The sequence below is a fragment of the Bordetella genomosp. 12 genome, from assembly GCF_002261355.1.
Taxonomy (GTDB): domain Bacteria; phylum Pseudomonadota; class Gammaproteobacteria; order Burkholderiales; family Burkholderiaceae_B; genus Bordetella.
In genome coordinates, this window is the sequence record NZ_NEVU01000002.1 from 1 (window position 1) to 57671 (window position 57671).

The following is a 57671-nucleotide window of genomic DNA, read 5'->3' on the forward strand; positions in this document are numbered from 1 at the left end:
GCTGGCTCCCTTGTGTGAGGCTGATACCTGGCGGCAGCACTGCCCGCTGTAGGCGCGTTGCGTTGTGCGGCGCAGAGGGTGTGGGCGTAGGCCGCGCGAGCTGCGTTGTGTGAACGTGATCTTTGGCTCTAGCGCTGACCCGCTGCGGGGCCGTGTGGTAGTGCGGCGCAGCAGGCCCGCCGGCTTTCTGGCGTCAGCGGATCGAGGCCTGCCGACCGGCGCGACTTCAGGCTGCCCGGATTTGTGTGCGCGGGCGCGGCTGCACTGTGCTTGGTTTGAAATCGTGTCGGGGTACGGTATCTGCAGCCGGCGGATTTCGCGGCGGACATGCCGTTAAAAAAGAGGCGTTTTCCGGCGGATGCCGCCAGGCTGCGCCGGGGAAGGGCGCTGGTCAGTGTATATGCGCCAGCGATCCAGATTGGCGCAGGCCGGCGAGACGCCCTGTCGCGCAATCCCGACATCAGCGAAGCTACCAATATCGACCATCTATGGGTTCTGCTTATAGTCCGGACCTTGATATTCCCTCACTTAATATGAACATGGGCTCCGAGATCGAAGAGTTAGCGCGTTTCAGCAGCCTGGTTGAGTTGATTTACGAGGGGGCCACGGCGCCAGAACGTTGGACCAAAGATATATTGCCGTCGGTCGCTGATTATCTGGGCTCGCCCAGCTGCATCATGTACTCATGGCTGCACACGCCCCAGGATGGCGGCTTTTTCTTTTTGCACGGCATAGACCAGGAACAGGTCGACCTGTATGTGCAGAAGTATTACCACGCGGATTTATGGAAGCTGGCGCTCGACTCCAGGAATCTCTACGCCACCGGCAGCGTGCTGATCGGCGACGACCTGGTGCCCCGGCGGACGCTGTTGGCCTCTTCTTTTTATAAGGAGTGTTTGTCGCGCAACGAGAACATGGTCCAGCTCTTGTCCGGTATTGTTTTTGGAAGTGAGTCGACGACGTCACTGCCGACCACATGTTCGTTCTTCCGAGGCAATCATCAGGCGGATTTTGGCGCCATCGAGCGGGCGCGTCTGAAGCTGCTGCTGCCGCATCTTTCTCGGTCGCTGGGGGTCATGCAACGGCTGCGTTCCAGCGAATTGACGCTGGCGACGAGCCGGGCGGCCCTGGACCGAGTGCCATCGGCTGTGCTGCTGCTGGATCGCAATGGCTACGTGACGTTTAGCAATGTGGCCGCCACCCGCATGCTGGCAGCCGAGGACGGCTTATATCTGCGCCGGCGATTGATCAATCAGAAGCAGGCCGAGTTGGTGGGTGCGACCAGCACCACGAGCAAGGCAATCAAGGCGGCTATCCAGGCGACCCTGAGTGTCGATCCTTATGCCGTCCAGCATTTCTCCAAATCAGTGACCGTGCAGCACCTGTCGTCGCGTGACAATTACGTGCTGCAGTTTTCCGCGCTGGGTTCGCATAATGAATTCGGTGCTGACAGCGATGTTTTCGCGGCCATTATTTTTATTTCCGATAGCGCGGAGATGGTGAATATCGACCTCACCGCATTGCAGGAAAGCTATGGCCTGACGACGATGGAGGCGCGGGTGGCGGTCACGCTGGTCGAGCGCGCCTCGACCAAGGATGCGGCCGATGCGCTCGGTGTAAGCCCGCACACGGTGCGCACCCACCTCAAGAGCATTTACGGCAAGCTGGGTGTGGATACGCGCACACGCTTTGTGAAGCTGATGCTCGGCCTGGCCAAGCAGTAGGGCTATCCCCGGTGTCGGCCTGATCGAAGGCGCTCGATGCAATGGGATGGGCCTGCAGGCCAGGCAAGCGCCAAGCCGGCGCCCATGCCCGGTGGCCGCCGTAGCGGTGAGGGTTGGCCAACCCTCGGTATGGGCGTGCTTTGCCCGGCCCGGCGCCAACCCGGACTGCGTCGTTGCGCCAGCCTCAGGTCGTGGCTGCCTCGGGAAAATCGCCGTCCAGGTAGTACCAGCGGCCATCGATACGCTCGAAACGGCTGACCTCGTGCAGGCGTGTCGCCCGGCCAGCCTGGCGATAGCGGGCGACGAATTCAACCACGGCGTGATCTTCGTCCTGCTGGGCGTGCCGGCGGACCTGCAGGCCCAGCCATTTCAGGTCGGGCGGGTTGGGTGCGAGGCTTGGCGGCCGGGTCGACGGGTGCCAGGTTGCCAGGAGATAGCCGAGTTCATCGCGCACGAATGCACTGTAGCGTGAACGCATGAGGGTGGCCGCGTCGGGCGCGGGTGTGCTGCCCTGATCCCAGCGGCCGCAGCAGCCGGGGTAATCGGTGCCGCTGCCGCAAGGGCAGCTCAAAGAGGCCTTTTTCATGCGAGCAGGTCGTTGTACTCGGGGTGGCGCTTGAAGTAAGCCGCGGCATACGAGCAGCGGGGACGCACTTTCCAGCCGCGTTCGCGGGCCGTGTGCAGGGCGGCTTCGGTGAGTTGGGCGGCGATGCCGCGCCCGCCCACGGCTTCGGGCACGCCGGTGTGCAGGATCGCCATGACGCCGTCGTGCAACTGGTATTCCAGCTCGCTGACGTGACCATCGACGATGAGTTCGAAACGGCCTTGATCGGCCAGATGCGTGACTTCAGGTGTTGCTTGGCTCATGCGATTCTCCTTGGAGGGGGATGGCGCCGCCGAGGCCGCGCCAGGCTGTCATTGTGGCATGCCTGCCCAAACCAGGCGGCGCGCCACCTTGCCGCCAGCCGTCGCGAGCGCTAAGGTGAACGCGTCGGCGTCGCCATCTCTTTGGATGGGCCGGCGACTCCATTCATTAAGGAGATTGGCCGTGGCAGAGATCTGGCAGTTGTCGGCAAGCGAAGTCGCCGATGGCATCCGACGCAAAGCGTTTTCCGCCCTCGAGGCAGCGCAGGCGGCACTGGCGCGCCTGGAGTCGGTCAACCCCGTGCTCAATGCGGTGGTGGACTGCCGCCCGGAGGCGGTGTTGGCGCAGGCGCGCGAGTGCGACGCCCGGCTGGCACGCGGCGAAGCGCTGGGTGTGCTCGGCGGCGTGCCGGTTACGGTCAAGGTCAATGTCGATCAGGCGGGCTTTGCCACCACGAACGGCGTGCGCTTGCAAAAGGATCTCATCGCGCAATGCAACAACCCCGTGGTCGACAATCTGCAACGGGCCGGGGCGGTGATTCTGGGCCGGACCAACACGCCGGCCTTTTCGCTGAGGTGGTTTACCGACAACCAGCTGCATGGCGCGACGCGCAATCCGCGTGATCCGGCCCTGACGCCGGGCGGATCTTCCGGCGGCGCGGCCAGCGCGGTCGCCGCTGGCATCGGGCATCTTGCGCATGGGACGGATATCGCGGGATCCATCCGCTATCCCGCCTATGCTTGCGGCGTCCACGGTTTGCGCCCTTCGCTGGGCCGGGTCGCGGCCTTCAATGCTGCCTTGCCCGAGCGGGGGTTGGGCGGCCAGATCACGGCGGTGTCGGGGCCGCTGGCACGGCGCATCGCCGATGTGCGCCTGGGGCTGGAGGCCTTGGCCGCGCCGGACCCGCGCGACCCTTGGTATGCGCCGGTTCCCTTGCTTGGCGCGCCCTGGGCCAGACGTGCTGCGCTATGGCTGCGCCCCGATGGCCTGGAGACGGTACCGCAGGTGCAGGCTGCCTTGCTCGATGCCGCCGCGCGGCTGCGGGACGCCGGCTGGCAGGTCGACGAGATCGATGCGGGGCCACCCCTGCGCGAGGCGGCCGGGCTGCAGTTGCGCATGTGGATGGCCGATGGCTACGACGCCATGCTGGCGGCCGCCGAGCGTGAGGGCGATGCAGGCGCCCTGACGGCGCTCAGAGGACAGGCCGAGGCTTTTCGCGGCATGGACCTGGCTTCCTACCAGAGCACGCTGACGCGCCGCGCCACGCTGGTGCGCGAATGGCATGTGTTTCTCGAACGCTATCCCCTGATGCTCACGCCGGTATCGGCCGAATTGCCTTTTCCTGACGGGCTGGACATGCAGGGCGAGGCGGCGTATCGCCGGGTATGGGAGGCGCAGTTGACACAGGTTGGGTTGCCGTTCATGGGCCTGCCGGGGCTGGCGGTGGCCATGGGCGAAGCGGAGGGTGCGCCGGTAGGCGTGCAATTGATCGCGGCGCGCTATCGGGAGGACATCCTGCTCGATGCCGGGCAGGTCATCGAGGCGGCGGGCAGCCCGGTCAGCGTGGCGCAGCCTCGGGCGTAATCCGCGCCGAGGTCCGGGAGCTGTGGGGGCCGGGGCGGCCGAGCCCCCCGCAGCCCGCCCCGGTTTGGGATCGCGGGCCGGCCTAGCGCCCGATCATCAGCATGATCCACAAGGAGATCATTGCGATCAGGCCGATCCAGCACGAACCCCAGAAGCCGATGATGGGCCATTTCACGTCGAGCGGCACTTGCTTCGGATCCACGTGCTTGAGCTGATAGTTGGCATAGCCGGCGACCCAGCGCTTGGCACGCGGAAAGGTCAGGCGCAGGAAGTAATCCAGAAAAATCGCCGCCTGGATGGAAAATGAATACTGGCGGAAGGGGCGATGCTCGAGCAGGGGATGCTTGAGCACGTGATTGACGCGCTGGCTTTTCCAGAAGAACAGCACCAGCCCGCAGATCGTGCAGGTGATGAAGCACAGGGCGAACAGGCTGAAGACGAAAACGAAGGTCTGAGAGTAAATGGCCGTCATGGTGGACTATCCGCGGGTCTGGCCTTCGCCAGTAAGCACCCATTTGTAAGTGGTCAGGCCTTCGAGGCCCACGGGGCCGCGGGCATGCAGCCGGTTGGTGGAGATGCCGATCTCCGCGCCCAGACCGTACTCGAAGCCATCGGCAAAGCAGGTCGGCAGGTTGATGTAGACCGAGCTGGAGTCGACTTCGCGCTGGAAGCGCTGCGCCGCCGCCAGGTCTTCGGTCACGATGGCATCGGTGTGTCCGGAACCCCAGCGGGCAATATGTTCGATGGCCTGGTTCAGGTCATCGACCACGCGGATGGCCAGAATGGGAGCCAGATATTCGGTTCCCCAGTCTTGCTCGTCGGCGGCCTTGATGGCGGGCAGAATGGCGCGGCTGCGCTCACAGCCGCGCAGCTCGACGCCATGCTGCTGCAGGGCCTGGCCGATGCGCGGCAGCAGGGTGGGAGCGACCGCCTGGTGCACCAGCAGCGTCTCCATGGCGCCGCAAATACCGTAGCGGTAGGTCTTGGCGTTGAAGGCGATCTCCAGCGCGCGGTCGGGGTCGGCGGCGGCATCCAGATAAACGTGGCAATTGCCGTCCAGGTGCTTGATCAGCGGCACCCTGGCTTCCTGAGCCAGGCGGGCGATCAGGTTTTTTCCGCCCCGCGGCACGATGACGTCCACATGCTCGGTCATGGTGATGAGCTTGCCCACGGCGGCGCGGTCGGTGGTGTCGACCACCTGCACGGCGGCCGGCGGCAGTTCGGCGGCTGCCAGACCGGCCTGCACAATCGCGCCCAGGGCCAGATTGGAGTGCAAAGCCTCGCTGCCGCCGCGCAGAATCGTGGCATTGCCGGACTTCAGGCAAAGCGCGGCCGCATCGATGGTTACGTTGGGACGGGATTCATAAATGATGCCGATGACCCCCAGCGGGACCCGCATCTGCGCGACGCGCATGCCGTTGGGGCGCACCGTGGTGGGCCCCAGGCTGCCGACGGGGTCGGGCAGCGCTGCGATCTGGCGCAGGCCTTCCGCCATCAAGTGCACGCTGCGATCCGATAGCGTCAGACGATCCAGCAGCGCGGGTTCCAGGCCGCCGGCGCGCGCGGCGTCGACGTCTTTTGCGTTGGCGGCCTGCAAGGCCTGTTTGCCGTCGACCAGCAACTCGGCCATCGCGAGCAGGGCGCGATTCTTGGCCGAGCCGCTGGCGCGCATCATGGCGCGCGCGGCCTGCCGGGCATTGTCGCCCAGCGTCAGCATGGTTTGTTCGATTGAGGACATGATGAGTTCTTCCAGAATGGGAGCGTTCAGCCGCGTGCGCCGGCGGCAGCCACGCGCAGGGCCAGACGCGTCATTTCTTCCCAGGGATCGGTCAGGCGCCCGGCGACACTCAGCCCTTTGATCAGGCGATCGACCTCGTGGGCGTGCTGCACGGCAGCCGGCCAGGCCTGGGGCGGTACGCGCCCCAGCGCTTGCAGCGCCAGCCGTTCGTGGGCGCCGAACACGCGCAGATGGCGCATGAGCGCGCCCACATCCTGCCGGTGTTGGCGGGCTTCGGCGATACGCGCCAGCAGGCGGATCTCTTCGCCCACGGCCCAGAGCACCAAGGGCAGCGCCTCGCCTTCGGCGCGCAGGCCGTCGAGCATGCGCACCGTACGGGCGATGTCGCCGGCCAGCATGGCGTCGCGCAGCCCAAAGACATCATAACGGGCGACATTGAGCACCGCGCGTTCGACATCCTCGGCGGCGATCTCGCCCTCCGGATACAGCAGCCCCAGCTTGAGAATCTCCTGGTGCGCGGCCAGCAGATTGCCTTCGACCTTGTCGGCTATCCACTGAAGGGTGGCGCCATCGACACGTTGATTCTGACGAGCCAGCCGCGCGCCGACCCAGGCGGGCAGGCGCGCGCGCTCTATGGTGGGAATGTCGGCGCTTACGCCACTGCGGGCCAGCGCCTGGGCCCATTTGGCATCGCGCGTGGCCCGGTCCAGGCGGGGCAGAGAGACGACGATTAGGGTGTCGGCGTCGGGTTGGCGGGTGGCCTGCTCGGCCAGACGCGTGAGCGTGTCGGCCCCGGTCTTGCCCGGCTTGCCCGTGGGGATCTTGATCTCCAGCAGGCGGCGGTCGCCAAACAGAGACACGCTTTGCGTGGCGGCCAGCACGGCGCTCCAGTCGCCGCGCGCATCCATGACCAGCGAGCTGCGGTCGGTGAAGCCGGCCTGGCGGGCGGCCGCGCGCAAGGCGTCGCCAGCCTCGGTGACCAGCAGCGGTTCGTCGCCCGAAAGGGTGTAGAGCGCGGCCAGCGGGCCGCGCTTCAGGTGCTCAAGCAGCCCGTCGGCATCGAGATGCTGCGCCATTATTCGGGCTGTGCGCCACGGCCCGGGGTGATGTTGGGCGTGTTCCAGAGCGCCGGACCCTGGCGTTGGTCCGTGCGTTCATTGGGGTCGAACAGCGGCGTTTCTTCGCTGATGTCATCCTTGGTCTGCTCGAGCTTGTGCATGGCTTCGGCCACGTCCGGCGCGGTCAGGCGGCGCAGCAGGCGGCTGACCAAGGTCTGCTGCATGGATTCGTACAGCGCCTCCATTTGTGACTGCTTGGCCTGCACGACGCCGTCATCGTAGGGCAGGTCGCGATAGACGGTGAACGTGGTGTCGGGAATGATGGCCCGGCCGGTGGAGTCAACCAGCCGGAACGTGAACACCAGGCCCAATTCGTACTCTTCGACCCGGCCTTGCGCATTGAGCGCCACATCGCGCAAGCTGCGCGTGTTGCGGACCTGCTGCAGATTGGCCGAGGCGGCCTTGGGGTCGGACACGATGCGGGTGCCCGGCGAGACGGCGCGGATCGACCGGCGCACGTCCGCGCCGAAGCGCGTGTTGTCGGGGATGCCGACATACAGCGTCTTGAAGGGCAGGGGCGTCTCGCCCCGCATCTGGAAGCCGCAGGCAGTCAGGAGCAAGACCACGGCCAGGCCTGCGGCCTTCAGAGCACGAGACTTTGTGAAAAACGGCAGGAAATTCCCGGCGAGGTTCATGCGTATCCTTGTCAGCCCACAACGTTGACCAATTTGCCCGGGACCACGATCACGCGTTTGGGCGGGCGGCCCTCCAGGAAACGGGCAACCTCTTCCTGCGACAGCGCGATCTGTTCGATGTCTTCCTTGGCGGCCTTGGCGGCCACGCGGATGGCTCCGCGCAGCTTGCCATTGACCTGGAGCATGAGTTCGATTTCTTCGGCCACCAGGGCGGCTTCGTCCACATGCGGCCAGGGCGCGTCGAGCAGATCGCCCATGTCGCGGGCAAAGCCCAGTTCACGCCAGAGCTGCCAGGTCACATGCGGCACCACCGGATACAGGACACGCAGCAGCAGGCCCAGGCCTTCGGCACGCACGGCATCGCTGGCCGCGCCTTCGGGCAATTGGGCGTTGTCCAGGGCGTTGAGCATTTTCATGCACGCCGACACCACCGTGTTGTACTGAATGCGTTGATAGTCGTACTCGGCTTGTTTGAGCAGGCCATACAACTCGCGGCGCAGGTCTTTGACCGCGGCGGGGGCGGTCTGCCAATCGGCGCCGTGGGACAAGCCGCGGGCGACCGCCTCGCGGTGCTCGTAGCCCAAGGACCACAGGCGGCGCAGGAAGCGGTTGGCGCCTTCGACGCCCGAATCGGACCACTCAAGCGTCTGCTCGGGCGGGCTGGCGAACATGACGAACAGGCGCGCAGTGTCGGCACCCAGCGTATCGATCAGCGATTGCGGATCCACGCCGTTGTTCTTGGACTTGGACATCGTGCCCACGCCGCCATAGGTGATTTCCGAACCATCGGATTTCAGGCGCGCGCCGATGATGGCGCCCTTGGCGTCGTAGGTGTTCTCGACGTCTTCCGGCCAGAAATACTCGACGCCGCCTTGCGGCGTGCGACGCGAGTAGATGTGGTTGAGCACCATGCCTTGGCACAGCAGGCGCGTGAACGGCTCGTCGAACTTGAGCATGCCGAGGTCACGCATGACCTTGGTCCAGAAGCGCGCATAAAGCAGGTGCAGCACGGCGTGTTCGATGCCGCCGATGTACTGGTCCATGGGCATCCAGTAATCATTGCGGCTGTCCACCATGGCCTGGTCGTTGCCGGGCGAGGTATAGCGCATGAAATACCAGGACGAATCCACGAAGGTGTCCATGGTGTCGGTTTCGCGGCGTGCGGGTTTGCCGCAGGACGGGCACGAGCAGGACAGGAAGGCTTCGTTCTTGGCCAACGGATTGCCCGATCCGTCGGGGATCAGGTCATCGGGCAGCACCACCGGCAGGTCTTGCTCGGGCACCGGCACCGGGCCGCAATCCGGGCAATGAATGATCGGAATCGGCGTGCCCCAGTAGCGTTGGCGCGAGATGCCCCAGTCGCGCAGGCGATAGGTGGTTTGCTTCTCACCCAGGCCTTGGGCGGCCAGGTCTGCGGCGATGGCGTCGATCGCCTCGGCCGAGCTCAGGCCGTCGTACTTGCCCGAGTTGATGGCGCGGCCGGAGAGTTTGTCGCCATACCACTCCTGCCAGGCCTGTTCAGAATAGGTCTTGCCTTCGAGCGCGATGACCTGACGGATGGTCAGGCCATATTTGCGGGCAAAGGCGAAGTCGCGTTCGTCGTGCGCGGGCACGCCCATGACGGCGCCGTCGCCGTAGCTCATCAACACATAGTTGCCGACCCAGACTTCCACCTGTTGGCCCGAAAGCGGATGCGTGACCGTCAGGCCGGTGCGCATGCCTTCCTTTTCGCGCGTGGCGATTTCGGCCTCGGTGGTGCCGCCCAGCTTGCATTGTTCGATGAAGCTGGCGAGCGCCGGATTGCTGCGCGCGGCATGCGCGGCCAGCGGATGCTCGGGGGCGACCGCGCAGAACGTCACGCCCATGAGCGTGTCGGCACGGGTCGTGAAGACGAACAGTTTGCCGCCCTGAATGGGCTGGCCGTCGTCATCCTTGATGTCATGCGGAAAGGCCAGGCGCACGCCGGCGGATTTGCCGATCCAGTTTTCCTGCATGATGCGCACCCGCTCGGGCCAGCCGGGCAGGTTGTTCTTGACCTGGTCGAGCAGTTCATCCGCGTAGTCGGTGATCCGCAGGTAATAACCGGGGATTTCGCGCTTTTCGACCAGCGCGCCGGATCGCCAGCCGCGCCCGTCGATCACCTGTTCGTTGGCCAGCACCGTCTGGTCGACTGGATCCCAGTTCACGACCTGGGTCTTGCGGTAGGCGATGCCTTTTTCGAGCATCTTCAGGAACAGCCATTGGTTCCATTTGTAGTAGGCGGGATCGCAGGCGCACATCTCGCGCGACCAGTCGATGGCCAGCCCCATCGCCTTCATCTGCTTCTTCATGTAGGCGATGTTGTCGTAGGTCCACTTGGCCGGCGGGACCTTGGACTTGATGGCGGCGTTTTCGGCCGGCATGCCGAACGCGTCCCACCCCATGGGCATGAGGACGTTGTAGCCGCGCATGCGCAGCTGGCGCGCCATCATGTCGTTGATCGTGTAGTTGCGCACGTGGCCCATGTGCAGCTTGCCGCTGGGGTAGGGCAGCATGGAGCAAGCATAGAACTTGGGCTTCTCGGAGCCGTCGGCGTTCTTGGCATGCTCATGGACGAGATAGGCGTCACGGGCCTGCCAGTCTTGTTGGGCCGCCGCTTCGACGAGATTGGGTTGATAGCGTTCCTGCATGGACTCGTGCGTAGAAATAGGGGTGGATGCGGCCGACGGGCGGCCGCTCAAACCCTAGATTATAGGAGGTGCTAGGTCCGGGATGGGGAAGGGGCGTTTCCGGGGATGCGGGCCCCTGCCGCCAGGCAGCCGTAGATCAGTGCCAGCAGGGCCGTGACGGCGCCCGCGCCCGCCACGCCATACCAGCCGAAATGGCCGTAAATCCAGGCTGAGGCGAGCGAGCCGGCGGCGCCGCCGATGAAGTAAGACGTCATATAGCCGGCGGTCAGGCGGCTGCGGGCCTCGGGGCGCAGGCGGTAGACGGCACTCTGATTGGTCACGTGCACGCCCTGGATGGCCATGTCCTGGATGATGATGCCGATCAGCAGAGGAATGACGGCGTGCGCGCCCCAGGCGATCAGGCCCCAGGAGCCCAGCAGGAGGATCAGGCCCACGACGGTGGCGCGGTTGCCCAGTCCCTGGTCGGCCATGCGGCCAAAGCTGCGGGCGGCGTAGGCGCCGAGCGCCCCGGCCAGGCCGAACAGCCCGATCGTGGTCGTGCTGTAGCCATACGGCGGGCTCGACAGCAGGAAGGTCAGCGGTGTCCAGAGCATGCTGAAGCAAGCGAAGATCAGCCCGCCGATGATGGAGCGTGCCCGCAGCAGGGGTTCCTCACGATAGAGCCTGAGGATGGACATCAGCAGGCGCGGATAGCTCAATTGCGCCGAGCCGCGATGATCGGGCAGGATGCGCCACAGTACCGCCGACATCGCCAGCAGCAGGATGGCGGCGACCCAATACACCGTGCGCCAGCCGCCCAGGTCGGCCAGCACGCCGGAGGCCGTGCGTGCCAGCAGAATGCCCAGGAGCAAGCCGCTCATCAGGGTGCCGACGATGCGGCCGCGCTGGGCCGGTTCGGCCAGCGTCGCGGCGAAAGGCACCAGGACCTGCGCCACCACGGACAGCATGCCCGTCAGAAAGGTGCCCAGCATCAGCCAACTGATGCCGGGCGCGCTGGCAGAGATCAACAGGCCGACGGCGGATAGGGCGGTCATGAAGACGATCAGGCGGCGGCGTTCGACCAGATCGCCCAGGGGCACGATCAACACCAGGCCGATGGCATAGCTCAATTGGGCGATGGTGACGATGCTGCCGGTGGTCGCGTTCGAAACCTGGAATTGGTCGCCGATGATGTGCAGCAGCGGCTGGGCGTAGTAGTTGCCGGCGACGGCCAGGCCGGTCGCCACCGACATCAGGAAAACCATGGCGGGAGTAAGACGGGAGTTCAAAATGCGACGCCTCCGGGGGCATGTTGGTCGTGCTCGGCCAATAAACGCTTGAGCAGGCTGGCAAGCTGGCGGCGTTCGGCCGCGTTCAGCGGGGCCAGGGTTTGGTTCATCTCGTTCAGATAGGCGTCCAGCACGTGGCGCAAGGCGCGCTGGCCCTGCGGCGTCAGGGAGACGATGACGCTGCGGCGGTCCTCAGGGTTGGGGTTGCGCGCGATGAGGCCGGCGCTCTCCAGGCGATCGAGGCGGTTGGTCATGGCGCCGGAAGACAGCAGCAAGGCGCCGATCAGTTGCTGGGGGCTCAGGCAATAGGGTGCGCCCGCGCGAAACAGCGTGGCCAGGACGTCGAACTCGCCCTGATGCATGCCGTGGGCGCGAAAGGCGCGATCGGCATTGCGCGCGGCCACGATGTTCATACGGAACAGGCGGCTGCATACCGCCATGGCGGAGACGTCCAGATCGGGACGTTGTTCCGCCCACTGGGCTAGGACCAGATCGACATGATCTTTCATGGAGGGCATTTATCTTGATGTAAAGTATCTTTATATCAAGATAAATGCCCGGCAGGCAAGCCACAAAAAGAAAGAGCCCGCCGGAGGCGGGCTCTTTCCGGTTTGACCGGAAGACGAAGCTTACTGAGCGGCGTCTTTGAGCTTCTTGAGCGGGCGAACCTTGACCTTGACCGAGGCGGGCTTGGCCGGGAACCAGCGCTCTTCGCCGGTGAACGGATCCTTGCCGAAGCGCTTGGCCTTGGCCGGCACCTTTTGCACGGAGACCTTGAACAGGCCGGCCAGCGTGAATTCGCCAGCGCCCTTCTTGTCAACCGAACCCAACACGGCGGCCTCGAGGCCAGCCAGAACTGCCTTGACCGACTTGGCTTCGACGCTGGTGTTTTCGACCAGGTGAGCGATCAGCTGCGACTTGTTCAGTGCTTCCTTGATGGGGCGCGCGGTAGCGGTCGCCGTCTTCTTCACGGCCGGCTTGGTGGCGGCGGCCTTCTTGGCGGGAGCTGCCTTCTTGGCAGGAGCCTTGGCGGCGGTTTTGGTGACTTTCTTGGCGGGAGCTTTTGCTTTGGTAGCCATGGTCAAGATCCGTATGTTGGGTAATAAAGCGGCGCTTGCGACGGATGTCCGGCACCACGCGCCCGATGATAGCGGAAACTCAGGCGCGCGCATGAATTTTTCCGCGGTTTAATGCTTACGAGATGTTGTTTTCGCGAGAAACCGGATGCAGCGCCAGCGCGCGAGGTCTTGTTTTAAGGTGTTTGCGGCCTCGCTCTGCATTGCGTGCGGGCTCCGCGCAGATTACGCTAGGCGCCTTGGCGCAGATGCGCAATCAAATATAAGGGGAGATCTTTGCGCGCTGCCAGATGGATGGGGAGCTGGGTTCTCGACATTACGCCCGCGGTCCTGCGCAGCGATGCAATGGCGGGGTTGCTCGGCGCGCTGCTCGTGTTGCCGCAGGGCATGGCGTTTGCGCTGCTGGCCGGTTTGCCCCCGCAGTACGGGCTCTACAGCGCGGTGGTTCCCTGCGTGATCGCCGCCCTGTTCGGTTCCAGCCGGCATGTCCTGTCCGGGCCCACCAATGCGAATTCACTGGCCCTGCTGGCCGTGCTCGCGCCCATGGCCGTGCCGGGATCGCCCGGTTATATCGAACTGGCCCTCGCGGTCACGGTGCTGGTCGGGCTGATGCAGTTGGCGGTGAGCCTGCTGCGCCTGGGGGTGCTGGCCAATTTCATCTCCCCGGCGGCGCTGTTTGGCTTTACCAGTGGCGCGGCAATCCTGATCGCCCTGCATGCGCTGAAAGACGCGTTCGGCGTGCCGCGCGACGCGGCGCATGGTTTGTCGGAAACCTTTGCCGCGCTGGCGTCGGGCAAGGTCAGCGCGGGCGCGATCGTGGTGACGCTGGTCACCCTGCTAAGTGCGCTGGCGGTGCGCCGCTGGGACCGGCGCCGCCCGCACATGCTGGTGGGCCTGGCTGCCGGCACGCTCGCCGGCTGGTTGCTGGACCTGGCTGGCGCCGGGTTGTCGGTGCTGGGGCCTATCGCCCAGCCGGTGCCGCCTTTCCATCTTCCCCAGGTCGAGTGGCGGCGTCTGCCGGACATGCTGGGCGTGGCCGTGCCGCTGACCATCGTGGCCCTGGCGCAATCCATTTCCATTGCCAAGGCGGTGGCGCAGCGCTCGGGCCAGGTCATCGATCCGAACCGGGAGTTCTTCGGGCAAGGCTTGTCCAACACGGTGGGCGGGCTGTTTTCCTGTTATCTGTCCTGCGGCTCGCTGAACCGGTCCATGCCCAACTATGAGGCCGGCGCGCGCACACCCATGGCTGCCGTGTTCTCGGCGCTGATATTGGTGGGGCTGGTGCTGTTGAGCGCGCCGCTGCTGGCGCATATCCCTTACGCGGCCATCGCGGCCTTGCTGCTGCTGGTGGCCTGGACGCTGCTCGATGTGCCGCGCTGGCGCTGGCTGGCCAGGGTGGATCGCAGCGAAGCCATCATCGCGGCGGCCACCATGGCCGCGACGCTGTTCATCCGCATGGAAGTCGCCATCATGCTGGGCGCCTTGCTGTCGCTGTCGGCCTATCTCTATCGCACATCGCGGCCGGCCATGCGGATCATGGGCATCGGCGCGGACGATCCGGCGCGTCATTTTCTCGTGCGCGACAGCGGCGCAGACACCTTGCCGGCCTGCCCGCAACTGTGTCTGCTGCGCATGGAGGGCTCGGTGTATTTTGGCGCGGCCGCCTATGTGGATGAGCGGCTGGGCACATTACGCCAGGGCGGCGCGCCGCATCTGCTGGTGATGACCAAAAGCATGAACTTCATCGATCAGGCGGGGGCGCAGGTCTGGGAAGATGAGTTGAAGCGCCGGCGAGCCTTGGGAGGGGATCTGTATTTCCATCGGCCCCGCCCCGAGGTGCTGGCGACCTGGAGACGCACGGGGTTCATCGAACGCCTGGGCCCTGACCACGTTTTTCCTGACAAGGCGACGGCCATCGGCAGTATCTACCAGCGGCTGGATCCTGCCGTCTGCCGCTCGTGTCAGGCCCGTTGCTTCTTGGAGTGTGGTCCGCCGGGCACGGCGCATCAGTCCGGCCAGGCGGCAAGCGTCGTGCCGCCGGATCGAAAGCGCGATACGCCGAACGCTGGCGAGGCCTGAGCGGGCGGGGCTCCGGCGCCCGTGTCGGCCGGCGGCGCGGCGGCGGTGTGAACCGGCTTGGCGGGGCTGCGCAAGCGCTGCGCCACGGCATCGGGCAGTTGCAGACGCGCGCCATCCAGATAGTGGCGGGAGTCCATGCCTTGTTCGTTTCCGGTCGCGACAAAGAGGCCCATGGTGGATTGATGGTCGACCTTGCGATAGTGGATCGGCCCTGACGGAGTGTCCAGGCGCAGCCCTTCGAGGGCGTCGACCAGCTTCTCCGCATCCGTAGACTGCGCGAGGCGCAAGGCGGCCGACAGGCTCTGCAGCGCCAGATATCCCTGCAAGGCGGGCAGGGTGGCCGGGTGGCCGGTGCGCGCCGCGAAGGCCTGGGCAAAGCCGTCCTGGCCGGCGGGGAGCATGTCATGCGTGGCGACGATCCAGCCGGCGGGGGCGGGGGTGTCCAGGGCTTCGCCATGCATGACGATGACGGGAAGGTCTTGCAACGCCGGCTGTTGCCGGAGGAGTTTGCCGAAAGCGGCCAGATCCGCGCCTCGCAAGGCCAGCAGCAAGGCCTGGGGCTGTTCGGCTTGCACGGCGCGCAGCAGTTCGGCATCGACGTTGCCAGGCGTCACGGCATGGCGGCCGACGATCTCGGTCTGCGATTGAAACGCCGCCAGCGTCGCGGCAAAGGCGGCGGCTTCCTCTTGGCCGTCCTGAGCCGCTTCATGCACCAGGGCCCAGCGCTTCTGGCGCAGGGCCAGCGCGCGTGGCGCGAGGGCGGCCACACGCATCCGGGTGGAGGGGGCCAGGCGAAAGGTATAGCGGTTGCCCTCTTGCCAGACCAGGCGGTCGCTGGGCGCGCGGACGACCAGATAGGGCAGGCGCCAGCTCGCCGCCTGGCGGGCGAGCGCCAGGGCCTGGGCGCTATCTTGTGCGCCATCAAACAGCATATGCACGTCGGGCGGGGGCGTGGCGTTCGGGCCGCTGCGCACCGGCACGACCCGAAGTGGGCGGCCCATCACGCCGCCAGCCTGATTGACGGCTTCCAGCGCCATGCGCCAGCCTTGCGCGAAATCGCTGTCGGCCGGTTGGGCGTGCGCTTCGCCCAGCACGATGGGAGGCGGCGTTTCGGCGCCGGCGCCCGCCGGCAGCAGTGCCAGGCCAATCAGGAAGACAGCAAGAGGGCGCATGGGCGAAGGCGCGTAGTGGTCGTTGCCCGAGTGTAGCCAGGCGCGCGCCGGCGCGAGGGGCGGAGTTCGCGCCAGTTTGTGCCGCTTTCCGGGCGGCAGAAAACAAAAAGCCCCGCGTGAGCAGGGCTTTTGGCGACCGGAACGGCTGAATTACTTCAGCTTGGTTTCCTTGTAGTCAACGTGCTTGCGAGCGACCGGATCAAATTTCTTGATCAGCATCTTCTCGGGCATGTTGCGCTTGTTCTTGGTGGTCGTGTAGAAATGGCCCGTGCCGGCGGTCGACTCGAGCTTGATCTTTTCGCGGATACCTTTGGCCATGTCGGGCTCCTAGTATGAATTTGCAGTTCGTGGCGCTGTGTGGCGCACGGAATGGGGCGTAGGGTGGCTGAGCCGCAGCTTAGACCACTTCGCCGCGTGCGCGCAGGTCGGCCAGCACGGCGTCGATGCCGTTCTTGTCGATCGTGCGGATGGCCTTGGCCGTCACGCGCAGACGGACCCAGCGGTTTTCGCTCTCAACCCAGAAGCGGCGCGACTGCAGGTTCGGCAGGAAGCGACGCTTGGTCTTGTTGTTGGCGTGCGAAACATTGTTGCCCACCATCGGGCCTTTGCCGGTAACTTGGCAAACACGTGCCATGGATGCACCTCTTGTGTTTATTCGCCGGGATGTGTCACCAGGGCCGAGGCTAAAGGGAGGTATTCGCACAAGCGGTGATCAAAAGTCACCCGCTAACCACCCAAAAACCTGGATGAGGGCTGCCGCAAGAAGGATCATCCTGTTGCTGATGATCTGCAAGCTGGCCCGTGCTTATACCCGCTTAAATCCTCTGCGCCGGATTCACCCAGGCAGAACTAAGTAATGTGGCAACTACAAAGCATAGTAGTTGCCTACGGGATATGGGATTAATGCTTAGACGTCGACTATACAACGTATTTCAAGTCTGGGTCAAGCCCCACTGCGCGCAACCCGCCCGGCCGCCCAGGACAGGCAGGCGCAGCCGGCCAGCACGGTGGTCAGCGGCAGCGCGCTTTGGGTCTGCCACAGGCTGATGAGCAGGCCGGCCACCGCACCGCAAGACAGTTGCAAGGTGCCCAGCATGGCCGAGGCGGCCCCCAGGCGGCGGCCCTGTTCGGCCAGCGCCAGGGCGGCGGAATTGGGATTCACGAACCCCTGGCTGAACATATACCCGATCAGGCAGAGCATCAGCAGCGGCAGGTTCATCAGGCCGGCCACGGTCAAGAGCACGGCCGTCAGGCTGGCGATGGCCAGGGCATTCTGGGCGCGCCGCTGCAAGGTCGCCGGTTGCAGGCGGCGCAGCAGCCGGGCGCTGACTTGCGAGCCCACGATCAGCGCCGCGGCGTTGGCGCCGAACAGCAGGCCATAGTATTGGGGCGCGACGCCGTAATACTCGATGAAAATGCGCGGCGAGCCGACGATGTAAGCGAACATCCCGGCTTGGCCCAGGCCGCCCGCCAGGCTATGGGCAAGAAAGGAGCGGTGGGTGAGCAGGGCGCGATAGTTGCCGAAGATGGTCTGCCAACGCAAGGGCACCACGCGCTCCGGCGCGAGAGACTCCTTCATGATGAGCACCACACAGGTCAGCATGGCCGCGGCGGCCAGCGCCATGAGCCAGAACAGGCTGCGCCAGCCCACGATGCTGAGCAGTTGCCCGCCGGCCAGCGGCGCCAGGATCGGCGCCAGCCCCATGATGAGCATGAGCAGCGACATGGCCCGGGCAGCATCCTGCGTCTCATAGTGGTCGCGGATCACCGCGCGCGGGATCACCACGCCGGCCGCGCCGCCCAGGGCCTGCACCACCCGCCAGCACGTCAGGGATTCGATGCTGCCGGCCAGGGCGCAGCCCAGCGACGCGACGATGTACAGGGCCAGCCCGGCCATGACGGGCAGCTTGCGTCCGTAGCGGTCGGCCAAGGGGCCGTAGACCACCTGCGCCATGGCCAGCCCGATCAGATAGGCCGCCAGCGTGCGCTCGACATCACCGCGTGCCACTCCCAGGTTCTGGGCGATCGTGGGGAACGCCGGCAGATACATGTCGATGGAGAAAGGTCCGATGGCGGTGAGGGCGCCCATCAGAATGAGCCAGCCGGGCAGGCTGCGGCCCAGGGATTCGGAACGGGGTGACGGCGGGGGGGAAGAGGGTGGCATCAGCAGGGGGAAAACGGCAGGAGGTCTCGGCGGGGGGGCAGGGGTGCCCCGAGCCGGCCGAGCCAACGACTGTAGCACGCGCGACCTTACGTACAAATTTCAACTGTTTTCCGATAAAGTCCCCCTGTCGGTCATGTTCCAGTGGAGAGGGAATTGGTTAATCCTTTGCTGTCTGTTGTCGAACGTAAACTCGCCGCGCTGCCGGTGTCCGTGCAACTCCAAATGCCTGACGGAACCGTTTTGGGGCCGCCCGATGCCAAGGTGCGATTCGCCGCCCGTGACAAGGGGGCGCTGGCCCACCTGGCCGAAGGCGGGGTGGGCGTGCTGGGCCAGGACTACGTCGAAGGGCGGATTGATATCCAGGGCAGCATGCGCGATGTGATGGCGGCGGCAGCCGCGCTATTGCCGGGTTCGCCGGTGGAGGCCGCGCGCGGCGGCTGGCTGACCGACCTGATACGCAAGGTGTCCTCGGTCTGGCGGCACTCCGTCGAGCGGGATGCCAAGCAGATCGAATTTCACTACGACCTGTCGGATGATTTCTACGCCTTGTGGCTGGATCCCCGGCGCGTCTATTCCTGCGCCTATTACCGCGAGCCCGACATGACGCTGGCGCAGGCCCAGGAGGCCAAGCTGGACCTCATTTGCCGCAAGCTGCGCTTGCGTGCGGGCGAGCGTTTTCTCGATGTGGGGGCGGGCTGGGGCGGCTTGCTGCTGTGGGCCGCCGAGAACTACGGCGTGGATGCCACGGGCATTACGCTCTCGCGCAACCAGCATGCCCACGTCAACCGCCTGATCGAGGCCAAGGGGCTGTCCGGGCGGGTGCGGATGGAATTGCTGGACTACCGCAAACTCGATGAGAGCCAGCCCTACGACAAGATCGCCTCCGTGGGCATGTTCGAGCACGTGGGCCGGGCCCAGTTGCCGGGCTACTTCGCCAAGCTGCGCAATCTGGTCAAGCCAGGCGGCCTCATCATGAACCACGGCATCACCGCCGCCGGCCTGTACAACTCGGAGCTGGGCAGCGGCATGGGCGAGTTCATCGAGAAGTATATTTTCCCGGGGGGCGAGCTCACGCACATCAGCAGCGTGCTGGAGGCCGTGACGGGGGGCGGCCTGGAGGCGGGTGACGTCGAGAATCTGCGGCCCCATTACGCGCGCACCCTGTGGGCCTGGAGCGATGAGCTCGAGTCCCGGCTGGATGAGGCTTCGCGCATTCTCTCGGGTGAGCAGGGCGCGCGGTCGCTGCGCGCCTACCGGCTCTATCTGGCGGGTTGCGCCATGGCGTTCGACCATGGCTGGATAGCCCTGCACCAGTTGCTGGTCACCACGCCTGCCAAGGGCGATAACCTGGAGCTCGACTATCCCGCCGATCGGCAGTATCCCTGGCGGCGCGAGTACATGTATCAGGACGTCAAAGCCTGAGGCCCTGTTTCAGCCCGCAGCAGCCCCGCAAGGGGCTGTTTTTTTGGGCGGAGACCCGCGAATCGGCCGGCCTCAGACCGACTTTACCCCGGCAAAATCCTGTGAATTGGTAACTTAATGAAACGCGCTGGGCGCATTTTTTGTTGCACTGCAATGGCAGGGAGGATGCCCGAGTGGCCGCCCTCTGCCCTGGGATTTTCCCTAGGCTGTTTTTGCCCGAATTGCTACTAAATGTAATGGCTTGAGCTTGGTCGCGTCGTCAAAATCATCTAACATGCAGGCTTCTTCATTGAGTTTCTTTCAATTTTCTGCGCTTTGATTGCCGGGGTCTGCCCGCAGACAAAGTGCTGTCATTTGGAAAACCGGCCATCCCGGTCGTGTTTTCTGCTGTGAGTGTCGGTTTGTATTGGCGGTTTTGCCCGTCTTCCGCACAACCCCCTTAGCTCCACGGCATGGCCTGCGACTCCCGCGATGGCTGTGTCCCTGAACCTATGGAGGCAAAAGCCATGCGTTTTACCCCCCTCAAGGCCCTGGCCGCTACGGCCGTTCTTTCGGTTTTTGCTGGTGCGGCTCATGCCGCCCCGCAATGCGAAATCAAGCGTCCCGTGAAGTTCGGCGGGATGAACTGGGAATCCAATCTGGTCCTGGTCGATGTAGAGCGTTTCATCATGGAAAAGGGCTATGGTTGCAAAACCGAAACCCTGCCGACTGAAACCTTGCCGGCGCTGGCAGCGCTCGAACGCGGTGATCTGGATATCAACACCGAGATCTGGCTGAACAGCGTGGCCGAACCCTGGGATCGCGCGCAAAAGACCGGTAAGGTCAAGCGCGTAGGCGACATTTACATGGGTGGCGAGGCCTGGTTTATTCCCCGCTACACCGCCGAGCGCTATCCGGAGCTGAAGTCGGCCGCCGATCTGCCCAAGTTCAAGGACAAGTTCAAAGATCCGGAAGAGCCAGGCAAAGGCCGTTTCTACGGTTGCCCGGCGGGCTGGGGTTGCGAAGTGACCAGCACCAATCTGTTCCATGCGCTCAAGCTGGACGACAGCTTCACGCTGTACTCCCCGGGTACGGGCGCGGCCCAGAAAGCGGCCTTGATGTCCGCCTATAAGCGCAAACAGGACGTGGTGTTCTATTACTGGTATCCCACGCCCCTGGTCGGCGCCATGGATCTGGTCAAGCTGGAAATGCCGCCTTATGACGCCGAAAAGCACAAGTGCCTGACCGCGCCCAAGTGCGATAACCCGCAGCCCAGCGCCTACCCGGAAAACCCGGTCTTTACCGCCGTGAACACCGCGTTCTCGAAAGAGGCGCCCCAGTTGACGGGCTTTTTGTCCAAGGTGAGCGTGCCGCGTGAGCAAATGGATGAAACGCTCGCTCACATGGAGTCCTCGGGCGACGATTCCGCCGACGTGGCGCAATGGTTCCTGAAGAACAAAGCCGACATCTGGAAAAAGTGGGTGCCCGCCGATGTGGCGACCCGCGTCGAGGCCTCGCTCTGAGGTCAAGCTAGCCGGCCCCTCCCCGGGGCCGGGGACGACCCCCGTCCCAGTCCAGCCGACCTGGCTGTGAAGTTTCCCGAGCATGCCCCGCCGGCCGTGACGGCCTGCGCATGCAATCTCCCGGAAGAGGAGTTCTCTGATGTTTCCTGAATGGATACCCGCGAAATCCGTTCGTGGGGCGATCGACGGCTTTGTCGATCACCTCGTGACCAACTACGCCGATACGCTCGAAGCCGTGGCCAGCCCGGTGCTCAAGGTGCTGGTCTGGCTTGAGCAAGTGCTGCGCACCTCGCCCTGGTGGGCGGTGGTGCTGGCGACCGTGGCCATCGCCTGGCTGGTCAGCCGCCGTATCGGCCTGAGCGTGGCCATGGGCGCGCTGCTGTGCGTGATCGGCTTTCTCGGTCTGTGGGATGCCGGCATGCAGACGCTGGCGCTGATGATCATGGCCGCTGGCCTGTCGGTGATCATCGGGATCCCGCTGGGCATCCTGATGGCGCGCGTGCACTGGCTGCGTTCCATCATGTTGCCCGTGCTGGACGTGATGCAGACCATGCCGAGCTTCGTCTATTTGATCCCTGTGGTGATGCTCTTCGGCCTGGGCAAGATCCCGGCCTTGATCGCCACGGTCATCTATGCCGTGCCGCCGCTGATCCGCCTGACCGACCTGGGTATACGCCTGGTCGATCGCGAGGTGCTTGAAGCCTCGCGCGCCTTCGGCGCCAACTCGCGCCAGCAGTTGTTCGGCGTGCAGTTGCCGCTGGCGCTGCCCAACATCATGGCTGGCGTGAACCAGACCACGATGATGGCGCTGTCCATGGTGGTGATTGCTTCCATGATCGGCGCGCGCGGGCTGGGCTACGAGGTGCTGTTGGGCATCAACCGCCTGGAAGTGGGCCGCGGCCTGCTCGCGGGCCTGGGTATCGTGGTGCTGGCGGTATTGTTTGATCGTATTACGCAGTCTTATGGGCAGCGTGTGCGTGTGGGAGGCCACCGATGAGCAAGATTGAAGTCAAGAATATCTACAAGATCTTCGGGCCGCATCCGCAGAAATGCCTCAAGGCGGCTCAGGACGGCATCAGCAAGGAAGCGCTGCTGGCTGAAACGGGCCATACGCTGGGCCTGCGCAATATCAGCCTGTCGATCGACGAAGGCAGCATTTTCGTCATCATGGGGCTGTCCGGCTCGGGCAAGTCCACATTGATCCGCCATTTCAATCGCCTGATCGAGCCCAGCGCGGGCCAGATCCTGGTCGACGGCGTGGACGTGGTCAGCCTGAACAAGCGCGACCTGGAGACCTTCCGCCAGAAAAAGATGAGCATGGTGTTTCAGCGCTTCGGCTTGTTCCCGCATCGCACGGTGCTGGACAACGCGGCCTACGGCCTGGCGGTGCAGGGCGTGTCGCGCTCGGAGCGCGAACAGCGTGCCCGCCACTGGCTGGAGCAAGTGGGTCTGACCGGCTTCGAGTCGCAGTATCCTCATCAGCTCTCCGGCGGGATGCAGCAGCGCGTGGGCCTGGCCCGCGCCCTGGCCACGGACGCCGAAATCCTGCTGATGGACGAGGCCTTCTCGGCGCTGGATCCCTTGATCCGGCGCGAGATGCAGGACCATCTCTTGCAACTGCAGGCCAAGTTGAACAAGACCATCGTCTTCATCACCCATGATCTGGACGAAGCGCTGCGCCTGGGCAACCGCATCGCCATTCTCAAGGATGGCGAGCTGGTGCAGGAGGGCACGCCGGAAGACATTCTGCTGAGCCCGGCCAACGACTATGTGCAGGCTTTCCTGCAAGATGTGAACCGCACCAAGGTGCTCAACGCCGCCCACGCGGTGAATCCTTCGCGGTTGACGCTGACGATGCGTTCGCGCCCGGCGCACTCGCTCGAACGCATGCAGGCGCTGAATTACGAGTACGCGCCGGTGCTCGACGGCAAGCGGCTGGCGGGCATCCTGACGGAACAGGCGGCCATGCTGGCGCAGCAAGAAGGCGCGCGCGATGTGTCGCGCTATGTCGAGGACCTGGCTTCCGTGCCCGCCACGGCGGGCCTGGATCAGGTGCTGTCTCAACTGGTGCACAGCGATCAGCCGGTTGCGGTCACCGGTGAGGATGACGAGTTCCTGGGCATGCTCTCGCGCAAGAAAGTCGTTGAATTGGTCGCGCCTGTCGTGGCCGAGAACAACGACGCGGCCTCCCAGACCGCGCCGGCCGATCCGCTCGATCCGGTGGATCCGCAAAAGCTCGCAGGCTGAGCCCGCCTGCCTGGGCAGGGCGTGCTGGCACGGCTATGATGAGGCCCCCCGGCCATCGACCGGGGGGCCTCATCTTCTATGGAGACCGCCATGCCCATCTTGAATGTCCAGATCATGCAGGGCCATGCGCCCGCCGCCAAAGCCACCTTGCTCAAGGCACTCAGCCAGGCTGTCGTCGACAGCATCGGCGCGCCCGTGGCCAGCGTGCGTATCACCCTGGCCGAAGTGCCCGCCGAACATGTCATCGTGGCCGGTGAGCTGGGCAAGGACATGGCGCTCATCCTGGTGGACCTGATTGCGGGCCGGACGGCCGAACTCAAGGCCGCCCTGATCGCCGCCCTCAATCAGGCCGCGTGCGACAGCCTGGGCCTCAGCGGCCAGGATGTCAGGGTGGTGTTGCACGACGTGCCCAAGACCGACATGGGCGTGGCCAACGGCTTGAGCGCCGCGGCAGCCGGCCGCTGAGCCGCGAGTATGATGTCCTCCAGAAATACATCATCAAGGAGGAGCATCATGAAAGAAGTTTTGGTCATCGCCGGCGCGCGCAGCGCCATCGGAGATTTCGGTGGCGCGCTCAAGGATGTGCCGCCCTGCGATCTGGCCGCCACGGTCATGCGCGAGGCGCTCAACCGCGCCGGCGTCAGTGGCGACGAGGTTGGCCATGTCGCCGTTGGCAACGTCATTTGCACCGAGCCGCGCGATATGTATTTGTCGCGCGTTGCCGCCATCAGCGCCGGCATCGGCAAGCAAACGCCGGCTTTCAACGTCAACCGCCTGTGCGGTTCCGGTCTGCAGGCCGTGGTGTCGGCGGCGCAGTGTGTCATGCTGGGCGATGCCGAGATTGCCGTGGCGGCAGGCGCCGAGAGCATGAGCCGGGCGCCGTATATCGCCCAGGGCCACCGTTGGGGCGCGCGCATGGGCGACAGCGTCATGGTGGACATGATGACCGGCGCGCTATCGGATCCCTTTGGCCGCATGCACATGGGCGTGACGGCGGAAAACGTGGCGGCGCGTTTCGGCATCAGCCGGGCCGATCAGGATGCCTTGGCCGCCGAGTCGCACCGGCGCGCCAGCGCGGCGATCGCCGCGGGCCATTTCAAGGACCAGATCGTGCCGGTCACTCTCAAGACCCGTAAGGGCGATGTGGTGTTCGACGTCGACGAGCATGTCCGCGCCGACGTCAACGTCGAAAGCCTGTCCAAGCTCAAACCGGTATTCCAGAAAGAAAACGGCACGGTGACCGCCGGCAATGCCTCGGGTCTGAACGACGGCGCGGGTGCGCTCGTGCTCATGGAAGGCGGCGCGGCGGCGCGGCGCGGGATCAAACCGCTGGCGCGTCTGGTAGCCTATGCCCACTCGGGCGTGGATCCGGAAATCATGGGGATCGGACCCGTGCCGGCGACCCAGGCTGCGCTCCAGCGCGCGGGCCTGACGGTGGACCAGCTCGACGTCATTGAGGCCAATGAGGCGTTTGCGGCCCAGGCCTGCGCGGTGACGCGCGAGCTCAGGATGGACCCGGCCAAGGTCAATCCCAACGGCAGCGGCATCAGCCTGGGCCATCCGATCGGCGCAACAGGCGCCATCATCACGATCAAGGCGCTCTACGAGCTGCAGCGCATCCAGGGCCGTTATGCGCTGGTGACGATGTGCATCGGGGGCGGGCAGGGCATCGCGGCGGTCTTCGAGCGGGTGTGAGGCCCGCCGGGCGTCAATAGCTGATCGACTCGATACGGTAGGCGGCCTGACCGGTGCTCAGCCGGCCCCGCGGCTGCTTGCTGTTCAGCGTCAGGCGCAGCGTACTGCCCAGCCGGAAGGCCAGCAGCAGCTGGTCGGTTTGCGGGCTGGACAGGGCGGCGTCAAGGCAGCCGGCCGCCACGGGCTGGCCGCGCTGGCTAAAGCGGGCGCAGGCTTTTCCGAGCGGACGTTCGAGCGCGCTGACCTGCACGCCGACGTAATGGAGATGGCCCTGGGCGTCGGGGCGCGGCAGGCTGGGCCCGGGCCCGGCCTGCGCAATGGTGGACCAGGCCAGGCAGAGATTGCGGGGCAGGCTGCCGGCCTCATCGGCCGTGGCCGTCACCAGCGTGCCGCCTTGCGGCCCGCTGAGGTATTTCCCGTCTACCAGGCCATATGTGCCCGCCGGCAGCCGCTGCAACCTGGCCAACAGCTCGGGTTGGCGTGCCTCGCGCAGGGACAGGGCGCGATAGAAGTCCGGGCAATGGCCATAGCCGGGCCCGATGAGCAGCGGCTCAGGCCAGGGCTGCGCCTGGACCGCCGTGCCGGCCAGGCAGGCCAGCCCCCCCAGCCATCGATGCAGCGCTCGCAGCGTCATGTCGGGCTAGGGCTGAAGTTGCGTGATGCGGAAGGTCTCCTGGGTTTGCACCGGCGCATAGCGTTTGGTGTGATCCAGGTAGACCCGCAGCGGGCGCTGGCTCAGCAGGCTGTCTGCCAGGCGATAGGCCTCGGACGCAGGCATGCAGCCTGCCACGACCAGTTCATGCCCGCGCCCGAGTGCCGCGCAGATGAGATCCGCCCTGCGCTCGAGTGCCGTGACGCGGACATCGGAGTAACAGCCGATGCCGTTGGCATCCAGTTTGCGCCCTTGCGAGGCAGGGGCGGCGGCGCGATGGGCCGGTTCGCGCATGCCGCGCAGAACATCCAGCGCCCATTGGGGCGCCTGGTGGGAGCCGGGCACGGACTGCCCGAAGGGATAGGCCTGCGCCGGAGCGGGGCTGAGCAGGGCCAGCGCCAGCAAGCTGGCCAGTGCACGAGCCCGGAGGTAAGGGGGACGCATATGTTCGGTCCTGCAAATCAAAGGACCGAACATACCCAGCATCCCGGCGGCGCATGGGCGCCCCGTCGGAGAATCAGGCCAGTCTGTCAGGCGGGCAGGGAGGGCGCGTATTGCTCCTCGGGAGTCTGCTTCTTGCGGTGGAAGTCCACGATGTGGCGCACGGCTTTCTCAGGGTCGTCTTCGATAATGAATAGATCCAGATCATGCGCGCCTATCATGCCGTTGCCCAGCAGTTGGGCACCCAGCCAGTCGATCATGCCGTGCCAGAACTCGCTGCCCACCAGCACGATGGGGGCCGGCGGGATTTTTCCGGTCTGAATGAGTGTCAGGGCCTCGAACAACTCGTCCAGCGTGCCAAAGCCGCCGGGCATCGAGACATAGGCCATGCTGTGCATGAAAAACGTGGCCTTGCGCGAGTAAAAATATTCGAACGACAGGCTCAGGCTCTGATAGGCGTTATTGTGGGCCTCGTGCGGCAGGCTGATATTGAGGCCGATGCTGGTGCCGCCGGCCTCGAACGCGCCTTTGTTGGCCGCTTCCATGATGCCGGGGCCGCCGCCGGCGATGACGGCGAAGCCTTCTCGCGCCAGCGCCGCCGCGATGGCGACGGCGGTTTCATAATAGGGGGATTGACGGCTTATCCGGGCGCTGCCGAACACGCTCACGGCCGGGCCGATGTCCGCCAGCTTTTCGGCTGCGGTCCCTATCTCTGACATAATCACCGGAATTTGTTTGCCGGCGGGTGTGTCCATCTCTGCCTTTGTAACCATGAAAAAAACCTTGTTGCTGGTAGACGGTTCGAGCTACTTGTACCGCGCTTTCCATGCCATGCCGGATTTGCGCAATGCCCAGGGGGAACCGACCGGGGCGCTCTATGGCGTGATCAACATGCTGCGCAAGTTGGTCCAGGACCATAAAGCAGAGTATGCCGCATGTATTTTCGATGCGCGCGGTAAGACGTTTCGCGACGACCTTTATCCCGACTATAAATCCCACCGGCCGCCGATGCCGCCGGACCTGGCCGCGCAGATCGAGCCCATTCACGCCGCCGTGCGGGCTCTGGGCTGGCCAGTCATGGCCGTCGAGGGCGTCGAAGCCGACGATATCATCGCCACGCTGGCGCGCCGCGCCACCGAAGAGGGCCTGCATACGGTCGTGTCGACCGGCGACAAGGATCTTGCCCAATTGGTCAATCCGCAAGTCACGCTGGTCAATACCATGACGGGCGAGGTGCTGGACGAGGCGGGTGTGGTCAACAAGTTCGGGGTTCCTGCCAACCGCATCGTGGATTACCTGATGCTGGTGGGAGATGCCGTGGACAATGTCCCCGGCGTGACCAAAGTCGGCCCCAAGACCGCCGTGAAGTGGCTCAGTGAGTTCGGTTCCATCGACAAGCTGGTCGAGCACGCCGCGGGCATCAAGGGCGTGGCGGGCAACAACCTGCGCGAAGCCATCGGTCACTTCCCCTTGACCCGCCAGCTACTGACCGTCAAGGAAGACTGCGATCTCAGCGCCTTCATCGCCTCGGCCGAGGATCTCAAGCCCCGCGAGCCGGATCAGGAAACCCTGAGCGCGCTCTTTGACCGCTACGGCTTCCGGACCTGGTTGCGCGAGTTGTCGGGCGATGCCGAGCGTTTGCCGGCCGGCGATGCGCGCGCCGCCGAAGTGGCTTACGAGGTCCCGGCCGAGCAGCACTATCAGATCATCACGGCGTGGCCAGACCTGGAAGCCTGGATGGCGCGCGTCGAGCAGGCCGCGCTGGTCGGCCTGGACACCGAGACCACCTCGCTGGATGAAATGCAGGCCAGGCTGGTGGGGATTTCCATGGCCATCGCGCCGGGCGTGGCCTGCTACATCCCCTTGACCCATCGCGGGCCCGAGGCTGGCACGCAGCTGCCGCGCGATGAAGTGGTCGAGCGTTTGCGCGGCTGGCTGCAGGATCCCGCACGGCACAAACTGCTCCATCACGCCAAGTACGACACTCATGTGTTCGCCAACGAAGGCGTGACGCTGCGGGGCGTGACGGAAGACACCATGCTGCAAGCCTATGTGCTGGAGTCGCATCGCGGGGTCGGGCTGACCGACCTGGCGCAGCGGTATCTCGGGCGCAGCGGCGTGAGTTATGAGGATCTGTGCGGCAAGGGCGCCAAGCAGATCGGGTTTGACGAAGTGGCCGTCGAGAAAGCGGGCTACTACGCCGCCGAGGATGCCGATTTCACGCTGCAATTGCATCAGGTGCTGCGCCCGCGGGTGGCGGCCGATGCAGGCCTGGAGCGTATTTACGCCCTTGAGCTCGAAGTCTCGCGCGTTCTCGTGGCCATCGAGCGCAACGGGGTCAAGGTCGATGCGGCAGAACTGGGCCGCCAGAGCCATGAGCTGGGTCGCGAGATGCTGACCCTGGAGCAGAAGGCCTATGAGCTGGCCGGCCAGCCCTTCAACCTGAATTCGCCCAAACAATTGGGCGAGATTTTGTTCGGACGCATGGGGCTGCCCGTGGTGCGTAAAACGGCAGGAGGCGCGCCTTCGACCGACGAAGAGGTGCTGTCCAAGCTGGCGCAGGATTACCCCTTGCCGCAGGTGCTGCTGGACTATCGCGGCCTATCCAAGCTCAAGTCCACCTATACGGACAAGTTGCCGCGCATGATCAATGCGGCGACCGGCCGGGTGCACACGCATTATTCGCAGGCCGCGGTCATCACCGGCCGCCTGGCGTCCTCGGATCCCAATCTGCAGAACATCCCGGTGCGCACGGCCGCCGGCCGCCGTGTGCGGGAAGCCTTCGTGGCCGAGAATGCCGGTTTTCTGCTGTCGGCGGATTACTCGCAGATCGAACTGCGCATCATGGCCCACGTCTCGGACGATGCCAATCTGCAGCGCGCCTTCGCCGCTGGCGAGGATATTCACCGCGCCACGGCGGCCGAAGTGTTCGGGGTGCCGCTGGATGAGGTCAGCAGCGAGCAGCGCCGTGCCGCCAAGGCGATTAATTTCGGCCTGATCTATGGCATGGGAGTTTTCGGGCTGGCGTCCAATCTGGGCATCACGCGCGATGCCGCCCAGGCCTATATCGATCGGTATTTCACCCGCTATCCCGGCGTGGCGCGGTATATGGAAGACACGCGCCGTCTGGCGCGCGAACAGGGCTATGTCGAGACGGTTTTCGGCCGACGGCTGCAACTGCCCGATATCCGCGCCGCCTCGGGGCCGCGCCGCCAGGGGGCCGAGCGCGCCGCCATCAACGCGCCCATGCAGGGCACGGCGGCTGATCTGATCAAGTTGGCCATGGTAGCGGTGCAGGACTGGCTGGTGGCCGAGCACATGCAGGCGCGGCTGATCATGCAGGTTCACGATGAGTTGGTGCTCGAAGCGCCCGAGGCCGAGGTGCAGACCTTGCGCGTGGCGGTGCCGCGCCTGATGAGCGAGGTCGCAACCCTGCGGGTGCCGCTCATTGCCGAGGTGGGCGTGGGCCGTAATTGGGAGCAGGCCCACTGACAGACGGCATGGCTCGCAGGCGTTGCTCTTCGCGTGCGACCATGACCGTGCCGGCCAGGACCAGGCCCGCCAGGGCGAACCAGGTCAGCGCGTAGACGAGATGGTTATCGGCAAAGCGCAGCGTGGTCAGCCCGCCCGCCGGTTGGCGGCCGGGATCCACGGCGCCTGGCGCCGCGTCGCTGTCGATGAAGTAGGGCGCCACCTCGCCCAGGCCTCGCGCCTGCGCGATGCCGTGCAGATCCCGGGAGTACCAACGATCGGCTTGCGGGTCGTTGTGCCGCAGAAATCCCCAGGCAGGTTCGCCCATGCGCAAGAGCCCCGTGACCGCTACCGCCTGCGGCGCCTGCACCGGCTGGCGCCACTGCGGCAGCACGAATCCGCGGTTGACCAGCACGGTGCTGCCGTCATCGCGCAGCAACGGTGTCATCACCCAATAGCCATCGCCCAAGGCCGTGACCGCCTTGACCAGGGTCTGGCGTTCATAGTCGTAGCGGCCGGAGGCGCTGACGCGCCGGTATTCATCGTTCGCCTGGTTCAGGCCGGGCCAAAGGCTGGCGGCGGGCGCGGGGACCCGGGCGGCCTGCAGGCGTGCCGTTACCTGAGCGATGAGCGCATGCTTGCTGGCGCGGCGCTGCATCTGCCAGATACCCAGGGCGCAGAGGGTACTGAAGACCAGCCCGGCCGCAAGGGCCAGGGCGACGAGCGTGCGGGCGCGGCGGGGCAGTCTGGGACGGGCCGGCTCCTGCTTAAGGGATGTTGCGCCAATCATGCGTGGTCATGGGCATCATATTGGCGTCCAGGTGATACATGATCCAGATCGAACCGCTCAAGGTGATCACCACCAGCACCAGGGTGAAAATCAGCGCCAGCATGTTCCAGCCGCTCTCCGAGCGCGCGTCCAGGTGCAGGAAGTAGATGATGTGCACCACGATTTGCACGGCCGCCAGCGCGAGGATGACCAGCGCCGTGCTGCGCGAGCTTTCGAACACGCGGGCCATGACGATCCAGAACGGAATGACGGTGAGGATGGCCGCCAGGAAGAATCCCGTGGCGTAGCTCTTGAGCGTGCCGTGCGCGGCTTCCTCGTGAGGGTCCTCGTCGTCATGCCCGGGGGCGGTGTGGGCGTTCATGGCAATACTCCCATGAGATAAACGAAGGTGAACACGCCGACCCAGATCAGGTCCAGGAAATGCCAGAACATGGACAGGCACATCAGGCGCCGCCGGTTCGCGGGAATGAGCCCATGCGCGCGTAGCTGCACCATCAGCGTCACCAGCCAGACGATGCCGAAGGTGACGTGCAGCCCGTGGGTGCCGACCAGAGTGAAGAAGGAGGACAGAAACGCGCTGCGTCCCGGCCCGGCGCCTTCGGCGATCAGGTGCGCGAACTCATACATCTCGAGCGACAGGAACCCGAGCCCCAGCAGACCGGTCACGGCCAGCCACGCCTGCACGCCCCCCAGGCGCCGGCGCTGCATCTCCAGCATGGCGAACCCGTAGGTGATGGAGGACAGCAGCAGCAGCGAGGTGTTGGCCGCCACGAGCGGCAGATCGAAGAGTTCGGCGCCGGTGGGGCCGCCCGCGTAATTGCGCCCGAGCACCCCATAGGTGGCGAACAGGCAGGCGAAGATGAGACAGTCGCTCATCAGATAGACCCAGAAGCCCAGCAGCGTGCCATTCTGGGGGTGGTGTTCGCCCGTGACGTGGAAGAGGGGTTCGGCGGTCTGGGGCGGGCCGCCCGGTTCTGCGCTGGCCAGGGTGTCAGACATGGCTTTCCAGTAGGCGGGTGCGTGCCGTTTCGGTGCGCAGCACTTCTTCGGCGGGTACGTAGTAGTCGCGCTGGTAATCGAAGGTGTGGACAATGCAAACCACGATCAGGGCGACAAAAGCCAGTACGGCCAGCGGCCACATATGCCAGATGAGGCAGAAGCCCAGACCGACGCTGATGCCTGCCAGCACGATGCCGGCCCAGGTGTTCTTCGGCATGTGGATGGGGATGAACGCCTCCTGCGGGCGCGCATAGCCGTGCTGCTTCATTTGCCACCAGGCATCGAGGTCATGTACGCGCGGCGTGAACGCGAAGTTGTAGACCGGGGGCGGCGAGGAGGTGGACCATTCCAGCGTGCGGCCGTCCCAGGGGTCGCCCGTGGTGTCGCGCAGCGCGTCGCGCCGGCGGTAGCTGACGATCAACTGGATGATGAAGCTGGCAATGCCCAGGGCGATCAGCACCGCGCCCAGCGCCGCGATCTGGAACCAGATCTGCAGCGACATGTCCTCGAAATGGTTGACGCGCCGCGTCACTCCCATCAGCCCGAGCACGTACAGCGGCATGAAGGCGACATAAAAGCCCACCAGCCAGAACCAGAACGAACACTTGCCCCAGAAGGGGTCCAGCCGGTAGCCGAACGCCTTGGGAAACCAGAAGGTAATGCCGGCCATCAGCCCGAAGAGCACGCCGCCGATGATGACATTGTGAAAGTGCGCGATCAAAAACAGGCTGTTGTGCAGCGCGAAGTCGGCGGGCGGCACGGCCAGCAACACCCCCGTCATGCCGCCGATCACGAAGGTCACCATAAAGCCCAGCGTCCAGAGCATGGGGACTTCGAACTGAATGCGGCCGCGATACATGGTGAACAGCCAGTTGAATATCTTCGCGCCGGTCGGGATGGAGATGATCATCGTGGTGATTCCGAAGAAGGAATTCACGCTGGCGCCCGACCCCATGGTGAAGAAATGATGCAGCCAAACCAGATAGGACAGGACGGTGATCACCACGGTGGCATACACCATGGACGCATAGCCAAACAGGCGTTTGCGGCAGAACGTCGCCACCACTTCAGAGAAAATCCCGAATGCCGGCAGGATGAGGATGTAGACCTCGGGGTGGCCCCAGATCCAGATCAGGTTTACGTACATCATGGCGTTGCCGCCAAGTTCGGTGGTGAAGAAATTGGTGCCCACATAGCGGTCCATGCTGAGCATCGCCAGCACCGCCGTCAGGACCGGAAAGGCCGCCACGATGAGCACATTGGTGCACAGCGCGGTCCAGGTGAAGATGGGCATGCGCATCATCTTCATGCCGGGCGCACGCATCTTGACGATGGTGACCAGCAGGTTCACCCCGGATAGCAGCGTCCCCACGCCCGCTATCTGCAGCGCCCAGATGTAGTAGTCGACGCCGACATCCGGGCTTTGTGCGATGCCCGACAGCGGCGGATAGGCCAGCCAGCCGGTGCGCGCGAATTCGCCCACGAAAAGCGACATCATCACCAGCACGGCGCCGCCGGCCGTCATCCAGAAACTGAAGTTGTTCAGAAAGGGAAAGGCCACGTCGCGCGCGCCGATCTGCAGCGGCACGATGTAGTTCATCAGGCCCGTCACCAGCGGCATGGCGACGAAGAAAATCATGATCACGCCATGCGCGGTGAAAATCTGATCGTAGTGGTGCGGCGGCAGATAGCCCGCCGAATCGCCAAAGGCGATGGCCTGCTGCAGGCGCATCATGATGGCGTCGGCGAAGCCGCGCAGCAGCATGATCAGCCCCAGGATCATGTACATGATGCCGATCTTTTTGTGATCGATGCTGGTGAACCACTCGCGCCAGAGATAGCCCCATTTGCCGAAATAACTGAGCGCGCCCACCAGGACGATGCCGCCCAGCGCCACGGCGGCGAAGGTCGCCAGCAGAATCGGCTCGTGATAGGGGATGGCTTCCCAGGTCAGGCGGCCAAAGATGAGACTGCTGTGTTCCGGCTGGTCAATCATCTCGACTCCAGATGAAAAGCGACAGCGCCGCTCAGAGGGTGAGGTCCTGCTCGGAGCGGCAGATCGAGCCCAGGTAGTTCTGCCCGGCCGCGTTCAGATTCAGGCCGCCCCGGGTGCGGGCGTGGTTCATGCTGCAGGGGTGAGCCGGGTCGACGCAGCGCCCGACGATGGCGTCGAACAGGCCGGGCGCCACCGATCCGAAATACTGCACCGGATTGCGCTCGGTGGGGCGCTCCAGGGCGAGATAGGCCTGGCGGTTGAGCGGTGTCCCCTGGGCGCGCACCTGCGAAATCCACTGCTGAAAGCCTGCTTCATCCACGCCATGGAAGGCGAAACGCATGCCGGAGAAGCCCGCGCCGCTGTAGTTGGCCGACAGGCCGGCGTACTCGCCCGGATGATTGATGACGGCGTGCAAGGTGGTCTGCATGCCAGGCATGGCGTAGATCTGCCCCGCCATGGCCGGGATGAAAAACGAGTTCATCACCGTCGAGGACGTGATGCGGAATTGAATGGGGCGGTTGACCGGCGCGGCCAGTTCGTTGACGGCGGCCACGCCCTGTTCCGGATAGACGAAGAGCCATTTCCAGTCCAGCGCCACGACCTCGACCACCAGCGGTTTGGTGCCTGGCGGAACTTCGCGCCCTTCGGATAACCGTGACAGCGGGCGGTAGGGGTCCAGTTGATGCGTGCTGACCCAGGTCAGCGCGCCCAGCGCGATGATGATGAGCAGCGGTCCGGCCCAGATCAGCAGCTCGAGCACCGTCGAGTGGTTCCACTCCGGGGTGTAGCGCGCCGCCGTGTTGCTCGCGCGATAGCGCCAGGCGAACCACAGGGTGAGGACGATGACCGGCACGATGACGATGAGCATCAAGCCGGTTGAGATCAGGATCAGATTGCGTTGCTGCACGGCAATATCTCCTGAAGGAGACAGCAGCACGGCATTGCATCCTGTCAGCAGGGGCAGGAGACCGATCAGCAGTATTCCGCGGAACCTTGGCAAGGACGGCATTGACCATACCCCGTGACGAACCCGTGGGACATAGCCGCAACACTACGCCCGACCGCGCAGAAAATCCAGCGTATTTCTGCATCCGGCCGATCAAAGGCGTTGTGCCGGCCCCATCCCCCGATTGGTGCTTGCCGGCCGGGCAAACCTGGGCGTACCCTAGAAACCGCAGTCTGTGGGCAAGGTGTAGCTGGAACCTCCTTTCGCGAGTGAGCCTATGTCAACCTCCACGCATTACTCCGGCCAACTGCTCGAGGCAGATGGACATCATGGCCACGCCAAGGTCGCGCCGGGCGAGATCGCCGTCGGCGTCGTCATCGGGCGCGCCTCCGAATACTTCGACTTCTTTGTCTTCGGCATCGCCTGCGTGTTGGTCTTTCCGCAGGTGTTTTTTCCGTTCGAGGCCAGGCTCGAAGGCACGCTCTGGTCCTTCGTGATTTTCTCCTTCGCCTTCATCATGCGCCCCGTCGGCACGGCATTGTCGATGGCCGTGCAGCGGCGCTGGGGGCGCGCCACGAAACTGACTCTGGCGCTGTTCGTGTTGGGCACGGCCACGGTAGGCATGGCTTTTCTGCCCGGCTACAACGATATCGGCATGCACGCGATCACCTTGCTGGCGATATTCCGCTGCCTGCAGGGGCTGGCCTTTGGCGGCTCGTGGGATGGCTTACCCTCCTTGCTGGCCTTGAACGCACCGCCCGGGCGCCGGGGCTGGTACGCGATGATGGGGCAATTGGGCGCGCCGGTGGGCTTTCTGATCGCCAGCGCGCTGTTTCTGTTCTTGCTGCTGACCCTGAGCGAGGCGGATTTCCTGGCCTGGGGTTGGCGCTATCCCTTCTTCGTGGCGTTCGCCATCAATGTGGTGGCGCTGTTTGCGCGTTTGCGTCTGGTGGTCACCGAGGAGTACACGCGCCTGCTGGAGGAGGGGGAGCTCGAGCCCATCAGCGTGGGCGAGATCGTGCGCGCCCAGGGCTATAACCTCTTCATCGGCGCCTTCGCGGCGTTGGCCAGCTACGCGCTCTTTCATATGGTGACCGTCTTTCCGCTGTCATGGATCGCCGTCAGCGGGACGCAGCAGATTTCCGATGTGCTGGCCGCGCAACTGATCGGCGCGGTGCTGGGCATTCTGGGCACGATCGCATCGGGCATGCTGGCCGATCGCATCGGCCGGCGCACGACCTTGGGCCTGCTGGCCTTGTTGATCGGTATCTACGCCTTGTTCACGCCCTGGCTGCTGGGCGGCGGCCCCAAGGCGCAGAATGCCTTTATCCTGATCGGCTTTCTGTTGCTGGGCCTGTCGTATGGTCAGGCATCCGGCACCGTCACGGCCAACTTCACGCGGCGCTTCCGTTATACCGGGGCGGCCTTGACCTCGGACATGGCATGGCTGATCGGGGCGGCGTTCGCGCCGCTGGTCGCGCTGGCGCTGTCGGCGCGCTTTGGCCTGGTGGCCGTCAGCGTTTATCTGCTGTCGGGCTCGGCCTGCACATTGCTGGCCTTGCGCATCAACCGCGCGCTGGAGGCGCGGGACTGAGCGCCGCGCCGCCGATGCGCGGCGCATTTCGACCTTGTCGTTTGAAACAATATAATATTGCGCTTTCCGCCATCCTCATCCCACTCCCATGTTGCTCCTCTGGATCATTCTGGCCACGGTCACAGGCGGTCTGATCGCGGTCGCCATCGCCCATTGGCTGGCCTACCGCGTGTTCGCGCAGTACCTGCACCACATGGTGAGCCTGTCGGTCGGCGTGTTGCTGTCGGTGGCCTTGCTGCACCTGCTGCCCGAAGCGTTCGAGTCCGCCAGTGCCGACGCGCATACCTTGTTCGCGCTCATGCTGGCCAGCCTGATCGGTTTTTTCGTGCTGGAGAAAATCGCGCTCCTGCGCCATAGCCATCATCACGAGCATGACGGCCATCATCACCACTCCGGCCACGATCGCCATGAGGCCGGCCGGGGCGGCGTACTGATCCTCATCGGCAGCTCGCTGCACAATCTGTGCGACGGTGTGCTGGTGGCTGCGGCCTTTCTGACCGATCCCTTGCTCGGGGTACTGACCGCGGCTTCCATCATCGTGCATGAGGTCCCGCACAAGCTGGGCGACTTCGTGGTGCTGATCAACGCGGGATTGGAGCGCCGCCGTGCCTTCGGCCTCATCCTCTTTACCAGCCTATGCACGGCCATCGGAGGCGGTGTAGGATACTTCGTACTGCAGGAAGCGCAATCCCTGGTGCCTTATGTGCTGGTGGTCGCGGCCAGCAGTTTCCTCTACATCTCGGTCGCCGATCTCATGCCGCAAATGCACGAGCGCGTGACTCTCTCCGACGCTGTTCCGCAGCTTCTGCTCGTGGGTGTGGGCGTGGCCATCATTTATGGCGTGACCTCGGTCATGCATCATGGTCATGACCATGATCACGCTCCTGCGGCGACAACGCTCGAAGCGGGCCCGCATCGCCATTGACGCGGTCACGGGCGGCCCCTGTCCCACGGAGTCCGCCCATGAGCTTTGCCCCCGCCGCCGGCACACCTGCTGCGACCACCATCCATACCGATACCCAGGGCCTGGCCCAGGGGGATTTCGAGCTGCCGGTGCCCGGCGGCACGCAGCAGGCCTATTACGCCGCGCCCGAAGGGGTCCAAGGCGCGCCGGTGGTGCTGGTGGTGCAGGAAATCTTCGGTGTGCACGAACACATCAAGGACGTCTGCCGCCGGCTGGCCAAAGCGGGTTACTTCGCCGTGGCCAGCAATCTCTATCAGCGTCAGGGCGATGCGTCGACCTATACCGACATCCCGACGCTGGTGGCGGATATCGTCGCCAAGGTTCCCGATGAGCAGGTGTACGCCGATCTGGATGCCGCCGTGGCCTGGGCGGCCGCACAAGGCGCCGATGTCGCCCGGCTCGGCATCACGGGTTTTTGCTGGGGAGGGCGCATTACCTGGATGTACGCCGCCCACAATCCCAAGGTCAAGGCCGGCGTGGCCTGGTATGGCAAGCTGGCTTCCGGCCACGGCCCCTTGATCAAGTCCGTGGCTTTCGATGTGGCCGGCCAATTGCACGGCCCGGTACTGGGCCTGTATGGCGCCCAGGATCACAGCATTCCGGTCGAGGACGTGCGCACGATGGAAGCCAAACTGGCCGCCGGCAATGCCGCCTCCAAGGCCTCGAGCTTCGTGGTCTATCCGGACTCGGGGCATGCTTTTCTGGCCGATTACCGCCCGAGCTACAACGCGGCCGACGCCAAGGATGGCTGGGCGCGCATGCTGGCCTGGTTCGAACGCTACCTCAAGGGCTGATGCCTGGCCGCCGGGACGTCAGAGCAGATAGTTGCTGACGTCGGCCAGGTCGGCGACCGTGTCGAACGCGCCGGCCTGGCGCAGCCGCGCATCATGGCCGGGCGCGATATGCGAGGCGCCGGTATAGCCCAGCGCCGGCATGCCGGCCGCCCGGGCTGCCGTCACGCCCGGCACGCTGTCTTCGATGACCAGGCAGTGTGCCGGCGCCACGCCCATTTGCGCGGCGGCAAACAGAAAGATATCGGGTGCCGGTTTGCCCCGGCGCACCTGGCTCACGCTGAAGACATGGGGCTCGAACCATGGCCACAATCCCGTCAGGCCCAGTGCCGTGTGCAGCTTGTCCGGGGTGCTGCTCGAGGCCACGCAGTAGGGCACGCCTCGGGCGCGCAAGGTATCGATGAGCTCGCGGGCGTGGGGCAGAGCGCGCAGTTCGGTCTCGAAGATACGCGCCAGCTGTGCCGCGTATTCAAGTTCGAAATCCGCCGGCAGGGTGGTGTTGGCCTCTGCCTGCAGCGTCAGCCACATATCGTGATCCGGAATGCCGGCAAAGCGCCGTGCGGCGTCCAGCGGCGAAATTTCGATGCCATGCGCGGCGAGCGCGCGGGATTGCGCATGGGCAGCGATGATCTCGCTGTCGATCAAAACGCCATCGCAGTCGAAAATGACAAGCTGAGTATTGGCCCGTTGCATGGTGCTCCGCCTGTGAAAGGCCGGGCAAGTGCCCGGCCCGACTATGTTGCAGCCAGCCGGGCAGGCCGTCAATCGGCGCTGGCGTCTCGCAGGCGGCTGGGCAGCAGTTCGCCGTTGCGTGCCAGCAAGGGATAGGCCGCTGCGCCAACCAGGTGCGAATTGATGCCTTTCATGTCGCGCAGGATGTCCAGATAGAGCGCGCCGGCTTCGGCGGCGTCGACCTCGCCCTTCTTGATCTTCTGCAGGTGTACCTCCGCCGCCTCGGCTTCCAGGGCGCGGAAGCGCGATTTCTCGCCCGCCAGCACGCGCGCCTGGCGCAGGTCGTCGTTGACGAACAGCGCCGCGGCCTGCCGCTGATTGGCCACCAGCTCGGCCAGGGTGTCGTCGATCTTGGCGCGCTGCTCGGCCGACAGCTGCAGACCCTGTTTGCGCAGCCGGGTGATATGGCCCAGCAAGCCATGAAAAGCGATGTCCGAGGCATGGCCCACGTTGCTGATGAAGGCCAGGATGCTGTCGATCTGCTGGCGGTCTTCCTGAGTGAGATTGTCCTGGTCCAGCGTGGCGATATAGGTGGTGATCGCGGTCTCGAGTTTGTCCAGCGCGCTGTCGAGCTGGCGGGCCTGCACCATGCGATGGCGGTTGTCGCGCTTGAAACCGGCGCGGGCGTAGAGCAGCAGCGTCTGCAGCATGTCCGTCATGCGCAGGGCTTCGCGCCGCGCATTGCCCAGCGCCGCGGCGGGAACATCATGGGCCCATTCATCCAGATACTGCGGCCGGGCCGGGTCGTTGGGGTCGCTGCGCTTGGGCAGCCAGCGTGTCAGCAGGGCGCTGTAGGGGGTCAGCAGGGGCAGGAACACGGCGGCCACGACCACGTTGAACACGGTATGGAAGTTGGCCACCATGCGGCTGGGATCGGCCTCGAGCTTGGCCATGAGCGGCCCGACGTAGGGCAGCAGGATCAGGCCGACCACCACGCCCGCGACCCGGGTCAGCAGATTGCCCAGCGGCAGGCGGCGGGCGGCCGGGTCATCGCCCGTCACCCCTTCGATCATGGGATTGACCGCGGTGCCCAGATTGGCGCCAAGCACCAGGGCCATGGCAACGTCGATGCTGACGATCTGATGGCTGACCAGTGACATGATCAGCACCACGACCGCCACGCTGGAGTGGGCCGCCCACGTGATGGCCGCGGCCAGCAGCACCGCCAGCACAGGCTGGGAGGCCAGCGATTGCAGAATGGTCGACAGCAAGGGTGCCTGTTCCAGCGGGTGGAACAGTTCGACCAGCGCGTGCAGGGCCAGCAGCAGCAGCCCCAAGCCGATGAACACCCGGCCGAGGTCGCGGGTGCGCCCCGGCGGGTAGCGGCGGAACATCCAGACGCCGATCAGCGTGAGGATGGGGGCCAGCGACGTGAGGTCAAAGGACAGCAATTGCACGATCAGCGTCGTGCCGACGTTGGCGCCCAGCATGGCTGCCAGCGCCGGTACCAGGCCGACCACGCCGGCGGCGGCAAAGCCGGTGATCATCAAGCCGGTGGCGGTGCTGCTTTGCAGGGCGGCGGTAATCACCAGGCCGGCGAAGAAGGCGCGCACGCGGGTGCCGAGCGCGCGGCCCAGGGCGGCGCTGAGCGCCGCGCCAAACGCGCGCTGTACGCCGGTCTGCACCATGTGCACCCCCCACAACAGCAGGGCGACATACCCGGCAAAATCCAGCATGGTCAGCAATGCCGACATAGTGCTCCTCAGGCCCGAGGCCTTACGCTAATCTGAATATGACATGAAATAGAAGAGTAATAATCGCATGTCCTAGACATACACAGGAAATGCCCCCGTGCCGAACCGGCCCTGAGGGCGAGCCTCGCCGCGTATCATGGGCACATTATGCGCCGCAGGGGTGGCAGGAGGATGCAGGTGGCAGTTTCCGTCTTCGATCTGTTCAAAGTCGGTATCGGACCGTCCAGTTCCCACACGGTGGGGCCGATGCGCGCGGCGCTGCTGTATGTGCAGGGCCTCGAGCGCGATGGCCTGCTGCCCGAGGTCGCCAGCCTGCGCTGCGAGCTTTATGGCTCATTGGGCGCGACGGGCAAGGGCCACGGCACCGACAAAGGGGTGATGCTGGGCTTGATGGGCGAGGCGCCCGACACGGTGGATCCTGCCGCCATCCCGGGCATGTTGCAGGCGGTGCGCGCCAGCCGCAGCCTGCCTGTGCTGGGCCGGCATCCCGTGCCCTTCGTCGAGAAAGAGCATGTGGTGTTCTACCGCCGCGAGGCCATGGCCGAGCATCCCAACGGGATGAAATTTCATGCCTTTGACGCGGCGGGCAAGGGCTTGCGCGAGTCGCGCTATCTGTCGGTGGGCGGCGGCTTCGTCGTGACGCCCGGCGCGCCCAACAGCCAGGTCATCGCCGCGCACGATCAGATGCCATTCCCGTTTCGAACCGGACGCGAGCTGCTGCGCATGTGTCAGGAGAGCGGCCTGTCCATCGCCGGGCTGATGATGCGCAACGAACTCACCTGGCGCACCCAGGACGAGGTCGAGCAGGGGCTGGACCGGATCTGGCAGGTCATGCAGGACTGTGTGGCGCGCGGCTGTGGCATCGGCCATCCGCAGGCCGATGCCGAGTTGCCGGGCCCCTTGAAGGTCCGCCGGCGCGCGCCCGAGCTCTACCGCAGTTTGACGCAACGCGCCGAACGCACGCTGTCCGATCCGCTGTCGGTCATGGACTGGGTCAACCTCTACGCCATGGCGGTCAACGAAGAAAACGCCGCCGGCGGGCGCGTGGTGACGGCACCCACCAATGGCGCGGCCGGCATTATTCCGGCGGTGATGCACTATTACGATCGCTTCGTTTCTTCGGCCAGCCAGCAGGGCATGCGCGACTTTCTCTTGACGGCCGCGGCCATCGGCCTGCTTTACAAATACAACGCCTCGATTTCGGGGGCGGAGGTCGGCTGCCAGGGCGAAGTGGGCGTGGCCTGTTCGATGGCGGCCGGCGCGCTGGCCGCCGTGCAGGGCGGCTCGGTGGCGCAGGTGGAAAACGCCGCCGAGATCGGGATGGAGCACAACCTGGGACTGACCTGCGACCCGGTCGGCGGCTTGGTACAGATCCCTTGCATAGAGCGCAATGCGATGGCGTCCGTCAAGGCGGTCAACGCCGCGCGCATGGCCTTACGCGGCGACGGTCACCACTATGTTTCGCTGGATTCGGTCATCAAGACCATGCGCGAAACGGGCGCGGACATGAAAACCAAATACAAGGAAACCGCGCGTGGCGGCTTGGCCGTCAATATCGTCGAGTGCTAGCCGGCCTCAGAGGAGTTCCTCGTTGATGAGGTCTTCCTTGCCGTAGAACTTCACGCCGATATGAATGCGTTCGCGGCCCTGCTCACGGCGGTGCCGGTTGGTGTCGCGCAGCGAGTAGACGCAGCCGCAGTACTCCTGCTGATAGAAGTTCTCGCGCTTGCTGATTTCTATCATGCGCTGCGAGCCGCCGCCCTTGCGCCAGTTGTAGGTCCAGTACAGCATCCCGTCGTAACGCGCCGCGGCGCGCTCGCCGCAGCCGTTGATCTGGTTCATGTCCTTCCAGCGCGAGATGCCCAGCGAGCTGGAGATCGTGTCATAGCCGTGCTCGTGCGCGTACAGCGCGGTGCGCTCGAAACGCATGTCGAAACAGACGGTGCAGCGTTCGCCGCGCTCCGGGGAGTTTTCGAGACCCTTGACGCGGTCAAACCAGTTGTCCATGTCGTAGTCGGCGTCGATGAACTTGATGCCATGCTTCTCGGCAAAGCGGATGTTCTCCTGCTTGCGGATCTCGTACTCCTTCACCGGATGGATATTCGGGTTGTAGAAGAAGATGTCGTAGTCGATGCCCGAAGCCGTGATGGCTTCCATCACCTCGCCGGAGCAGGGCGCGCAGCAGGAGTGCAGCAGCACCTTGCCGTGGCCGGCGGGCAGTTCGAGTTTGGGGCGCAAGAGTTCAGACATGGCAAGAATGGGCAGGAGGGTCCAACGTAAGGCGGTATTTTACGATGCCGCGCCAGGCATGCTTGCGTCCCCGAATACCGTGCGCCAGAGGCTGCTGACCGCTTCGCGTTCTTCGGCCAATTCGCCGGGAGACACGCGCGCACGGTCTATGCCTTTCAAGCGCATCTGATGCTGCGCGCGGCGCAGGGTCCGGTAGGCGTTGCCGGCGGCCAGGCCCAGCGCCGACGGTATGAGGCCGGCCTGGCCGGCCAGGCGCAACAGGCCGATGTTGCCCAGATTGTTCACCAGCACCCGGTGATCGCCTGCGTGGCAGAGCACCAGATACTGCGTCACGAACTCGACATCGACCATGCCGCCGCGGTCGTGTTTGAGGTCGAACAGATCACTGTGGTTGGGATGGCCGGCGCTGATTTTGTCGCGCATGGCCAGAACCTCCTGCCGCAGGACCGAGGTATCGCGCGGCATGACCAGGATCTCGCCGCGGATGCGCTCGAACGCCGCCCCGACTTCGGTGTCGCCAGCGGCGTAGCGGGCACGGGTGATGGCCTGGTGTTCCCAGGGCCAGGCGTGTTTGCGTTGATATTGTTCGAAGGCTTCCAGCGACACGGCCAGCAGGCCGGCGTCACCGTCGGGCCGCAGCCTCAGGTCGACCTCGTACAGCCGGCCCGATGAGGTCATCGTCGAGAGCCAGGACGTCATGCGCCGCCCCAGTTTGGCGTACACCTCGGCGGCATCCTCGCGCGCATCCTGGAAGAGATAGACCAGATCCAGGTCCGAGGCATAACCCAGTTCTTTGCCGCCCAGCTTTCCATAGGCGATGACGGCAAACTGCGGCCGCGCGTCCGGCAGCCGGTTGACCAGCGGCCAGACGCGGCGGACGGTTTCGGCCAGCAGCAGGTCGGCCAGCGCCGACAATTGGTCGCCCAGCGCCTCGACGCTCAGGCTGCCCTCCAGGTCCTGCGCCAGCAACTGAAAGCTGGCCTGACGCTGCACATCGCGCATCAGATTCATCTGGCGCTCGACATCCGGGCTGCCATCGGGCAGCCGGCAAGCGTCCAGATCGGCGCTGAGTTGGCGCGCCACTTGGGCGAAGTCCAGCGGTTCGAACAAGGTGCGCCAGTCGATCAGGCTGTCGAGCAGCAGCGGATGTTGTGTGAGGTACTGGGCCGCCCAGGGGCTGGCCGCCACCATGCGCGCCACGCGCGCCAGCGTATCGGGATACTCGGCCAGCAAGGCGAGGTAGGCGCTGCGTTGCGCAATGGCTTCGATGAGATCGAGCAGGCGCTTGGCGGCGTCCAGCGGCGCGCTGGTCTGCGCGGCCGCCTGCAGGGCGGCCGGCAGGAGCGCCTCCAGGCGTCTGCGGCTGCTCTCGGGCAGGCTGCGGATGCGATGGCTGGACAGCAAGGATTCCGTGCGGTTCAGCAGATCCTCGGCTTGCTCGCCGAAGATCTCCTGGATCTGCTGGCCCAGGCGCTCCTCGGCATTGGCGGGCCCGCGGCGCGGCGGCTCATCCTCTTCTCCCAACCCGGCCAGGCGGAAGGCGTTGCGGAAGGTCTGAGACACAAATTCGCGATGCCCAGCCAGCGTGTCTTCGAACTCGGCCGGCGTATAGCCCAGGGCGCGCGCCAGCGCGCCGCGCTGTTCGGTGTCGCCTGGCAGCAGATGGGTCTGTTCATCCTCCCGATACTGCAAGGCATGTTCGGTGCGGCGCAGGAAACGATACGCCGCCTCCAGGCGTGCGGCATCCTGGGCCGGCAGCAGGCCGGCGTCGCGCTCGGCATGCAGGGCTTCTATCAGGCCGCGCTTTTGCAAAGCGGGCATGCGCCCGCCCCGGATGAGCTGCGACAGTTGCACCACGAACTCGATCTCGCGAATGCCGCCGTCACCCAGTTTGATGTTGTTGGCGCTGTCCACGCCGTTGCGCGCCAGGGCGCGGCGCTGCCAGTCCTGGCGGATGCGTTCGCGCAGGGCGCGCAGCGCGGCCAACGCATCGAAGTCGAAGTATTTGCGATAGACAAAGGGCACGCGCAGGCTTTCGAGCTGTTGCGCCTGCAGGCGGTTGTCGCTGCCGGCGAATGCCTGAGCCGGCATCAAGCGGGCCTTGAGCCAGGCATAGCGCTCCCATTCGCGGCCCTGGCCGATCAGATAGTGCTCGAAGGCGTCCAGACTCCAGGCCAGCGGTCCGGCGTCGCCATCGGGCCTGAGCCGCAGGTCGGTGCGAAAGACCTGCCCGTGGGCGTCCACTTCCGAAATCACCGGCATCATGCGGCGCGTCAGGCGGCCGTAAAACTCGTGATTGCTGATGCGCCGCGGACCATCGGTATCGCCCTCGTCGCCGTAGAGCATGACCAGATCGATGTCCGAAGAGACATTGAGTTCGCGGCCGCCGAGTTTGCCCATGCCGACGATGAGCATCTCCTGGGGCGCGCCGTGCGCGTCGCGCGGCACGCCATGCGCCTGAGCCAGGTCGGCGGCCACACTGCGATAGGCGGCCGATACCGCGAGATCGGCCAGCGCGGTCATGGTGCCGACCACTTCTTCGAGATCGGCCTGTCCGCCCAGATCGCGCACGATCAGGGACAGAAAAGCCCGCTCGCGAAGTTTGCGCAGCACCGTACGAGTCGTGTCCAGGCGCAACATGTCTTCGCCGCCAGCCAGTTCCTCCATCCAGTGCTGCAAACGGGCGCCGTCCAGCGGGTGCTCGGCCGCCTGGCCGAGCCAGGTGCGCAGATCGGGATGGGCATCGAGCCGGCGCCGCAAATGGCCTGACCAAGCCTGTGCCTGATCGAAAGAAGAGTTTGGTGACGACATGGCGTAAGTTATAGAGAGACGGCGCGGCCGGTTTGGGTTATAAGGGGACGATACCCCAAGATGCGTCAATTGCCGATAGTCCCGTGCGTGCACCCACCAAAGTCTTTCGCTGGCTCTTTTGGGGCCTGATGGCCCTGTATGTCGTGGCGGCCGTTGGCATTCTGGGGCTGCGTTACTGGGTGCTGCCGCGCGCCGATGATTGGCGCGGGCGCATAGAACAGTACGCCAGTCAGGCGCTCGATGCACGCGTGACCATCGATCATCTGAGCGCCGACTGGAGCGGGCTGAATCCCCGGCTCAAGCTGCAGGGGGTGAGCATCCATACCTCGCACCGCACCGAAGCCGTGCTGAGCATACCGTCGGTCAGCGCCGTATTGAGCTGGCGCAGCATGTTGCGCATGACGCCCTCGCTGCTCACGCTGCGCATCGATGGCGCGGATATCGCCTTGCGGCGTGATGCGCAGGGGCGGTTCTGGGTCGCAGGGCAGTCGTTCGATCTGTCGCGGCCCGACCCCCAGGAAGACAGCCCCCTGCTGGCCTGGCTGGGCCGCCTGAGCGAGCTGACCTTCTACGACACGACCGTGCGCTGGCTGGATCAAACCCGCCAAGGGCCCGAGATCGCTTTCACCGATCTGGATCTCCTGGTGCGCAACGGCCGTCTGTCGCACCGCTTTTCCTTGCGCGCGCGGGCCCCGGGCGAGCTGGCTGCCGGTGTCATCCTTCGCGGGGAGTTCAATCGCGGCCTGTTTGCCGCCGATCCGACCGCGCATTCGAGCTGGAGCGGGCAACTCTATGCCGAGTTGCGCGACGCCGAGCCGCTGGCCTGGCGTCCCTGGGTGGAGGTCCCCAATGTCCAGGGACGCATGTCCACGCGGGCCTGGCTGCAGATCGATCACGGAAAACTGGCCGACTTCACCATGGACGCGGTCACACGAGGCCTGGCCTGGCGGGCGTCAGGCGGGGGCGAGACGTCCACGGCGCTGATGGCGAGCCGGCTGCGTTGGCGGCTGCAAGGCCTGCCGGGCGATCTGGTGCAATGGAACGACCTGCCGCTGGCCAAGAGTCCGAACGGCGCCGGCCTGCACGTGAAGGCGCGGGCCGAACAGGCCAGCGCCTACCTGCCCGAATGGTTCGAGATCCCGGACATCGAGGCCAGCGTGCTGGAGCTGGAAACGACCTTCGTGCGCCCGGGGGATCAGCCCTTGCGCATGGATCTGAGCCAGTTGCGCGTGGTCAACGAAGACGTCGAGCTAAAGCTCTATGGCACGTGGCGGGCCGAGGGCAAGACGCCGGCCGGCACGGCGGATCTGCGCGGCAGCATGGCGCGGGCGCGCATGAATGCCATCCACAAATACCTGCCGCTGGACGTCAACGCGGATGCCCGTGAATGGCTGGCCGTGGGGCTGCCAGAGGGCGAGATCCGCGATGCCGCCGTGACGGTCCAGGGCGACCTGGCGGATTTTCCCTTTGCTGCGCCGGGCGCTGCGGGGGCATTTCGCATCGCCGGCCAGTTCAGCAATGCCACGGTCGATTACGCGCCTGCCGACGCCGGGCGCAAAGCCTGGCCGAGGCTGGAGCAACTGGCGGGCAGTTTCGCCGTGGACAAGGCGAGTCTGACGCTTGATTCTCCGGGCGGAGGGCGTATCCCCATCGCCGGCTCGCAAGCGCTGACCCTCGGCGCGGTCAGCGCCCGCATCCCGGACATGGAGAACAATGCCAGACTCTCTCTGGATGGCATGAGTTCCGGTCCGGTGGCCGCCTATCTCGCGCTGGCGGCGAACTCGCCGCTGGGCGCCTTGCTGGACGATGCGTTGAGCGAATCGTGGGGCACCGGGGATTGGCGCGTGCCGCTGAAGCTGGACGTCCCCCTGCTGAACGCGGAAGACACGGCGGTGCAGGGACAGGTGATCTTCGCCGGCAATAGTTTCCGTTTCATGCCGGAGATCCCGGTAATGGAGCAGGTATACGGCGCACTGAATTTTTCCGAGCGCGGCATCGAGATCAAGGACATCAAGGCCCAGTTTCTTGGCGGGCCGGTCCGCATCTGGGGCAAGATGGAAAAGGACAGCGAGCCCTTGCGCTTTGAAGGCACATTGGCGGGCAACGCCTTGACGCAGGTCATCAACGCCCGGGCCATGAAACGCTTCTCGGGCAGGACTGCCTATCAAGGCCAGCTCAGTTATCAGCGCGGTGGCGCGGTCGATGTTTCCGCGCGATCGGATCTGGTCGGCTTGGCCATCGACATGCCCGCGCCGGTAGGCAAGCGGGCGGGCACTTCGCTGCCTTTGAAAGTGCAATGGACGGCCGCCACCGATGCCGGCAGACGCGACCGCCGCTGGTTGACGGCCAGCCTGGGCGAGAACCTCAACGTTTTGCTCGAGCGCGATGCACGCGATCGGACCGGCACTTACTTTGCCCGCGGCGCGCTCGGCGTGAACCGGGCGGCGACCTTGCCGCGTCAGGGCCTGACCCTGGCGGCCTCCTTGCCGGAAATCGACATGGCAGGCTGGGACGCCGTCATTGACGAGTTCGACGAACCCGCCGTGCGCACCGCCGCGCGCAGAGCGGCCGAGCCCACGATGCCGGTGCTCACCCAGGTCAATCTGGCAACCGCCTTGTTGCGTAGTTCCAGCCTGGATCTGAACGATCTGAAACTCTTCGCTCAGCGGCCGGCGCCCGCGCAATGGCGCGTCGATGTGGAGTCGCGGCAGGCCAATGGCCGCCTGGAGTGGACCGAAGGGTCGGGCGCGATCGCGGGGCATGTGGTTGCGCGGCTCAAGTCGCTCTCCCTGGCGGGTTCGGATGACAGCAGCAAAGTCAAAGATACGGTGTCCACGGGTAGCGATCTGTCGGACATCCCGGGCATCGATCTGCAGGTGCAGAACTTCTCGCTCTACGACAAGCCTTTGGGCAGCTTGCAATTACGCGGCACCAACACCGCGCGCGGGCGGATGTGGCAACTGGAAAAGCTGCAGATCGAGAACGCCGACGCCACGCTCAATGCCACCGGTAACTGGCGGCTCGATGGCGCGCAGCGCGGCTTGAGCGTGCAGTCCCGCGTCGATTTCAAGGATGTGGGCAAGTTTCTCGATCGCATCGGCGTCAAAGGGGTGATGGCGGCCGGCGTGGGCAGCGTCGAGGCAGACTTCACCTGGGGCAATCTGCCCTGGACGCACAACCTGATCAATATCAGCGGGCAGGGCAAGATCAGCATCGACAAGGGCCGTTTCCTGAGCGTGAATTCACGCACGGCCCGCCTGCTGGAGTTGCTGTCGCTGCAATCCCTGCAGCGGCTGGCCAAGCTGGAGTTCAATCCGTCCAACCTGGTGCGCGACGGCTTTCCCTTTGACACGCTGCGTGGCGACATGGCGCTCAATGGGGGCGTGCTCAAGACGGCCGGCTACCGGGTCACTGGTCCGGTGGCGGACATCGTGCTGTCGGGCAACACCAACATCATCAGCGAACGCTGGGACCTGAAGGCCGTGGTGGTGCCCAATCTGGATGCCAGCGGAGCTGCCGTGGCCACGGCGCTGGTCAACCCCCTGGTGGGCCTGGGCGCTTTCGTCACGCAGTGGTTGCTGAAAAAGCCCCTCGAACGCGCCATGACCCAGGAGTACAAAGTCTCCGGGTCGTGGGAAGACCCCAAGGTCGATCCCGTGGAGTCGAGCGCACCGGTGCGCCGGCAGACCTTGCCGGATTTCGACACCGGCCATTGAGCCGCAGCCAAAAAAATACGCCCCGCATGCGGGGCGTATGGCACAGCGCGCAGCGCCGGATGCTTACTTCTTCATCATGTCGAAGAATTCGGCATTCGTCTTGGTCGCGCGCATCTTGTCCACGATGAATTCCATGGATTGGATTTCGTCCATGTCGTGGATGAACTTGCGCAGTACCCAAACCTTCTGCAGCAGTTCGGGTTTGATCAGCAGCTCTTCGCGGCGGGTGCCCGACTTGTTCAGGTTGATGGCCGGGTAGACACGCTTTTCGGCCAGGCGGCGCTCCAGATGCACTTCGGAGTTGCCCGTGCCCTTGAACTCTTCATAGATGACTTCATCCATGCGGCTGCCGGTTTCGATCAGCGCGGTGCCCAGGATGGTGAGCGAGCCGCCTTCCTCGAGGTTGCGCGCCGCGCCGAAGAAACGCTTGGGGCGCTGCAGGGCATTGGCGTCCACGCCACCGGTCAGCACTTTGCCCGAGGCCGGCACCACGGTGTTGTAGGCACGGGCCAGACGGGTGATCGAGTCCAGCAGGATGACCACGTCCTTCTTCATTTCGACCAGGCGCTTGGCCTTCTCGATCACCATTTCGGCGACCTGCACGTGACGCGTGGCAGGTTCGTCGAAGGTGGAGGCGACCACTTCTCCGCGCACGGTGCGCTGCATTTCGGTCACTTCCTCGGGGCGCTCATCGACCAGCAGGACGATCAGGACGGCATCCGGGTAGTTGGTGGTGATGGCATGCGCGATGTGCTGCATCATCACCGTCTTGCCCGACTTGGGCGGGGCGACGATCAGGCCGCGTTGGCCTTTGCCGATCGGGGCAAAGATATCCAGGATGCGGCCGGTGAGGTTTTCTTCGCTTTTGATTTCACGCTCGAGACGCATCACCTGGTTGGGGTGCAGCGGCGTCAGGTTCTCGAACATGATGCGGTGCTTGATGGTCTCAGGCGTGACGCTGTTGACCTTGTCGACCTTGACCAGCGCGAAATAGCGTTCGCCGTCCTTGGGCGTGCGCACTTCGCCTTCGATCGAGTCGCCGGTGTGCAGGTTGAAGCGGCGGATCTGCGACGGCGAGATATAGATGTCGTCAGTGCTGGCCAGATACGACGTCTCGGGCGAGCGCAGGAAACCGAAACCATCCGGCAGGACTTCCAGGACGCCGTCGCCGAAGATCTGCTCGCCTTGCTTGGCGCGCCGCTTCATGATGGCGAACATCAACTCCTGCTTACGCAGACGGTTGGCGTTCTCGATTTCCAGGCCAGCGGCCATTTCCAGCAGCTGCGACACGTGCAGCGCCTTCAGTTCATTGAGGTGCATCGTGGTGAATGTGGGGGAGAGATATGAGATGGGATCTGGCGGCGAGCCTCGGACGGGCTCGCGCGGTACTCTAGGCGCGCCGCCGTGGGCGCCGCGCCGTCCGCTGCGCGTAGTTTACAACGCGTTGTCCAGAAATGCGGTTAGCTGGGATTTGGACAGGGCGCCGACCTTGGTCGCGGCAGCCTGGCCGTCCTTAAAGAGCATGAGGGTCGGGATACCGCGGATACCGTACTTGGCGGCCGTGCCCTGGTTTTCGTCGACGTTCAGCTTGGCCACGGTCAGGCGGCCGGCATATTCGCTGGCGACTTCTTCCAGGATGGGGGCGATCATTTTGCAGGGGCCGCACCAGGCAGCCCAGTAGTCGACCAGCACGGGTTGGCTGGACTTCAGCACATCGCCTTCAAAGCTGGCGTCGCTGACGTTCTTGATTTGCTCGCTCATGATGGGGATATCCGACGGAGGCCTTGGGCCAGGAACGGGCCGGGGCCTTTGTTACTTGTTTGATGGAAGGATTAAAGCATACCACTGTCGATAACAACAGGGTTTGCCGGTTTTGTGTAGGATGATGCGGCGCGAGCGGCCCGGGCGGCTCGCTGTCTTGTTCATCCTACCGAATACCAGCCTGCTCAGGGCGTGCGCATCCCACCAAAAGCCGCGCCAAATATGGGCTTGTACGTAAAATGTAGGTTTTTTTCCACAGATGTTGGGGATAACTTGGCCACACCACGTTACACCGAAGCGTCGATCCGCGTTCTGAAGGGGTTGGAGCCTGTGCGCCAGCGCCCGGGCATGTACACCCGTACCGAGAACCCCCTGCATATCGTGCAGGAGGTCATCGACAACGCGGCCGACGAAGCATTGGCCGGCCACGGCAAGCAAATTCAGGTCACGCTGCACGCAGATGGCAGCATTTCCGTCGAGGATGACGGCCGGGGCATCCCCGTCGGCCTGCATCCCGAAGAACACGCGCCTGTCGTGGAGCTGGTTTTTACCCGCTTGCACGCAGGCGGCAAATTCGACAAGCAGGGCGGCGGCGCCTACGCGTTTTCCGGCGGTCTGCATGGTGTCGGCGTGTCCGTCACCAATGCGCTGGCCAAGCGGCTCGAGGTCGTGGTCTGGCGCGAGGGCGGCGTGCATCGCCTGGTGTTCGCCGGCGGGGACGTCATCGAAGCGCTGGCTCCTTATCCCGAGGGCGGCCGCAAGAAGTCCGGCACCCGCGTGCGGGTGTGGCCGGATCCCAAGTATTTCGACAGCCCCAACATTCCCATGGGCGAGCTGACCCACTTGCTGCGCAGCAAGGCGGTGCTGCTGTCCGGCGTGAAGGTGGTGCTCGTCAACGAGAAGACCGGCGATAGCAAGACCTGGCAGTACCAGGATGGCCTGCGGGGTTACTTGTCCGAGGCCCTGGCGGGCGCCGAGCTCATGGTGCCGTTCTTCGAGGGCGAACAATACGCCGGGTCCGATCATGAGAGCTTTGCCGAGGGCGAGGGCGCGCAATGGGTCGTCGCCTGGGCGGAAGACGGCAATGTGGTGCGCGAATCCTACGTCAATCTGATTCCGACCCCGGCCGGCGGCACGCATGAGTCCGGCCTGCGCGAAGGCTTGTTTGGCGCGGTCAAGAGTTTTGCCGAGCTGCACAGCCTGCTGCCCAAGGGCGTGAAACTCTTGCCGGAAGACGTCTTTGCGCGCGCCAGCTTCGTGCTGTCGGCCAAGGTGCTGGATCCGCAGTTCCAGGGCCAGATCAAGGAGCGTCTGAACAGCCGGGATGCCGTGCGGCTGGTGGGCGGATTCGCCAAGGGCGCGCTGGACCTCTGGCTGCATAGCAATGTCGAGTACGGCAAAAAGCTCGCCGAACTGGCGATCCGCCAGGCGCAGGCGCGCGCGCGCTCGGCTCAGAAGGTGGAAAAGCGCAAGAGCTCGGGCGTGGCCGTGTTGCCGGGCAAGCTGACCGATTGCGAGTCCAGCGACGCCAGCCGCACCGAAGTGTTTCTGGTCGAGGGTGATTCGGCCGGCGGGTCGGCCAAAATGGGGCGCGACAAAGAGTTCCAGGCCATCCTGCCGTTGCGCGGCAAGGTGCTCAACTCCTGGGAAGTCGACCGCGACCGGCTGTTCGCCAATAACGAAATCCACGATATTTCGGTCGCCATCGGCGTGGATCCGCATGGGCCGGGCGATGATCCGGATCTGTCCGGCCTGCGTTATGGCCGCGTCTGCATCCTGTCGGATGCCGATGTGGACGGCTCGCACATCCAGGTGCTGTTGCTCACGCTCTTTTTCAAGCATTTCCCGCGTCTGGTCGAAGCCGGGCACGTCTATGTGGCCCGGCCGCCGCTCTTTCGCCTGGACGTGCCGGCGCAGGGCAAGCGGCCCGCGCGCAAGGTCTATTGTCTGGACCAGGGTGAGCTCGAGGCGGCTCAGGACAAGCTGCGCAAGGAAGGGGTACGCGAAGGGGCCTGGAGTGTCAGCCGCTTCAAGGGCCTGGGCGAAATGAACCCGGAGCAGCTCTGGGAAACCACCATGAATCCCGATACCCGGCGCTTGCTGCCGGTGGGCTACGGCGAGCTGTCGGCGTCGGACACCACGCGCATGTTTGACATGCTGATGGGTAAGGGCGAATCGGCGCAACGACGCGCCTGGATCGAAGAGAAAGGCAATCTGGCGGAGCTGGATATCTGATGAGCGAGCTCGACAAGGCAGGCCTGACCGTGGACCTTCAGGTCCAGGATTACGAGGCATTCATTACCCACGCCCATACGCGGCCCGAGTTGAAACGCAAGCGCATCCGCAGCCATTTGCGGTTTGCCGGCCTGATGATCGTCGGCCTGTTGCTGCTGATGGTGTCGCGCACCCGCGACGCCGAAGGCCATATGGATTGGGGCGCGGCGATGCCGGCCTTTTTCCAGGCGGCGGTCGTGGCCGCCGTCGTGCTGGTCTTGCTCAGCCTGGCCTTCGAACGCGTGATCCCGGCCCTGGCACGCAAAAATGTGCGCCGCGCCTTCAACCGCGATCCGGAAAACCCTTTCCTGGGCGTGCACCGGCTGGATTTCGGGCCCGAAGGCGTGACGGACGCCGGCGAGCGCGCCAGCGGCAGCCTGCCCTGGGATCTGGTGCGCGATGTCGAGGAAACCGCCGACTATCTTTTTCTTTTCATCGCTCCCACGCAAGGGGTCATCATTCCCAAGCGCGGTCAGAGCGAGCAAGACCTGCAGGCCGTGCGCGAGGAGCTGCGCGCCCATGTGCCGCGCGCCGTCTTGAGCCATTGATACGACACACACCATGACTGACAGCAATCAAGCGGGGCTGTTCGACGCCCCGTCCGGCGGCGACGATGCCGCCATCACGCTGGGCTTGTACGCTGAACAGGCCTATCTCGACTACGCCGTTTCGGTCGTGCGCGGCCGCGCGCTGCCCGACGTGGGCGATGGCCAGAAACCGGTGCAGCGCCGCATCCTGTACGCCATGCAGGCCATGGGACTGGGCAGCGGCGCCAAACCCGTGAAATCCGCGCGGGTGGTGGGCGATGTCCTGGGTAAATACCATCCGCACGGCGACCAGGCGGCCTATGACGCCATGGTCCGCATGGCGCAGGACTTCTCCTTGCGCTACCCCTTGGTGGACGGCCACGGCAATTTCGGTTCGCGCGATGGCGACAATGCCGCGGCCATGCGCTACACCGAGGCGCGCCTGACCCCGATCGCCCGTCTGCTGCTCGACGAGCTCGACGAGGGGACGGTCGATTTCGTCCCCAACTATGATGGCAGCCAGCAGGAGCCGCAAATGCTGCCGGCCCGCCTGCCCGTGATGTTGCTCAACGGCGCATCCGGCATTGCCGTGGGCATGGCGACGGAGATTCCCTCGCACAACCTGCGCGAAGTGGCGCAGGCCTGCGTGGCCTTGATCCGCAATCCCAAACTGGCCGACGAAGAACTCCGGCAGATCATTCCCGGGCCCGACTTCGCCGGGGGCGGCCAGATCATCACGCCCGCGGCGGACATCGCGCAGATCTATGCCAATGGGCGCGGATCGCTCAAGGCGCGGGCGCGTTGGCAATTCGAGGAAATGGCGCGCGGACAATGGCAGTTGGTCGTGCACGAGCTGCCGCCGGGCACCTCCTGCCAGAAGGTGCTCGAAGAGATCGAAGAGCTCACCAATCCCAAGGTCAAGAGCGGGAAAAAGGCCCTGACGCCCGAACAGCAGCAGAGCAAGGCCATGATGCTGGCGCTGCTCGATGCGGTGCGCGACGAGTCCGGCAAGGATGCCGCGGTGCGCCTGGTGTTCGAGCCGAAGACCTCGCGTGTCGATCGCGATGAGTTCGTCAATACCCTGCTCGCCCAGACCAGCATGGAAAGCAACGTGCCGGTCAATCTGGTGTGCATCGGCACCGACAGCCGGCCGCGTCAGAAAGGCCTGCGCGACATTCTCGAAGAATGGGTGGCATTCCGCACCGATACCGTCTTGCGCCGCACGCGCTTCCGCCTCGACAAGGTGCTGGACCGCATCCATGTGCTCGAAGGCCGGATGGTGGTCTACCTCAATGTCGACGAGGTGATCCAGACCATACGCGAGTCCGATGAGCCCCGCCAGGCGCTCATGGCCCGGTTCAAGCTGACCGAGCGCCAGGCCGAGGACATCCTGGAGATGCGTTTGCGCCAACTGGCGCGGCTCGAGGGGTTCAAGATCGAGCAGGAACTCGCCGACAAGCGGGAAGAGCAGGTCCGTCTGCAGGATCTGCTGGACAATCCCGGCTCGCTCAAGCGCACGCTCATCAAGGAAATCGAGAGTGATGCCAAGCAATTCGGCGATGACCGCCGCACGCTGATCGAAAGCGCCGAGCGCGCCGTGCTGGAGACCAAGGTGGTCGATGAGCCGGTGACCGTCATCGTCTCGCGCAATGGATGGCTGCGCGCGCGCCAGGGGCACGGTCATGACGCCGGTCAGTTCAGTTTCAAGCAGGGCGACGATCTGTACGGCGCTTTCGAGTGCCGCACCACCGACACGCTGATCGCCGTGGGAGACAACGGGCGCGTGTATTCGGTCGCCGTCTCCAGCCTGCCTTCGGCGCGTGGCGATGGTCAGCCCGTGACCACCATGATCGACCTCGAAGCGGGCACGCGCATCATGCACACCATCGCTGCCGCCGCCGACAGCCGCTGGCTGTTGGCTACCCGCAGCGGCTATGGTTTCGCGACGCGGCTGTCGGACATGAGTAGCCGTCAACGCGGCGGCAAGCAGTTCGTGACGCTCGACAAGGGCGACGCGCTGTTGCGTCCCGTGCCATTGTTCGAAGGCGCCGGGCAGTTGGCCTTGCTGTCGGCCAAAGGCAAGTTGCTGGTTTTTGGCCTGGACGAACTCAAGAGCCTTTCCGGCGGCGGGCGCGGCACCATTCTCATGGGGCTGGACGCCAACGATCAGCTGGATCAGGCCGTGCCCATCGGCGCGGGCGGCCTGCGCGCCGCGGGCATCTATCGCAACAAGCCCACCGAGGACGTGCTGGTCGGGGCGACGCTGGCGCCCTACGTGGGCAAGCGCGCCCGCAAAGGGCGCGCCCTGGATGTGCGGCCCAAGCAGCCTTTGCTGTCTCCGGTGCTGTAAACCCGCGGGGGCCGGCAGGCCCCCGTTTTTCGTCTCCCCATGAAGCCCTCCCGTCTGCAGTCGCTGGATGCCTTGCGCGGATTCGCGCTGCTGGGCATCGGCGTGGTCAATTTCCAGGTATTTGCCTTGCCCTATCTGGGCAGCGGTCTGGTCGATCCGGTTTTCGACCGGCCCGTGGACCGGCTCGTGCAGGGCGTGATCGCCTTGCTCTTCGAGACGAAGTTCTATCTGCTGTTTTCCTTTCTCTTTGGCTACAGCTTCGTCCTGCAAATCGACGGAGCGCAGCAAACCGGGGATGACCCCGTGCCGCGGCTGCAACGACGTTACGCCGGCTTGATGCTGCTGGGCCTGCTGCACGCGGTCTTGCTGTATCAGGGCGATATTCTGCTGGCCTACGGCTGCCTGGGCTGGCTGTTGTTGTGGTGGCGCAATTGGAGCGCGCGCCGTGCCTTGTGGACGGCGCTCGGCCTCGTCGCACTGGGCGCGGGGTTCTGGCTGGCGGTCGGGCTGCTGACCCTGGGGCAGCCCTGGCCCGACGACATGCTCGCGTCGCAGGCTGCGGACATCCAGGCCGCGACGGCGGCGTATCGGGCGGATGTGGCGCAGGTGATCGCGCAGCACTGGCGTGATCTGACGGCGGATGTGTGGCGGACGATCTTCTACGTCCAGGGGCCGAATGTGCTGGCGATGTTTCTGGCCGGCCTGGCGGTGGCCCGGCGGCAGGGGCTGGTGCAGCCGGGCGCGGCCGTGCTGCGAGCGCTGGCCTGGCTGGCGCTGCCGCTCGGGCTGGCCGGCGCCACCTTGTACGCGCTGAGTGCCCAGCCTCCCTGGGCGCCGGTCTGGAGTCTGGCGGGTCTGGGGCTGGGGCTTTTTACTGCGCCCTTGCTGGCGCTGGGATATGGCGCGCTCTTTCTTCTGGCCTGTCGCCGTTGGCCGGCTTTGCAGAGGGCGTTCGCCGCGGCCGGAAAAATGGCCTTGTCCAACTACCTTCTGCAGTCATTGGCCGGCGCCTGGTTCTTCACCGCCTGGGGTTTGGGATGGGTGGGCCAGGTGTCGCCGGCGACCGTGGCGGGTCTGGCGCTCGCGGTGTTTGCGCTCGAGCTGCCTTTGTCGGGCTGGTGGCTGCGGCACCACGCCTATGGCCCGGCGGAATGGCTTTTGCGGGCCATCACCCTGTGGCGCAAGCCCGCCTGGCGTTTGTCACCCTGAGGGGGCGCTCCGAGGTGGCCGGGCCGCTGGCCCGGCGGCAAGCTCATCCCGCGATGGCGGCATCGATGGCGCCATGCAGCCGCGCCGTCAATTGGTCGAGTTCGTCGTCGCTGATGATGAAGGGCGGCGCGATCAGGATGTGGTCGCCCTGTCGGCCGTCGATGGTCCCGCCCATGGGGTAGACCATCAGGCCGCGCGCCATGGCCTCCCGCTTGACCTTCGCGTGCAGGCTCAGCGCGGGATCGAACACCGCCTTGCTGCCGCGGTCGGCGACCAGCTCCACGCCGAGAAACAGCCCCCGGCCCCGGATGTCGCCGACATGCGGGTGTCCGCCCAATGCGGCATGCAGGCGCTGCATCAGCCCCTCTCCCTGTTCGCGCACGCGCATCAGCAAGTGATCACGCCGGATGACTTCCTGCACAGCCAGCGCTGCGGCGCAGGCGACCGCATGGCCCAGATACGTGTGCCCATGCTGGAAAAAACCGCTGCCCGCGCGCATGGCCTCGACAATGTGGCGCTGGACCATCACCGCGCCAATCGGTTGAAAGCCGCCGCCCAGGCCTTTGGCGATGGTGATGAGATCAGGGGTGACGCCTTCTTGTTCGACGGCATACAAGGTGCCCGTGCGGCCCATGCCGCACATGACCTCGTCGGCGATGAGGAGCACGCCGTGGCGGTCGCAGACTGCGCGCATTTTGCGAAAGTAGCCGGCCACGGCAGGCACCGCGCCCGCCGTGGCGCCCAC

Annotated in this window: 48 protein-coding genes (1 of these 48 running past the window's edge); 19 read left to right on the forward strand and 29 right to left on the reverse strand. The window is 65.0% G+C overall.

The window, feature by feature from the left end:
• The first annotated feature begins 539 nt into the window (after positions 1-539).
• The gene (locus CAL22_RS05405; RefSeq protein ID WP_167383566.1) at positions 540-1724 is read left to right on the forward strand and encodes a helix-turn-helix transcriptional regulator; all 1185 of its coding nucleotides are present in this window, start codon (positions 540-542) and stop codon (positions 1722-1724) included.
• Positions 1725-1908: 184 nt separating this feature from the next.
• On the opposite strand, the gene CAL22_RS05410 is transcribed toward CAL22_RS05405, so the two are convergent.
• The gene (locus CAL22_RS05410) at positions 1909-2310 is read right to left on the reverse strand and encodes a YchJ family protein (protein ID WP_094811160.1); all 402 of its coding nucleotides are present in this window, start codon (positions 2308-2310) and stop codon (positions 1909-1911) included.
• On the reverse strand, positions 2307-2591 hold the full coding sequence (locus CAL22_RS05415; RefSeq protein ID WP_094811162.1) for a GNAT family N-acetyltransferase: 285 nt from the start codon (positions 2589-2591) through the stop codon (positions 2307-2309). Before CAL22_RS05415 ends, CAL22_RS05410 begins: the two co-directional genes overlap by 4 nt.
• Before the next feature lie 181 nt (positions 2592-2772).
• Here CAL22_RS05415 and CAL22_RS05420 point away from each other — a divergent pair, with 181 nt between their 5' ends.
• Positions 2773-4173, forward strand: a complete 1401-nt coding sequence (locus tag CAL22_RS05420) for an amidase family protein (RefSeq protein WP_094811164.1) — start codon at positions 2773-2775, stop codon at positions 4171-4173.
• 82 nt (positions 4174-4255) lie between these two features.
• Here CAL22_RS05420 and CAL22_RS05425 read toward each other — a convergent pair whose 3' ends face one another.
• The 8 genes from CAL22_RS05425 to CAL22_RS05460 form a co-directional block, all read right to left on the reverse strand.
• Positions 4256-4645, reverse strand: a complete 390-nt coding sequence (locus tag CAL22_RS05425) for a hypothetical protein (protein ID WP_094811166.1) — start codon at positions 4643-4645, stop codon at positions 4256-4258.
• 6 nt (positions 4646-4651) lie between these two features.
• The gene (locus CAL22_RS05430; RefSeq protein ID WP_094811168.1) at positions 4652-5911 is read right to left on the reverse strand and encodes a glutamate-5-semialdehyde dehydrogenase; all 1260 of its coding nucleotides are present in this window, start codon (positions 5909-5911) and stop codon (positions 4652-4654) included.
• Between the two features lie 26 nt (positions 5912-5937).
• The gene (holA, locus tag CAL22_RS05435) at positions 5938-6987 is read right to left on the reverse strand and encodes a DNA polymerase III subunit delta (protein ID WP_094811170.1); all 1050 of its coding nucleotides are present in this window, start codon (positions 6985-6987) and stop codon (positions 5938-5940) included.
• Positions 6987-7664, reverse strand: a complete 678-nt coding sequence (gene lptE, locus CAL22_RS05440; RefSeq protein WP_094811172.1) for an LPS assembly lipoprotein LptE — start codon at positions 7662-7664, stop codon at positions 6987-6989. Before lptE ends, holA begins: the two co-directional genes overlap by 1 nt.
• A gap of 11 nt (positions 7665-7675) precedes the next feature.
• Complete coding sequence (gene leuS, locus CAL22_RS05445) at positions 7676-10333, reverse strand: leucine--tRNA ligase (RefSeq protein ID WP_094811174.1); 2658 nt, start codon at positions 10331-10333, stop codon at positions 7676-7678.
• A 71-nt stretch (positions 10334-10404) separates the two neighbouring features.
• Entirely contained in the window at positions 10405-11577 is a 1173-nt protein-coding gene (locus tag CAL22_RS05450) for an MFS transporter (protein ID WP_348271681.1), read from the reverse strand.
• 20 nt (positions 11578-11597) lie between these two features.
• Positions 11598-12110, reverse strand: coding sequence for a MarR family winged helix-turn-helix transcriptional regulator (locus tag CAL22_RS05455; protein WP_094811176.1), 513 nt, complete (start codon positions 12108-12110; stop codon positions 11598-11600).
• Positions 12111-12230: 120 nt separating this feature from the next.
• On the reverse strand, positions 12231-12680 hold the full coding sequence (locus CAL22_RS05460) for an HU family DNA-binding protein (RefSeq protein ID WP_094811178.1): 450 nt from the start codon (positions 12678-12680) through the stop codon (positions 12231-12233).
• A 291-nt stretch (positions 12681-12971) separates the two neighbouring features.
• On the opposite strand from CAL22_RS05460, the gene CAL22_RS05465 reads away from it, so the two are divergent.
• The gene (locus tag CAL22_RS05465; protein WP_094811180.1) at positions 12972-14756 is read left to right on the forward strand and encodes a SulP family inorganic anion transporter; all 1785 of its coding nucleotides are present in this window, start codon (positions 12972-12974) and stop codon (positions 14754-14756) included.
• Here CAL22_RS05465 and CAL22_RS05470 read toward each other — a convergent pair.
• The 4 genes from CAL22_RS05470 to CAL22_RS05485 form a co-directional block, all read right to left on the reverse strand.
• On the reverse strand, positions 14684-15928 hold the full coding sequence (locus CAL22_RS05470; RefSeq protein ID WP_094811182.1) for an ABC transporter substrate-binding protein: 1245 nt from the start codon (positions 15926-15928) through the stop codon (positions 14684-14686). The genes CAL22_RS05465 and CAL22_RS05470 overlap by 73 nt on opposite strands.
• Positions 15929-16078: 150 nt before the next feature.
• Entirely contained in the window at positions 16079-16246 is a 168-nt protein-coding gene (rpmG, locus tag CAL22_RS05475; RefSeq protein WP_003810296.1) for a 50S ribosomal protein L33, read from the reverse strand.
• Positions 16247-16325: 79 nt separating this feature from the next.
• On the reverse strand, positions 16326-16562 hold the full coding sequence (rpmB, locus tag CAL22_RS05480) for a 50S ribosomal protein L28 (RefSeq protein ID WP_094811184.1): 237 nt from the start codon (positions 16560-16562) through the stop codon (positions 16326-16328).
• A gap of 309 nt (positions 16563-16871) precedes the next feature.
• Positions 16872-18017 (reverse strand): multidrug effflux MFS transporter, encoded by a 1146-nt coding sequence (locus CAL22_RS05485; protein ID WP_094811186.1) that lies wholly within the window; start codon positions 18015-18017, stop codon positions 16872-16874.
• A 240-nt stretch (positions 18018-18257) separates the two neighbouring features.
• Between CAL22_RS05485 and CAL22_RS05490 the strand changes: the two genes are divergently transcribed.
• From CAL22_RS05490 to CAL22_RS05515, 6 genes are all read left to right on the forward strand, one after another.
• Entirely contained in the window at positions 18258-19514 is a 1257-nt protein-coding gene (locus CAL22_RS05490; RefSeq protein WP_094811188.1) for a class I SAM-dependent methyltransferase, read from the forward strand.
• A 506-nt stretch (positions 19515-20020) separates the two neighbouring features.
• Positions 20021-21016: an ABC transporter substrate-binding protein gene (locus CAL22_RS05495; RefSeq protein WP_094811190.1), complete on the forward strand. Its 996-nt coding sequence runs from the start codon at positions 20021-20023 to the stop codon at positions 21014-21016.
• Between the two features lie 139 nt (positions 21017-21155).
• On the forward strand, positions 21156-22013 hold the full coding sequence (locus tag CAL22_RS05500) for an ABC transporter permease (RefSeq protein ID WP_094811192.1): 858 nt from the start codon (positions 21156-21158) through the stop codon (positions 22011-22013).
• Complete coding sequence (locus CAL22_RS05505) at positions 22010-23263, forward strand: quaternary amine ABC transporter ATP-binding protein (protein ID WP_094811194.1); 1254 nt, start codon at positions 22010-22012, stop codon at positions 23261-23263. Before CAL22_RS05500 ends, CAL22_RS05505 begins: the two co-directional genes overlap by 4 nt.
• A 90-nt stretch (positions 23264-23353) precedes the next feature.
• Positions 23354-23728 carry a tautomerase family protein gene (locus CAL22_RS05510; protein ID WP_094811196.1) on the forward strand — a complete coding sequence of 125 codons (375 nt, stop codon included), beginning with the start codon at positions 23354-23356 and terminating at the stop codon, positions 23726-23728.
• 48 nt (positions 23729-23776) lie between these two features.
• Positions 23777-24958: an acetyl-CoA C-acyltransferase family protein gene (locus CAL22_RS05515; protein WP_094811198.1), complete on the forward strand. Its 1182-nt coding sequence runs from the start codon at positions 23777-23779 to the stop codon at positions 24956-24958.
• Between the two features lie 13 nt (positions 24959-24971).
• Here CAL22_RS05515 and CAL22_RS05520 read toward each other — a convergent pair whose 3' ends face one another.
• The 3 genes from CAL22_RS05520 to CAL22_RS05530 form a co-directional block, all read right to left on the reverse strand.
• The gene (locus CAL22_RS05520; protein ID WP_208621905.1) at positions 24972-25592 is read right to left on the reverse strand and encodes a toxin; all 621 of its coding nucleotides are present in this window, start codon (positions 25590-25592) and stop codon (positions 24972-24974) included.
• Positions 25593-25598: 6 nt separating this feature from the next.
• Positions 25599-26054 (reverse strand): toxin, encoded by a 456-nt coding sequence (locus CAL22_RS05525; RefSeq protein WP_094813451.1) that lies wholly within the window; start codon positions 26052-26054, stop codon positions 25599-25601.
• A gap of 86 nt (positions 26055-26140) precedes the next feature.
• The gene (locus CAL22_RS05530; RefSeq protein ID WP_094813453.1) at positions 26141-26770 is read right to left on the reverse strand and encodes a TIGR00730 family Rossman fold protein; all 630 of its coding nucleotides are present in this window, start codon (positions 26768-26770) and stop codon (positions 26141-26143) included.
• 52 nt (positions 26771-26822) lie between these two features.
• On the opposite strand from CAL22_RS05530, the gene polA reads away from it, so the two are divergent.
• A complete protein-coding gene (gene polA / locus CAL22_RS05535) occupies positions 26823-29543 on the forward strand; it encodes a DNA polymerase I (protein WP_094811200.1) in 2721 nt (906 codons plus the stop codon).
• Here the strand turns inward: polA and CAL22_RS05540 are convergent.
• The 5 genes from CAL22_RS05540 to cyoA are packed head-to-tail and all read right to left on the reverse strand — an operon-like array spanning position 29497 to position 34316.
• On the reverse strand, positions 29497-30312 hold the full coding sequence (locus CAL22_RS05540) for an SURF1 family protein (protein ID WP_094811202.1): 816 nt from the start codon (positions 30310-30312) through the stop codon (positions 29497-29499). The genes polA and CAL22_RS05540 overlap by 47 nt on opposite strands.
• Complete coding sequence (gene cyoD / locus CAL22_RS05545; protein WP_094811204.1) at positions 30290-30673, reverse strand: cytochrome o ubiquinol oxidase subunit IV; 384 nt, start codon at positions 30671-30673, stop codon at positions 30290-30292. Before cyoD ends, CAL22_RS05540 begins: the two co-directional genes overlap by 23 nt.
• On the reverse strand, positions 30670-31311 hold the full coding sequence (gene cyoC, locus CAL22_RS05550) for a cytochrome o ubiquinol oxidase subunit III (RefSeq protein WP_094811206.1): 642 nt from the start codon (positions 31309-31311) through the stop codon (positions 30670-30672). The genes cyoD and cyoC overlap by 4 nt, the downstream gene beginning before the upstream one ends.
• Complete coding sequence (gene cyoB, locus CAL22_RS05555; RefSeq protein ID WP_094811208.1) at positions 31304-33307, reverse strand: cytochrome o ubiquinol oxidase subunit I; 2004 nt, start codon at positions 33305-33307, stop codon at positions 31304-31306. Before cyoB ends, cyoC begins: the two co-directional genes overlap by 8 nt.
• Before the next feature lie 31 nt (positions 33308-33338).
• Entirely contained in the window at positions 33339-34316 is a 978-nt protein-coding gene (gene cyoA, locus CAL22_RS05560; protein WP_094811210.1) for a ubiquinol oxidase subunit II, read from the reverse strand.
• 214 nt (positions 34317-34530) lie between these two features.
• Between cyoA and CAL22_RS05565 the strand changes: the two genes are divergently transcribed.
• The 3 genes from CAL22_RS05565 (at position 34531) to CAL22_RS05575 (ending at position 37605) form a co-directional block, all read left to right on the forward strand.
• Positions 34531-35847, forward strand: a complete 1317-nt coding sequence (locus CAL22_RS05565; RefSeq protein ID WP_094811212.1) for an MFS transporter — start codon at positions 34531-34533, stop codon at positions 35845-35847.
• A gap of 88 nt (positions 35848-35935) precedes the next feature.
• Entirely contained in the window at positions 35936-36772 is an 837-nt protein-coding gene (locus CAL22_RS05570) for a ZIP family metal transporter (RefSeq protein ID WP_094811214.1), read from the forward strand.
• Between the two features lie 38 nt (positions 36773-36810).
• Positions 36811-37605 carry a dienelactone hydrolase family protein gene (locus CAL22_RS05575; protein ID WP_094811216.1) on the forward strand — a complete coding sequence of 265 codons (795 nt, stop codon included), beginning with the start codon at positions 36811-36813 and terminating at the stop codon, positions 37603-37605.
• A gap of 18 nt (positions 37606-37623) precedes the next feature.
• Here CAL22_RS05575 and CAL22_RS05580 read toward each other — a convergent pair whose 3' ends face one another.
• A complete protein-coding gene (locus tag CAL22_RS05580) occupies positions 37624-38295 on the reverse strand; it encodes an HAD family hydrolase (protein ID WP_094811218.1) in 672 nt (223 codons plus the stop codon).
• A 68-nt stretch (positions 38296-38363) separates the two neighbouring features.
• Positions 38364-40028, reverse strand: a complete 1665-nt coding sequence (locus CAL22_RS05585; protein WP_094811220.1) for a Na/Pi cotransporter family protein — start codon at positions 40026-40028, stop codon at positions 38364-38366.
• 177 nt (positions 40029-40205) lie between these two features.
• Between CAL22_RS05585 and CAL22_RS05590 the strand changes: the two genes are divergently transcribed.
• A complete protein-coding gene (locus tag CAL22_RS05590; protein WP_167383567.1) occupies positions 40206-41597 on the forward strand; it encodes an L-serine ammonia-lyase in 1392 nt (463 codons plus the stop codon).
• Positions 41598-41603: 6 nt separating this feature from the next.
• Here CAL22_RS05590 and CAL22_RS05595 read toward each other — a convergent pair whose 3' ends face one another.
• Positions 41604-42278, reverse strand: a complete 675-nt coding sequence (locus CAL22_RS05595; protein WP_094811224.1) for an epoxyqueuosine reductase QueH — start codon at positions 42276-42278, stop codon at positions 41604-41606.
• Positions 42279-42317: 39 nt separating this feature from the next.
• Positions 42318-45089, reverse strand: coding sequence for a bifunctional [glutamate--ammonia ligase]-adenylyl-L-tyrosine phosphorylase/[glutamate--ammonia-ligase] adenylyltransferase (gene glnE, locus CAL22_RS05600; protein ID WP_094811226.1), 2772 nt, complete (start codon positions 45087-45089; stop codon positions 42318-42320).
• An 83-nt stretch (positions 45090-45172) separates the two neighbouring features.
• On the opposite strand from glnE, the gene CAL22_RS05605 reads away from it, so the two are divergent.
• Positions 45173-48805 (forward strand): YhdP family protein, encoded by a 3633-nt coding sequence (locus tag CAL22_RS05605; RefSeq protein WP_094811228.1) that lies wholly within the window; start codon positions 45173-45175, stop codon positions 48803-48805.
• Between the two features lie 63 nt (positions 48806-48868).
• On the opposite strand, the gene rho is transcribed toward CAL22_RS05605, so the two are convergent.
• Positions 48869-50125 (reverse strand): transcription termination factor Rho, encoded by a 1257-nt coding sequence (gene rho / locus CAL22_RS05610; RefSeq protein ID WP_094811230.1) that lies wholly within the window; start codon positions 50123-50125, stop codon positions 48869-48871.
• A gap of 114 nt (positions 50126-50239) precedes the next feature.
• The gene (trxA, locus tag CAL22_RS05615) at positions 50240-50566 is read right to left on the reverse strand and encodes a thioredoxin TrxA (RefSeq protein ID WP_094811232.1); all 327 of its coding nucleotides are present in this window, start codon (positions 50564-50566) and stop codon (positions 50240-50242) included.
• A 222-nt stretch (positions 50567-50788) separates the two neighbouring features.
• On the opposite strand from trxA, the gene parE reads away from it, so the two are divergent.
• The 4 genes from parE to CAL22_RS05635 are packed head-to-tail and all read left to right on the forward strand — an operon-like array spanning position 50789 to position 56926.
• Positions 50789-52801 carry a DNA topoisomerase IV subunit B gene (gene parE, locus CAL22_RS05620; protein WP_094811234.1) on the forward strand — a complete coding sequence of 671 codons (2013 nt, stop codon included), beginning with the start codon at positions 50789-50791 and terminating at the stop codon, positions 52799-52801.
• The gene (locus CAL22_RS05625) at positions 52801-53388 is read left to right on the forward strand and encodes a YcxB family protein (RefSeq protein WP_094811236.1); all 588 of its coding nucleotides are present in this window, start codon (positions 52801-52803) and stop codon (positions 53386-53388) included. The genes parE and CAL22_RS05625 overlap by 1 nt, the downstream gene beginning before the upstream one ends.
• A 13-nt stretch (positions 53389-53401) precedes the next feature.
• A complete protein-coding gene (gene parC, locus CAL22_RS05630) occupies positions 53402-55717 on the forward strand; it encodes a DNA topoisomerase IV subunit A (RefSeq protein WP_094811238.1) in 2316 nt (771 codons plus the stop codon).
• A gap of 39 nt (positions 55718-55756) precedes the next feature.
• Positions 55757-56926, forward strand: a complete 1170-nt coding sequence (locus tag CAL22_RS05635; protein ID WP_094811240.1) for a DUF418 domain-containing protein — start codon at positions 55757-55759, stop codon at positions 56924-56926.
• A 43-nt stretch (positions 56927-56969) separates the two neighbouring features.
• Here CAL22_RS05635 and CAL22_RS05640 read toward each other — a convergent pair whose 3' ends face one another.
• Positions 56970-57671, reverse strand: the 3' portion of a protein-coding gene (locus CAL22_RS05640) for an aspartate aminotransferase family protein (RefSeq protein WP_094811242.1). It continues 630 nt past the right edge of the window; 702 of the gene's 1332 nt are visible here — the last part of the coding sequence; its start codon lies off the right edge, out of view — the gene reads right to left on this strand; it ends in the stop codon at positions 56970-56972.

Excerpts from the sequence above, each read along its gene's own strand:
- CAL22_RS05405 (WP_167383566.1), top strand. The coding sequence starts at position 540 with ATGGGCTCCGAGATCGAAGAGTTAGCGCGTTTCAGCAGCCTGGTTGAG.
- CAL22_RS05410 (WP_094811160.1), bottom strand. The coding sequence starts at position 2,310 with ATGAAAAAGGCCTCTTTGAGCTGCCCTTGCGGCAGCGGCACCGATTAC.
- CAL22_RS05415 (WP_094811162.1), bottom strand. The coding sequence starts at position 2,591 with ATGAGCCAAGCAACACCTGAAGTCACGCATCTGGCCGATCAAGGCCGT.
- CAL22_RS05425 (WP_094811166.1), bottom strand. The coding sequence starts at position 4,645 with ATGACGGCCATTTACTCTCAGACCTTCGTTTTCGTCTTCAGCCTGTTC.
- CAL22_RS05430 (WP_094811168.1), bottom strand. The coding sequence starts at position 5,911 with ATGTCCTCAATCGAACAAACCATGCTGACGCTGGGCGACAATGCCCGG.
- holA (WP_094811170.1), bottom strand. The coding sequence starts at position 6,987 with ATGGCGCAGCATCTCGATGCCGACGGGCTGCTTGAGCACCTGAAGCGC.
- lptE (WP_094811172.1), bottom strand. The coding sequence starts at position 7,664 with ATGAACCTCGCCGGGAATTTCCTGCCGTTTTTCACAAAGTCTCGTGCT.
- leuS (WP_094811174.1), bottom strand. The coding sequence starts at position 10,333 with ATGCAGGAACGCTATCAACCCAATCTCGTCGAAGCGGCGGCCCAACAA.
- CAL22_RS05450 (WP_348271681.1), bottom strand. The coding sequence starts at position 11,577 with ATGGTTTTCCTGATGTCGGTGGCGACCGGCCTGGCCGTCGCCGGCAAC.
- CAL22_RS05455 (WP_094811176.1), bottom strand. The coding sequence starts at position 12,110 with ATGAAAGATCATGTCGATCTGGTCCTAGCCCAGTGGGCGGAACAACGT.
- CAL22_RS05460 (WP_094811178.1), bottom strand. The coding sequence starts at position 12,680 with ATGGCTACCAAAGCAAAAGCTCCCGCCAAGAAAGTCACCAAAACCGCC.
- CAL22_RS05465 (WP_094811180.1), top strand. The coding sequence starts at position 12,972 with ATGGGGAGCTGGGTTCTCGACATTACGCCCGCGGTCCTGCGCAGCGAT.
- CAL22_RS05470 (WP_094811182.1), bottom strand. The coding sequence starts at position 15,928 with ATGCGCCCTCTTGCTGTCTTCCTGATTGGCCTGGCACTGCTGCCGGCG.
- rpmG (WP_003810296.1), bottom strand. The coding sequence starts at position 16,246 with ATGGCCAAAGGTATCCGCGAAAAGATCAAGCTCGAGTCGACCGCCGGC.
- rpmB (WP_094811184.1), bottom strand. The coding sequence starts at position 16,562 with ATGGCACGTGTTTGCCAAGTTACCGGCAAAGGCCCGATGGTGGGCAAC.
- CAL22_RS05485 (WP_094811186.1), bottom strand. The coding sequence starts at position 18,017 with ATGGGCGCCCTCACCGCCATCGGACCTTTCTCCATCGACATGTATCTG.
- CAL22_RS05495 (WP_094811190.1), top strand. The coding sequence starts at position 20,021 with ATGCGTTTTACCCCCCTCAAGGCCCTGGCCGCTACGGCCGTTCTTTCG.
- CAL22_RS05500 (WP_094811192.1), top strand. The coding sequence starts at position 21,156 with ATGTTTCCTGAATGGATACCCGCGAAATCCGTTCGTGGGGCGATCGAC.
- CAL22_RS05505 (WP_094811194.1), top strand. The coding sequence starts at position 22,010 with ATGAGCAAGATTGAAGTCAAGAATATCTACAAGATCTTCGGGCCGCAT.
- CAL22_RS05510 (WP_094811196.1), top strand. The coding sequence starts at position 23,354 with ATGCCCATCTTGAATGTCCAGATCATGCAGGGCCATGCGCCCGCCGCC.
- CAL22_RS05515 (WP_094811198.1), top strand. The coding sequence starts at position 23,777 with ATGAAAGAAGTTTTGGTCATCGCCGGCGCGCGCAGCGCCATCGGAGAT.
- CAL22_RS05520 (WP_208621905.1), bottom strand. The coding sequence starts at position 25,592 with ATGACGCTGCGAGCGCTGCATCGATGGCTGGGGGGGCTGGCCTGCCTG.
- CAL22_RS05525 (WP_094813451.1), bottom strand. The coding sequence starts at position 26,054 with ATGCGTCCCCCTTACCTCCGGGCTCGTGCACTGGCCAGCTTGCTGGCG.
- CAL22_RS05530 (WP_094813453.1), bottom strand. The coding sequence starts at position 26,770 with ATGTCAGAGATAGGGACCGCAGCCGAAAAGCTGGCGGACATCGGCCCG.
- polA (WP_094811200.1), top strand. The coding sequence starts at position 26,823 with ATGAAAAAAACCTTGTTGCTGGTAGACGGTTCGAGCTACTTGTACCGC.
- CAL22_RS05540 (WP_094811202.1), bottom strand. The coding sequence starts at position 30,312 with ATGATTGGCGCAACATCCCTTAAGCAGGAGCCGGCCCGTCCCAGACTG.
- cyoD (WP_094811204.1), bottom strand. The coding sequence starts at position 30,673 with ATGAACGCCCACACCGCCCCCGGGCATGACGACGAGGACCCTCACGAG.
- cyoC (WP_094811206.1), bottom strand. The coding sequence starts at position 31,311 with ATGTCTGACACCCTGGCCAGCGCAGAACCGGGCGGCCCGCCCCAGACC.
- cyoB (WP_094811208.1), bottom strand. The coding sequence starts at position 33,307 with ATGATTGACCAGCCGGAACACAGCAGTCTCATCTTTGGCCGCCTGACC.
- cyoA (WP_094811210.1), bottom strand. The coding sequence starts at position 34,316 with ATGCCGTCCTTGCCAAGGTTCCGCGGAATACTGCTGATCGGTCTCCTG.
- CAL22_RS05565 (WP_094811212.1), top strand. The coding sequence starts at position 34,531 with ATGTCAACCTCCACGCATTACTCCGGCCAACTGCTCGAGGCAGATGGA.
- CAL22_RS05570 (WP_094811214.1), top strand. The coding sequence starts at position 35,936 with ATGTTGCTCCTCTGGATCATTCTGGCCACGGTCACAGGCGGTCTGATC.
- CAL22_RS05575 (WP_094811216.1), top strand. The coding sequence starts at position 36,811 with ATGAGCTTTGCCCCCGCCGCCGGCACACCTGCTGCGACCACCATCCAT.
- CAL22_RS05580 (WP_094811218.1), bottom strand. The coding sequence starts at position 38,295 with ATGCAACGGGCCAATACTCAGCTTGTCATTTTCGACTGCGATGGCGTT.
- CAL22_RS05585 (WP_094811220.1), bottom strand. The coding sequence starts at position 40,028 with ATGTCGGCATTGCTGACCATGCTGGATTTTGCCGGGTATGTCGCCCTG.
- CAL22_RS05595 (WP_094811224.1), bottom strand. The coding sequence starts at position 42,278 with ATGTCTGAACTCTTGCGCCCCAAACTCGAACTGCCCGCCGGCCACGGC.
- glnE (WP_094811226.1), bottom strand. The coding sequence starts at position 45,089 with ATGTCGTCACCAAACTCTTCTTTCGATCAGGCACAGGCTTGGTCAGGC.
- rho (WP_094811230.1), bottom strand. The coding sequence starts at position 50,125 with ATGCACCTCAATGAACTGAAGGCGCTGCACGTGTCGCAGCTGCTGGAA.
- trxA (WP_094811232.1), bottom strand. The coding sequence starts at position 50,566 with ATGAGCGAGCAAATCAAGAACGTCAGCGACGCCAGCTTTGAAGGCGAT.
- parE (WP_094811234.1), top strand. The coding sequence starts at position 50,789 with ATGGGCTTGTACGTAAAATGTAGGTTTTTTTCCACAGATGTTGGGGAT.
- CAL22_RS05625 (WP_094811236.1), top strand. The coding sequence starts at position 52,801 with ATGAGCGAGCTCGACAAGGCAGGCCTGACCGTGGACCTTCAGGTCCAG.
- parC (WP_094811238.1), top strand. The coding sequence starts at position 53,402 with ATGACTGACAGCAATCAAGCGGGGCTGTTCGACGCCCCGTCCGGCGGC.
- CAL22_RS05635 (WP_094811240.1), top strand. The coding sequence starts at position 55,757 with ATGAAGCCCTCCCGTCTGCAGTCGCTGGATGCCTTGCGCGGATTCGCG.